We start from the raw sequence: 53554 nt of genomic DNA on the forward strand, positions 1-53554 counted from the left end.
AGTCCAAGGTGCTGTCGTAGCCGCGCTCGGTCAGCCACTGCCGGGCCTCCGGCCACCGTTGTTCGGGCCGGTCACCGAGCGTGAAAAGCGCCTCTTTGCAACCCAATTCGGCGCCGCGGCGGGCCACGTCGACGATTTCGTCGGGCTCCATGTACATGCCCATGCCCGCGGCCCGCAACTTTCCCGGCACGGTCACGAACGTGCAGTAGTGACACTGGTCGCGGCACAGGTGCGTCACCGGGATGAACACCTTGCGCGAATAGCTGATCGGCAGCCGGCCCGACGGCCCGAGCCGCCCGGCGGCCTGCAATCCGGCGTCGCGAACGCGGGCTGCGCTGGCACACAGGTCGGCGAGGTCCGCCCCGCGGGCCGTCATCGCAAGAGCGGCCTCGTCGACGTTGAGCGCCACGCCGTCGCGGGCGCGCCGCAACACGCGACGCAACGCCGACGCATTCGGTTTTGGTGGCACCACGGGTGTGGGCAGCACGGGGAGATCGTCGCCGGGGGTCAACGCCACGGTGGTGTAACTCCTGTGGGATGCAAAATCTTCCGGGCGCGAGGCATGGATGTCAGCGTAGTCCGCGGCGTCGCAGCATGATCGCGGGCGGCACGACCCCGAGGATCAACAGCAGCGCCGGCGCCCACTGACCGAAACCCGGCCCGCCGAAGAATGCGTCACCGCCTGGGCCGGGGAACGTCATCACTGCCAGCGTCAACAGAAACGTCCACAGCGGCAGCGCCGCAAGGGCCCGCGACGACGTCCATTGCGAAGCGGCCCAGACCAGCACCGCGTTGACGAGTCCGCTGACCAGCGCGCTGATGGGAAACGGAACCTTGCCGACGTAGACGAGCAAAAAGATCGCGCCCAGCACCGCGGAGATCACGCCGTCGACCGCAAGCAGCGCCAGCACGACAGCGCGCACGGCAGAACCCGCCCGGCCACGCACGCCGGCGGCAGCGGGAGAACCGGTCAGGTCGGGATGCTGTCGAGAACGCTCACCAGCGAGCCGATCACCCACTGGAAGCTGTCGGCATGCCACTGCCAGTACTCCAGTTGCGGATCCAGATCCGGGTCCATGCCAGTCCCTCCCTTGCGGCGCTGGTGTGGTCGAAGCTTACGCGGCGCGCCTGCGGCTAGCCAAGGTCGAGCCCGGCCAGCAGGTCGGTTTCCCAGCCCCGGCCGTCGCGCGGCCCGGCCGTGCCCGCCGCCAGCACGTAGTGTTCTTGGCCGCTGATCGGCAGCGCCACGTTGTTGGACAGCGCACAGGATCGTCCGTCGGGTGCGACGCTGACCTGAGTGGCGTGTGCGCGCAATGCCGAGATCTTCGCCGGCAGATGGTCGTTCGCGTCGACCACCGCGTCGATCTGGTGGTCGGGAAACCCGAACGTGATGTCGCCCGGCGCGGGTTTGATCCAGCCGTCGGGAACGTCGCCGAGCGCTGTGAGGCCGGCGTCGACCGCCGACGACGACAGCACCGTCCAGTAGAACTTCGGCACCGCCCAAGCGGAGCGCGCGAGGGCCGCCGCGGTCACGGAATGGGTGTGGACGTGGTCTGGGTGGCCGTATCCGCCGCCCGGGTCGTAGGTGACGACGACGTGCGGCCGCAACGTCTCGACCAGCGCCGTCAGCTCGGCCACCGCCGCGTCCCCGGCGTCGATGAACCGCTGCCGGCGTCGCGGCGGTGTACCGGCCATCCCGGAGTCGCGCCACCGGCCCGCGCCGCCGAGGAAGGTCGGCTCGCCGGCACGCAGCGCCGCCAGCGCCCGCGTCAGCTCGGCGATGCGGTAGCCGCCCAGCTGGTCGGCGTGGTCGACGGCCAGCAGCGCGTAGCGCTCGCCGATCACCTCACCCTCCTCGCCCAGCGTGCAGGTGACCACGCGCACGTCGGCGCCACGGCTGGCGTAATGGGCGATCGTCGCGCCGGTGGTCAGCGTCTCGTCGTCGGGATGGGCGTGGACGAACAGCAGCCGTGGTGTGTCGGAGCCGGAACGTTCGGAGTCAGACATCGAAGACCTGGGACCTATTGCGGCATCTTCACCCAGCGGCCCGCGTCGCCGACGATGCCCACCGGCACGGCGCCGGACAAGCTGACGTTCTCGACGCGCGGGCCGGCGGCCACGATCGTGGCGTCCTGCAGGATCGGCAGCACGGTCGACATCTCCCACAGCCTGGGCTCGACGTAGTTGACCACCTCGCCGATTGGGACGTGGCCCATCAACGCTGCGTCGATGCGCGGCTGAAGCGACGGATCGCACAGGCCGGTGATGTTGTTGGGCACCTGGATGGGAGCGCTCGGATCACCCTCGGTTCCGGATGCGGGGGTGACAGCGGGCGGCGTCGTGGTGGTGGTGCCGTTGGCCGCGGGCCCCGGCAGCGCCGTGCACCCGTAGCGTGAGGCCAGTTCGGTGGCCAGGTCGCCGCCTGCCCGGTGCCAGCCCACGACGGCGTCGACCCGGTTGTTGGGCACCGCGTCGCCGTAGAGCACCGGCGGGTCCAGCGGTTGCACGGACGCCGCGATTCCAGCACTGCGCAGCTGATCGGCGGCCGTGTTGGCGACCGCCACGGAGGTCGGGTCGTTGGCTGCCACCCCGATCACCAACGTCAGCGGCACTGCGTCCTTGCTGATCCGCCCGCGCGTCGACTCCGGGGCGGGCGGCGGCGGCTCGTTGGTACGCGATCCGGCCGACGGCGGAGTCGAGGCCGTCGGCGCGGGCGCGTCGGTGTCGATGTCGTATCCGGCCTGGGTCAGCAGGCTCAGTGCGGCGTCCTTACTCAACGCAGGGGGCGCAGTCGGCACGTAACCAGGATCCGACGGCGAGCGCACCTGCGCCTGCGCCAGCGTGACGGTGTTGTCACTGCCTGCGCCGACGGCAGCCAGCAGGTCCACGTCGAGCAGCCCGAGGATCGCTTTGCGCACCCGCGGGTCGGCGAGCTTGGGTGCAACCGCCCGCAGCGACATCTGCATGGTCCGCGGCGTCATGATCCGAGCTGTGCGCACGCCTGGAATCGCGGACAGTTGCGCGAACGCGGCGGCGCCGCCGTGTACCTGGGCCACCTGGGTGTCGCCGTTGCGCATCGAGTCGGCCAGCGCAGCCGGCGCGCCCGCGCGGCGCAGCAGGATGTGGTCCGGCAGCGCCTGCGCCGCCCAGAACCTGTCGTTGCGGGCCAGCAGGATCTCGTCGCGCTGCGGGTCGATGTTCTCCACGCGGAACTGTCCGCCGGTCACCGGCATGGCCCGCGCGAGCCCGGCCGGGAACCCGCCGGGAGCGTCCTTGACGATGTGCGCCGGCAGGATGTCGCTGAACAGTTCACGCCACGCCGGATACGGCGACGAGAACGTCACCACAGCTTGCTTTCCGCCGTCGATCGACTGCACCGCCGTGATCAGGTTGTAGCCGGCGGGATCGACCACCCCGGGCTGACTGACCATCTGGCGCCAGAGGTACCAGAAGTCGTCGGCACCGATCGGCGCGTTGTCGGTCCACTGCGCCTCAGGCCGGATCTTGTAGGTGACCGTGAACGGATTCGTGTTGGTGACCTCGGCTGATTGCAGCAGCGTGGTGTCCATCTCCCAGCGCGAGCCGGTGCTGGTGGCGGGGTCGGGCACTGGCCGGAACGCGCTGGGCAACACCAGCGCGGCGACGGCGGCGCTCACCGGCGACTGGTCTGACAGCAGGTGCGGGTTGAAGCCCGCGCCGATCGAGTCGATGCCCATGATGATCTGGAAGGCCCGCGCCGGCGGAGGCGCCGGATTCTGCGACGTGTCCGTACTCTGCGGCGCAGGCGGCGGGCTGACGGTGCAGGCCGAGAGCATCGCGAGTGCGCCGGCAAGAGCGACGACGACGCGGAGCGAAGGGGCCGGCACGCACTACAGGGTAATGACGACGGTCCGCTATCCGCGGTTGGCTGCCTTCGCGCGCGCCTTCGCACGTGCGCGGGCCGTGGCGTCCAGTTCGACCTTGCGCACCCGAACGATTTCCGGCGTCACTTCCACGCACTCGTCGGCTGCGCAGAACTCCATGGCCTGCTCGAGATCCAGTTCGATCGGTTTGGCCAGCGTCTCGATGACGTCCGCGGTCGAGCTGCGCATGTTCGTCAGCTTCTTTTCGCGGGTGACGTTGACGTCGAGGTCCTCGGCGCGCGGGTTCACCCCCACGACCATGCCCTCGTAAGTGTCTTGGCCGGGTTCGACGAAAAACGTTCCGCGGTCGGCGAGTTGCAGCAGCGCGAACGGGGTGACGGTGCCCGCCCGGTCGGACACCAGCGAGCCGGTGTGCCGGGACCTGATCTCCCCGGCCCAGAGCCGGTAGCCGTCGAACACCGCGTTGGCGATTCCGGTGCCGCGGGTCTCGGTCAAGAAGTCGGTGCGAAACCCGATGAGCCCTCGGCTGGGGACGACGAACTCCATGCGCACCCAGCCGGTGGTGTGGTTGGCCATCTCGACCATCCGGCCCTTGCGGGCGGCCATCAGCTGGGTGACCACGCCGACGTACTCCTCCGGGCAGTCGATGGTCAGCGCCTCGAACGGCTCGTGCAGTTTCCCGTCGATGGTCTTGGTCACCACCTGCGGCTTGCCGACGGTCAGCTCGAAGCCTTCGCGGCGCATCTGTTCAACGAGCACCGCGAGCGCCAGCTCCCCGCGACCCTGCACCTCCCACGCGTCCGGGCGGCCGATGTCGACGACCCGGATAGACACGTTGCCGACGAGCTCTTGGTCGAGACGGGCGCGCACCATCCGTGCGGTCAGCTTGTGCCCCGGCACTTTTCCGGCCAGCGGCGAGGTGTTGGTGCCGATCGTCACGGAGATGGCCGGCTCGTCAACGGTGATGCGCGGCAGGGCTTTTGGCGCGTCGGGGTCGGCGAGCGTGTCGCCGATCATGATGTCGGGGATGCCGGCGATCGCGACGATGTCTCCCGCTTGCGCTTCCTCGGTGGGTTTTCGCTCGATCCCCTCGGTGGCGAGCAACTCGGTGATCTTGGCGCTCGTGACGCCGCCTTCGCGCAGCCACGCGACGGTCTGGCCCTTGCGCAGCCGGCCGTTGTAGATGCGCACCAACGCCAGCCGACCCAGAAACGCCGACGCGTCGAGGTTGGTGACCAGCGCCTGCAGCGGCGCGTCGGGGTCTCCGGACGGCGGCGGAATGTGCTCGAGCAGCACGTCGAACAGCGGGTCGAGGTTGGTTCCGTCGGGCACGTTGCCGTCGGCGGGCGCCACCGTGCTCGCGATGCCCGCACGACCCGACGCGTACAGGGTCGGCAGGCCGAGCGCATGTTCGGCGGCCTTCTGCGCTTCGTCGTCGAGGTCGGAGGCGACGTCGAGCAGTAGGTCGTGGCTGGCGTCGACCACCTCGGCGATGCGCGCGTCGGGCCGGTCGGTCTTGTTGACGACGAGGATCACCGGCAGGTGCGCGGCCAGCGCCTTGCGCAGCACGAAGCGGGTCTGCGGCAGCGGGCCCTCGGACGCGTCGACGAGCAGCAGCACGCCGTCGACCATGGACAGGCCGCGCTCCACCTCGCCGCCGAAGTCGGCGTGACCCGGGGTGTCGATGACGTTGATGACCGTGACGCTGCCGTCTTTGTGGTGGCGGTGCACCGCGGTGTTCTTGGCCAGGATCGTGATGCCTTTTTCGCGCTCGAGATCACCGGTGTCCATGACGCGCTCGAGCGCGTCGTCGCCGCGATGGCTCAGCGCGCCGGACTGGCGCAGCATCGCGTCGACCAGGGTTGTCTTGCCGTGGTCGACGTGCGCGACGATCGCGACATTCCGGAAGTCCACCCGCAAATTGTGGCAGCCCCGCGAAAGTGGCCCCCGCCACGTGCCGACCTGACCGCGCTGAGAAATATCGTATTACCGGTGCTAGCGCCGCGATCTGGGCTGGGTTACGCGGGATGGCGCGCGACTTGTACGTCGTGCGGTGCGGCGTGTGCAATCATCTGATGTCCTCGAATACCGAACGGCCACAACAGGATTGCTTGCACTTCCGTCATCCTGCGCTGTGGCATCCCCTGCATGGGATGCACCTGCCCCAGCAGCGGTACCAAAGCTGAGGGGCTTACGATTCGGGCAGCTGCAGGGCCAGCCGCTGCAGTTCTTCGACGTGCATGGCCGTCAGCGACTCGAGGCGCTGCGCGCCCGCCTCGGTGAGCTGTAACCGCATCACCCGCTGGTCAGTGCTGTCGCGAACGCGCTCGACGAGGCCTGCGGCGACGGCACGGTTGACCAACTCGCTTGCGCTGTGCGGACGCAACAGCAGGTATTCGGCGACCTCGCCGATGGTCGGGCCGCGCCGGTCCGCGTGGCCGCGGATCGCGAGCAGCAACTGGTGCTGCATCGGCGTGAGCCCGGCCGATTGCGCCTGTTCGGCGCTCCACCGCTCGAAGCGGCGCATCTCGGTGCGCAGCGCCAGCAGTCGCGTGTACACCTCGTCGGGCAAGCCCATGACTTCAGACCCTAGGCCGCGACCGCCGGCGTCGAACTCAGTCGGCGGCCAGGCGCGCCACACACAAGTCCGGCTGGACGAACGGGTCCAGCCGGTCGACGGTCACGGGCGAGTCCCAGCTCTGCAGCGCCCCCTGCATGATGCCCCGACCAAGGCGTCCACAGGCTTGGTGTGGGACCGCGCTACTGGGTCGTGATGTCTGCTGACAGCAACCGCGTCAGCTCGGCAATCCACGCCCGGTCGGCCGGCACCCAATTCAGCTCGGCGAGTTCGGCGGCGCGCACCCAGCGCAACGCGCGGTGGTCATGTGCGTGTACGGCGCGATCGCATGTCTGCGTAACCCGGTAAGCGCGCAGCGTCATCGTGTCGCCGAGTGCGACGTCGTCGCCGACCCGCGGGCCGACGGACACCACGATACCCAGTTCTTCCGCAAGCTCGCGGGCCAGCGCTGCGGCGTCCGTCTCGCCGGGACCCGCCTTGCCGCCGGGCAACTCCCAGCATCCGGCCAGCTCGGGCGGCCGGGCTCGCTGTGCCACCAGAAGAGCCCCGTCGACGATCAGCGCACCCGCCACGACGAGTGTCTGCCCCATGGCCGCAAACGGTATACGGTCGCAGTATGGCCGTGCTCTCCGACAACGAAGTGGACGCCGCGCTGTCCGACCTCGCCGGCTGGGAACGCGTCGACAACACGCTGCGCCGCTCCGTGAAGTTTCCCTCGTTTCTTGCAGGCATCGAGGCGGTCCGGCGCATCGCGGAGCGCGCCGAAGCCGCCGACCATCACCCCGACATCGACATCCGTTGGCGCACAGTCACTTTCGCGCTCTCGACACACTCCGAGGGCGGGATCACGGAGAAGGATCTGGCGCTGGCGAAAGAGATCGACGAGATCGTCGGCCAGTAGTGGCCACCCACGCCAGCGTCGCGACCGCGGCCGCGACGTAGACCAGGCCGGCCCACGCCAGGTACCACGGTCGACCGGTCTGCCAGATCGTCGGCTGCGCGAAACTCAGTAGCCACGGCGGGCCGATGATGGTCAGCGCCAGCCAGCCCCAGCCCAGCACTTGGGCCCCACGGCGATCGCGCAGCTGGCCGTGGATCAGCCAGATCATCGTCGGCACCAGCCACACCCAGTGGTGCGTCCAGGAAATGGGCGACAACAGCAAGCCGAACAGTTCCACAACGACGATTCCGCCGAGACGGTCCGGCTGCTGCGGATCGCCCGCGCCGATCGCGCGCCACGCCAGCACCGCCAAGACCGCGGTCACGGCGATCGCCACCAGCACCGGAAGGCTGTATCCGGCGTCGTGCCCCAGGATCCGGCTGATGGCGCCGCGCCACGACTGGTTGAAAGAGGTGGCCACTGATCCCACCCGGTCGGCGTTGAAGATCAGGTGGGTGAAGTAGTAGCGGGCCTGCTCGCCGACCACCAATAGTGAGACGACGACAGTGCCGGCGAACACGATGCCCGAAAAAACCGCAGTGGCCCAACGCTTTACACCGAGGAAGTAAAGACCGCTGATCGCCGGGGTCAGCTTGATGCCGGCAGCCAGTCCGACCAGAAGCCCCGACAACCACCACCGCCTGCTGTAGACGGCGTACAACACCGCGAGCGCCAGGATCACGTTGACCTGGCCGTAGTCCAGGGTGCTGCGCAACGGCTCGATCCAGATGGCGACGGCGGTCCAGCACATCGCCGCGCGGTGGCCGCCCCGCCCGATGAGCAGCTGACTGACGCGAACCACGCCGTAGAGCGCCGCGATGATCCCGACGGTCCAGGCGAACGACAGAAATCCGAACGGCAGCATGTGCAGTAAATAGAAGACGACGGCGGCAAACGGCGGATAGGTGAACGGCAACGGGAAATCCGGCGTCTGGTCGGCGTAGACGAAGTCGAAGAGCGGCTGGCCGGTGCCCAGCGTGGCTGCGCCGCCGACGTAGACGTGCAGGTCGACGAAGTTCGCGCCGTTGGGTGCGAGGTAGGTCCATGCCAGCCGCGCGGCGATGCTCAGCAGGAGCAGCAGCGGCGGGACGGTGGTGGCCAACCGGGCGCGCATGGGGGCCGGGGCAGAAGTGATGGTTTCTACCGGCACGACTTTAGCGACCGGTTTCCGGCAGACCCGACATCACCGAAGGCACTCAGGTGCGTAACGGTCGCATAAACGACACACGTGTCACTTGAGTCACTCCTGTATCGGGATACGTTCGCAGGCATGCCTGCCACCGAGACCCACAGACGTTCTGTGTCCTGCACCCAGAAGCTGTTCGCGGGTATCGCCGCGCTGGCCGCGGCAATTAGTGGTCTGGCGACCTCTGGGGTGGCATCGGCCGACCCGCTGCCGCCGCCGATCCCGATCGACATCGCCCAGGCCCCGGGCCTGCCCGCGATCCAGCAGCTGAGCCCGGTTCTTCAGCAGGCGGCGGCCAACCCGGACAGCGCCGCGTCGATGCTGATGAACGCCGCGTCCGCTTTCGCCAGCAACGCGGGCGCCCCGGCGGATTCCCGCCAGGTCGCGTCGTCGGTCAACCAGTTCGCGCAGCAGCCGGGCCGTCCCGGCGGCCCGCCGCCGCAAGGCCTCTCGATCAAGCTGCCGAACAACGTGAATCTGCCCGGCAACCTCAACCAACTGCTTCCGTCGGCGCCCAGTTCGCCCTCCGACAAACCCCAGGTCGGAAGCCCGCTGGTGCACGTTCCCCCGGCTGGTGTCGAGCCCGGAACCGTGCCGCATCTGCCCACCGGGATCGATCCGGCCCATGTCGTCGGGCCGGCCACCGGAAATGCGCTCGCACCGGCGCCCGGGGCCGCGCCCGACCCCACCGGCCGGGCCCTGACCGCAACGGCACCCGCGGCGCCCGCTCCGGCCGCAGCCCCGGCTCCTATGCCTGCACCCGCGGCCGCGGCGCCTGCACCGGCTCCGGCTCCGGAAACACCTGCCCCAGCGCCCGGCCCGGCGCCCGCCGCGTTCGGCCCTGACGCCCCGCCGACGCAGGAGTTCATGTACCCGTCGATCGGCAACGGCTGCCTGGCCGACGGCGGCAACGTGATCGCGACCGCGATCTCGGTGGCCGGTCCGGCGTCGATTCCGAAACCCGGCCCGAAGGCGGGTCAGACCGCGTACGTGTTCACTGCGGTCGGCACGCCGGGCCCCGCGGCCGAGCAGAAGCTTCCGCTGAACGTCACCTGGGTCAACCTGACGACCGGCAAGTCAGGCACCGAGACGCTCAAGCCGAACCCCGACATCAACCCGAACGGGCCGACCACGCTGGTGGCGATCGCCGACACCGGCTCAGGCAGCATCATGTCGACGATCTTCGGCCAGGTCACCACGGTCGATCGGCAGTGCACGTTCTTGCCGACGATCGGCTCGACGGTCGTGCCGTAACCCCCATCCCCCGCGAGGGTGCGTGTTTGCGCGGCGACACGCCGACGCTGTGTGTGCGGGAGTGCACGCTCGCGAACGCGCGTCCGGAGGCCGAACCCGCGTCAGTACGCCATGAAAAGGATGGCGTCGCGGTCGTATTCCAGACCGGGATGCGCCTCGGCAAGGTGCGCCTGAGTCTTCTCGACGAGGTCGTCCTCGTCCTTGCCGGTGATGGCTTCCCCGCACGGACAGTTGATGTGCGTCTTCATTCAGCTAGCCCTTCTTTGCCGACTTCAACTGCTTCTTGTAGGACCGCACTTTCTCCAGCGAGCCGGCGTCGACCACGTCCGCGATCGACATGTAGGTGCCGGCCTTGCCGTACTCACCCGCAGCCGCACGCCAGCCCTTCGGCGTGACGCCGTACTGCTTGCCCAGCAACGCCAGGAAGATCCGCGCCTTCTGCTCGCCGAACCCCGGCAGCTCCCTGAGCCGGCGTAACACTTCCGCGCCGTCGGGGTCGCCTTGCGTCCACAGTGCGGCCGCGTCACCGTCGTAGCGGTCGACGATCTCGCGGGCCAGCGCCTGAATCCGCTTTGCCATCGAACCCGGAAACCGGTGCACCGCAGGCCATTCCGCGCACAACGCGGCGAACTTCTCCGGGTCGTAGTCGGCGATCTTGCGGGCGTCGATGCCGCCGATGCGCTCGGCGATCTTCTTCGGCCCGGCGAACGCGGTCTCCATCGGCACCTGCTGATCCAGCAGCATCCCAATCAGCAACGCCATCGGGTTGTCGTCGAGCAACCCATCGGCGGCCGGATCACCCACCAACTGCAGCTTCGGCACCGGCCTAGTCTAGAGCCCCGACCCAGGACGACAGGAGCGCGAGGCGCTGAATACCAGCCGGCGGACCACGTTCGCCTTCCCACTATTGGCGTACGTGTTCGCCGCGCTCATGCTCGGCACCACGCTGCCGACGCCCATGTATGCGCTGTACTCCGAGCGCATGCATTTTTCGGTGCTGACCACCACCGTGGTGTTCGCGACGTACGCCGGCGGGGTGGTTGCCGCGCTGCTGCTGTTCGGCCGCTGGTCCGACGCGGTGGGCAGGCGCCCGATGTTGTTGTTAGCCATCGCTTTTGCGGTCGGTAGTGCAGTCGCATTCCTGGCCGCCAACGGCGTCGACGACCTGCTGCTGGGCCGGTTGCTTTCGGGCCTGTCGGCCGGGGTGGCCACCGGAACCGCCACTGCCGCCGTCATCGAGGCGGCACCCGAACATTGGCGCGGCCGGGCCGCGGGGATCGCGACCGTCGCCAACATCGGCGGCCTCGGCGTGGGGCCGCTGCTGGCAGGCCTGTTGGTGCAGTACGCGCCCGCTCCGCTGGCGCTGTCGTTCGTGGTGCACATTGGGCTGATGACGCTCGCCGCCGCCGGTGTGCTCGTCGCGCCCGAAACCAGCCCGCGCTCAGGCCGCATCGGCCTTCAGCGGCTCGCGGTGCCGCCTCATGTCCGGGCGACGTTCGCCGTCGCGGCAACCGCAGGGTTCGCCGGCTTCGCCGTGCTGGGACTGTTCACTGCCGTGTCGCCGTCATTCGTGGCAGGCATCATCGGCATCGAAAACCACGCGGTCGCCGGCGGGGTGGTCTGCTCGATCTTCGCCGCGTCCGCGCTCGCCCAATTGATGTCCGGGCGGATCGACCCCCAGCGCGCGGTGGCTGTCGGCTGCGCGACGTTGGCGGTCGGGATGCTGATCATCGCTGCGGCCCTTGGGTTTTCGAGCTTGCCGCTGCTGATTGTCGGCGCCGTGGTGGCGGGCGCCGGACAAGGCGTCAGTTTCACCCGCGGGTTGGCCGCTGTGGCCGAGCAGACGCCACCGGATCGACGCGCAGAGGTGAGTTCGACCTACTTCGTCGTCGCCTACATCGCGATCTCGCTGCCGGTGATCGGCGAGGGATTCGCCGCCGAAGCCTGGGGATTGCGCACTGCCGGAATCGCATTCGCGGTCGCGGTCGCCGCGCTCGCGGCGTTGTGCCTGGCGGCGATCGTGCTGCAGGGCCGCGAGAACCAGCGCGGCTAACGCATCCCGGGCGGCATGCCGTACACGTGCGAGATCGGCAGCCGCATCAGGACTCGGCGGTCGGTGACCATCGCCCTGCGGTAGTCGTCCCAATCGGGATGCTCGCCGGCGATGTTGCGGTACAACGCAATCAAGCCCTCGACCGTGTCGTCGTGCGGGTCCGCAGCCGGCGGGCTCAGTTCGGCGGTCCCCTCGGCCACCGCATAGGACCATCCGTCGTCGGCGCTCACCAGAATCGACGCCCGCGGGTCGCGGCGCAGATTGCGGGTCTTGGCCCGCGGCTCGGTGATCGACACCTCGATCACCGCCGTGCGCGGGTCGAAGTAGTAGGAGACATTCGACAACTGCGGCCGCCCGTCGCGCTTGATGGTGGCCAGCACGCCCAGCGAGTTTCCGCGGATCACGGCGAGCAGCTTGTCGTCGAAAGCCTGGGGCGCCATAGTGCGAGCCTACGTCCTAGTGCCGCGCTTACGATGACCCAATGACTCGCTACGCCGCGTTCTTGCGAGGCGTGAACGTCGGCGGGGTCAACCTCAAGATGGCCGACGTGGCCAAGGCACTCACCGACGCGGGCTTCGACAACGTGCAGACCATCTTGGCCAGCGGCAACGTCCTGCTGGAATCGAGAGCCGAGGCGACCACGGTGCGCACCAAAGCCGAGGCCGCGCTGCGCGAGACGTTCGGCTATGACGCGTGGGTTTTGGTCTATGACCTCGACACCCTGCAAAAGATTTCCGACAGCTATCCCTTCGAACGCGAGGTGGCCGACACCCACTCGTATGTCACGTTCGTCTCCGATCCCGACGTGCTCGACGAACTGGCAGCGCTGTCACCCGGCCCCGGCGAGCGGATCGAAAGCGGCAACGGCGTGATCTATTGGCAAGTGCCACGGTCGAAGACACTCGACAGCGCGATAGGCAAGACCATGGGCAAAAAGCGCTACAAGTCGTCGACCACCACCCGCAACCTGCGCACGCTCGAGAAGGTGCTGCGCCGGTAAACTGGCGCGACGATGAGCTCCCTGAACGGCCACCGTGCCGACGCGACCGCGCTGACCGGCGTCTCCGAGACGGCACTGATGACGTTGCGGGCGCGCGCAAACGAAGCCCGCAGGCCGGATCGGATCATCGACGACCCGATGGCGATCAAGCTGATGGACTCCATCGACTACGACTTCGCCAAGTTCGGCATGGGCCCGCGCCAAGACGTCGCGGTGCGCGCGCTGGCTTTCGACAACAACGCCCGGCGCTATCTCGCCGCACATCCGTCGGCCACTGTCGTCGCGCTCGCCGAAGGTCTGCAAACCAGCTTCTGGCGGCTCGACGCGTCTGGCATCGGTCACGAATTCCGTTGGCTCACTGTTGATTTGCCGCCGATGATCGAGTTGCGCCGACGGTTGCTGCCGCGCTCCGAGCGGATCACCGAACGCGCGCAGTCGGCACTGGACTTTTCCTGGATGGACGACGTGGACCCCGCGCCGGGCGTGTTCATCACCGCCGAGGGTCTGCTGATGTACCTGCAGCCCGACGAAGCGATGGGCCTGATCAACGAGTGCGCGCGCCGGTTCCCCGGTGGCCAGATGATGTTCGACCTGCCTCCGCACTCGGCTACCACGCTGATCCGGCGCGGCTTTCGCACCTCGCTGCGCTATCGGGTGCCCCCGATGCCGTTCAGCTTGTCGGTGGCGCAGATCGCCGAGTTGGTGAACACGGTGCCGGGAGTGCGGGCCGTGCACGACTTGCCTTTGCCCCGCGGGCGCGGACCCGTGTTCAACGTGCTGGTGTGGACGCTGCAGCGATTCCCGCTGTTCGATCCGTTCCGGCCGACGCTGACGCTTCTCGAGTTCGGCTAACCCTGCGACCGGAACGCTGTCTCCACGTAGCGCAGGGCCTCCTGTTCGCCGACGCCCAGCGCCCGCGCCGCGTCGACGAATGACCGCGCCGCCGCTGCCATCGCCGCCTCGCCGGGATCGGCGCCGCAGACGAAGGTGCCGTGCCTGCCGCGCGTCTCGACCAACCCGGCCAGCTCGAGTTCGCGGTAGGTCCGCGCCACGGTGTTGACCGCCAGCCCGAGCCGCCTCGCCAAGGCGCGCACCGTCGGCAGCCGGGTGCCCGCGGCCAGCCGGCCGTCCCGGATGCCGCCGATGATCTGGGTCCTCAGCTGATCGAACAGCGGTGTGCCCGCCGTGCTGTCCAGCCGGACCCAGTCGGCCAACTCGGACACCTGCTCAACATAGCGCGACCTGCCGCTACCGTGGATTCCGTGCGTGTAACGGTGCTCAGCGGCGCCGGGATGTCGGCCGAAAGCGGTGTTGCGACGTTCCGCGACGCCCAGACCGGCCTGTGGGAGACCTTCGACCCTGAAGAGCTCGCCAGCCCGGCCGCGTGGCTGCGACAGCCCGACGTGGTGTGGGCGTGGTACTTGTGGCGCTACCACCTCGTGCGATCCGTCGAGCCCAACCCCGGCCACTACGCGGTGGCCGACTGGCAGCGTCACGCCGACGTGCACGTCGTCACCCAGAACATCGACAACCTGCACGAGCGTGCGGGCAGCCGCCAGGTCGCCCACCTGCACGGCAGTCTGTTCGAGTTCCGCTGCTCGGAGTGCGGCAAGGAGTATCGCGGCGATCTGCCTCAGATGACCGAACCCGTCGGCGCCCTGGACCCACCGCTGTGCGACTGCGGCGGCCGGATCCGTCCTGGCGTGGTGTGGTTCGGCGAGCCACTGCCCGACGAGCCGTGGCAGCAGGCCGTCGACGCCGTTGCTGCCGCCGACGTGGTGATCGTGGTGGGCACATCCGGGATCGTCTACCCGGCAGCGGGTTTGCCGTCGGCTGCACTGGCCCAGGGCATCCCCGTCATTGAAGTCAACCCCGACACCACGCCGCTGTCGGACTTCGCGACCGTCACGGTCCGCGATACCGCCGCGCGTGCGCTTCCGACGTTGCTCGACCGCATCGTGGAGCTGGTCGGCTGAGCACCTACGCGGGCCGCACCGCCCGGCCCAGCGCGTGCTCGGACACCGGCACCGGAACCCATCCCGGAAGCGTCCACTCGCGCCGGGCCGTCTGAGGCACGAAGCCCGCGGCGGCAATCGCCCGCTCGGTGTCGCGGTGCGTGTGGCAGTTGCCGGCGAGCCGCGGCCAGATCGTCGCGTCGGCCAGCCGCTGCATCCGCCCGCGGACACCGCCGCTGGCCACATGTTCCAGATAGCGCAGCTCGCCACCGGGCCGCAGCATCGAAAACAGTTGCCGCAGTACGGCTTCGGGATCTTCGACCGAACACAGCACCAGCGAGCACACCACGGCGTCGAACGGCGCGCCCGACGTCAAGTCTTCGATCGCGCAATCCACGACGGTGATCGGCACCGGTGCCGTGTGGGCGCTTCGGCGGGCGATCGCGTTGAGCCGCGGCTCGGGCTCCACGGCGATCACCTCCTCGACCGTGGTCGGGTAGTGCACGAAATTGGAGCCGGTGCCGGCACCCACTTCCAGCACCCGGCCGGTGAGCCCGGCGAGGTTTCGCCGACGCAGCTCGCGCAGTTTCGGCGGCTCATGGCGCGACAGCACCGTCCAGATCCGGGCGAACAACGGGTTGTCGACGCGGGTGGCTTCGTCAGTCATGTTCTGCCTCTTTGATTTTCATGATCGCGTTGATGGCGTCCTGCGGGCTGGCGTCGTAGCCGATTATCCCGCTGACGATCTGTCCGCAGCACACCGCACGCAGCACCCGGTCGGTGAACTGCTCGACGTCACCCCACGGCAGATACGGTTTGGAGATCAGCAGCGCCGCGACGCCGTGCGCGGCGGTCCACATCTCCAGCGCTGTCGTCGTCGCGTCGTCCTGGACGTAGGTGCCCTGGTCCATCAGCGCCTGCACGGTCGCGCGCATGTGCGTGAACGCCGAGCTGTTGAGGGTGAGGTCGACGTCGCTGCCGGGGCGTCCCTCGCTCATCGTGGCGATCCGGTACAACTCCGGCGTCTGCAACGCGAACCGCACATAGGCCTGACCCTGGGCGCGCAGCACGTCCATCGTGGTGGTCTGGCCCACCGCGGCGCGCTGCATCTCTTCGTCGAGCTTCTCGAAATACCGTGCGCACACCGCGTCGAGCAGTGCGTCCTTGTCCTTGAAGTGCAGGTAGATCGACGGTGGCGTGACGCCGACGCGCTGGGCCACAGAACGGATCGAAACCGCTTTGGCCTGACCGGTTTTCAGCAGCAGCTCGGTGGCAGCGTCGAGTATCTCCTCGCGCAACTGGTCACCGAAGCCGCGCGGAGCTCGCCGCCTGCGGTCGGAACTAGGCGCGGGACTGGACACGCGGTTCCGTCTCCCTCGTCGCGGGTGCGGGCGCTTCGCTGATCCCGAACCGCGCGTGCAGGCGCGCCAGCGGCTTAGGCGCCCACCAGTTCGCCCGGCCCAGCACATGCATGAACGCCGGGACCAACAGCATCCGCACCAGCGTCGCATCGACCAGTACGGCCAACGTGAGACCCACGCCGAACATCCGCATGAACGCCACCTGCGCTGCGATCAGCGCGGCGAACGAAATCGACATCAACAGCGCCGCGGCGGTGACCACGCGGCCGGTGCGGGCGAGACCGAGTGCGACGCTCTCGTCGTTCGCGGCGCGCGTCTGCGGCGATTGCAGCCAGAACTCTCGGATCCGCGAGATCAGGAACACCTCGTAGTCCATCGACAGCCCGAACGCGATGCAGAACAGCAGCACCGGCATGTTGGCGACGAGCGTGCCGGTGGGTGTGGTGCCGAACGCGCCGAGGTGGCCCTCCTGGAAGATCCACACCAGTGCACCGAACGCGGCGGTCAGCGACAACACGTTGAGCAGCAAGGCTTTCAGCGGTAGAACCACACTGCCGGTGAGCATGAACAGCAGCACGAACGTGATGACCGCGATCACGGCGAGCACCGCTGGGATGCGAGACGTGACCGCATGGCTGCTGTCCCGGTTGATCTGCGCGGTACCGGTCAGCAGCACGTCGCGGCCGCCGGGGCCGGTGACGGCGTGCAGCCGGTCGAGCTGCGTTTCCGAGGCCGCGGTGAACAGCGGCGCGGTACTACCGATCGTGATGAACGCGCTGTTGTCCTTCATCCCGGTGGCGGCGGACGGCGGCCCGGCGGGCGCACCACGCACGAAGGTGCCGACCGGTGTGGAGACCGACGAGACGTCCGGCACCGTCGACAATTCGGCGGCGTAGCGGCCGAGCTCTTGTGGGCTGACCCCCGACATGTCGGAGATCACTGCGGTCACGTTCGTGGCACTGTCCACCGCGAAGTCGCTGCGCAGGCTGTCGCCGATCTGGCGCGCCGACGCCGACTGCGGCAGCACGCGATCGTCGGGGAAGCCCCATTTGGCGCCCAGGAACGGCGCACCGAGCGCGAGCAGCAGCGCGATGATCGCGACGCCTACCGGAATGGCATGGCGCATAACGAATTTCGTCGAGCGGTACCAGAACGTCTGCTGCACCGGCTTCGCGACGGGTTCCGGCCGCCCCAGGATCCGGCGGCCGAGCTTGCGCACGTCCAGCGAGTCCAGCCGCTCGCCGAGCAGCGCGATAGCCGCCGGCGTCACCACAATCGCGGCCGCCGCGGCGAACGCCACCACCGCGACGCCGGCGTACGCGAACGACTTCAGGAAGTACATCGGGAACAACACCATCGCGACCATCGACAGCGCGACCGTCATCGCCGAGAACAGCACAGTGCGTCCGGCGGTGGCCATCGTCCGGATCAGCGCCTCGTCGCGCGGACGGCCGTCGGCGAGCTCGTCGCGGTAGCGGTTGATGATCAGCAGGGTGTAGTCGATGGCCAGCGCGAGTCCCATCGCGACGGTCAGGTTCAGCGCGAAGATCGAAACGTCGGTGGCGAACGTGATCGCGTGAAGAACGGCCATCGAGCCGAGGATCGCGAAGCCGCCGACCGCCAACGGCAGCGCGGCCGCGAGCAGTCCGCCGAACACCCACACCAGCACCAGGAAGCTGAGCGGGATCGCGATCGATTCCATCAGCAGCAGGTCTTTTTCGCTCTGACCGTTGATCTGCACGTAGATCATGGCTTCGCCGCCAGCCTTGACGGTCACGCCGTCGCGGTCATGGGCCACTTGGGCGGCCAAGGCCTTGGCACGCTGCTGGGCTTGGCTTTCGGTGCCGGAGATGCCGGCGACGATCAACCCGGTGTTGCCATCCTTGCTGATCAAGGCGGGCGCCGCGGCAGGACCCGACGTCCACGCCGAGGTCACCTGCGCGACGAACGGCGACTCCTGCAGCTGGCGTGCGATGTCGAGGCCGGCCGCGCGCGCCTGCGGGCTTTGGGCACCCGCCGGGGAGGTGACGCTGACGACCAGTTCCATGTCGCCTTGGCCGAAGGTGCGTGACAGCATGGTCGCGGCCTGCGCCGACTCCGACGTGGGGTCCTGGAAACCTCCGGCCGACAGGCTCTTCGTGACGGGAATGCCGAACACCGCGGCGCCGACCATGACCAGGAGTGCGAGGGCGATGACGCGCCGCGGCGCGGCGATGGCCAATCGAGCGATTCCGGCGAGCACGCTACATCCTTCCGCCCAGCACCTACGTACCGGCGGTAACTTATCAGCGATAACTGATGGCGGTCAACGGCAAACCGGCCGACCCTACCCGTCGGTAAGAATTGCCACTGTTTTCCGAAACGTGACTCAAAGTCTTCTTAGAGGTGACCCATACGCTCACTGGCATGTGGATCGATGACACCAGCGCCGACGTCATCAAGGTTGACTTCGACGCCCTCTACCACGGAGATCTCTTGGTAGAAGGCGACACCTCGGAGCAACTCGACGACTGGCACCCGCTGGCACCCGCCGTCTGACCGAAGGCCGGCGCCAAAGTTTGCTCGGCGCCGGCCTTACTGTCAGCTCAAACTTCCTAGCCGGCTATGCCGGAACCCTCTCGTCTTCATCCGATCCGATCATCCCGGCCAGTCGCCCGCTGATCAGTTCTTTCGCCTCGGCCACAATCCGTGACACCAGCTCGCCGACGGTCGGGATGTCGTTGATCAGCCCCATCGCCGTGCCCACCGACCAGATGCCCGCATCGAGGTCGCCGTTCTCGAACACCTTGACCCCGCGTACGCCGGCGACCAGATCCTTGACGTCCTCGAACTGTCCGCCATTGTCGAGGATCCGCACGACCTCGCGCGACACCGCGTTGCTGGCCACCCGCGCAGTATTGCGCAGCGGCCGAAAGATCAGCTCGGTGTCGAGCTCACTGCCGGCGACGATCGCTTCCTTGACGTTCTGATGGATCGCCGATTCCACCGTGCACATGAACCGCGAGCCCATGTTGATGCCGTCGGCGCCGAGCGCCAGCGCGGCCACCAGGCCGCGGCCGTCGGCGAAACCACCGGACGCGATCATCGGAATCTCGATCTTGTCGGCGGCCGCGGGAATGAGCACCAGCCCTGGAATGTCGTCCTCGCCGGGGTGCCCCGCGCACTCGAACCCGTCGATGCTGATGCCGTCCACGCCCAGGCTCTGCGCCTTCACCGCGTGCCGCACCGACGTGCACTTGTGCAGCACCTTGATCCCGTTGTCGTGGAACATCGGCAGGTGCGGCGCCGGGTTGGAGCCCGCGGTCTCGACGATCTTGATGCCCGAGTCGACGATCACCTTGCGGTACTCGTCGTACGGCGGCGGATTGATCGTCGGCAGAATCGTCAGGTTGACCCCGAACGGCTTGTCGGTCAGGTCGCGGCAGCGGGCGATCTCGTTGGCCAGATCCGCCGGCGTGGGCTGCGTCAACGCGGTGATGAAGCCCAGTGCACCCGAATTCGCCACGGCGGCAACGAGTTCCGCGCGACCAACCCACTGCATGCCGCCCTGGACGATGGGGTGCTCGACCCCGAATGCCTCGGTGAACTTGGTCTTGATCGTCATCGTTGCTACCTCGGCGCCATCCGGATCGCACCGTCGAGGCGAATCACCTCACCATTGAGCATCGGGTTCTTGACGATGTGCACGGCCAACGCGGCGTACTCGGAGGGATCGCCCAGGCGGGCCGGGTGGGGAACCTGCGCACCCAGCGACTTCTGCGCCTCCTCGGGCAGCGAGCCCAGCAGCGGCGTCTTGAACAGACCCGGCGCGATCGTGCACACCCGGATCAACTCGCGGGCCAGATCACGCGCGATCGGCACGGTCATTCCGACCACGCCGCCCTTCGACGCCGAGTAGGCGGCCTGGCCGATCTGCCCTTCGAACGCCGCGACGGAGGCGGTGTTGACGATCACGCCGCGCTCCGGGCTGTCCGGCGGACCGATGGGCTCGGTCTTCGCGATGCGCTCGGCGGCGAGGCGCAGCACGTTGAAGGTGCCGATGAGGTTGACGTGGACGGTCTTGGTGAACACGTCCAACGGAAACGGGCCGTTCTTGCTCAGCGTCTTGACCGCGCTGCCGATGCCCGCGCAGTTCACGTTGATCCGCACCGGGCCCAGCGACTCGGCGAGGTCGAGCGCCTTGGTCACCGCCGCCTCGTCGGTGACGTCGGCGGGTGCGAATCGAGCACGGTCGCCCAGTTCCTTGGCCACCTCTTCGCCCTTGCTGGTCGGCAGGTCGAGGATCACCACCTGGGCACCCTCGTCGAGCAGCGCCTTGGCCGTCGCGAGCCCGAGGCCTGACGCACCGCCGGTGACGAGTGCTACGGCGTCTTTGATCTCCACTGATCGGTTTCCTTTCCTGGGTCGCTGACCGAACCGACCCACTGGTTGGTCGAACTTAACAGAGCCATAAGGTGTAGCCATGACGACCCTCGATTCCAGCACCGAGGCCTATCGAGCTGTCAACGGCCTCGCGCTCGAGCTCGCCGGTGGCGTGCTGTCGATCACGATGAACCGTCCAGAAAGCCTGAACTCGCTCACCGAGGCGATGCTGTCCGGCATCGCCGACTGGGTGGAACAGGCGGGTGACGACGACCGGGTGCTGGTGGTGCGCCTCGGCGGAGCCGGCCGCGGGTTCAGTTCCGGGGCGGGCATCAGCGAGGAAGATCAAAAGGGCGGTGGCGCAAGCTCTCCCACGAAAATCATCGACGAAGCGAACCGCGCGGTGCGGGCCATCACCAGGTTGCCGAAGCCGGCTGTCGCGGTGGTGCACGGCCCGGCGGCCGGCGTCGCGACCTCGTTGGCGTTCGGCTGCGACATCGTATTGGCTTCGGAGAACGCGTTTTTCATGCTCGCGTTCACCAAGATCGGTTTGATGCCCGACGGTGGCTCGTCTGCGTTGGTGGCCGCGGCGGCCGGCCGGCTACGGGCGATGCGCATGGCACTACTGGCTGAACGGATCTCCGCGCCCGAGGCGTTGGACTGGGGTCTGGTCACCGCCGTCTATCCCGCCGACGAATTCGACGCCGAGGTGGACAAGGTCGTCACGACCCTGGTCAACGGGCCTGCGGTGGCGTTCCGCAAGACCAAAGAGGCCATCAACGCCGCGACACTGACCGAGCTCGAAGCGGCGTTCGAACGCGAGAAGCAAGGTCAGTCGGTGTTGATCACGTCGCACGACTTCATCGAGGGCACAACCGCATTCCAGCAGCGGCGCTCCCCCGCGTTCAAGGACCGCTAGGAGCCGTCGACGTCCGAGTGCGGCGTCGGGCTCTGCGACGATTCCCACTTGGCCGCCAGCGACCGCTTGACCGTCGTGCCGGATGTCAGGTCCACCTGGAACGTCTCACCGTCGTCGCCTTCCAGCGTGACGACGTACCCGCCGTCGTTGACGTCCTTGAACACCACCTTGTACGGATGCTCACCCTTGCCGAGGTCGAGCGCGATGATGTCGCCTGGCGCGACGTCGTCGATTCGGTCGTGACCGGAAACCTCAGACATGACGCCGACGGTAGCCGATCGCCTATCGCGATCTCGCGCTCGCCTCAGGTGAAGGCAGGCTCTCGGGCCCCCGCCGACAGGAATCGTCCCGACTTGGAGGTGGAGGCGTACCCGTCGCGGAACACGCCGCTGCGGTAGACCACCGCGCCGCCGACCCCCGTGGCCACTATGGCGGCGTCGTTGCGGTTGACCATCCGGCTCAGCCCGCCGTAGAACGGCACCTGCTCTTCGTAGTAGCCGTCGACGGAGTCGTCGAGCCCAGCCGGATCGATGACGACGAAATCCGCGCGGTCGCCCTCGCGCAGAGTGCCCGCGTCCAGTCCGAACCAGTCGGCGACCTCGGCGGTCAGCCGGTGCACCGCATGCTCGACCGTCATGAACGGCTTTCCGGCGTGCTGCGCGTCCAGCACACGCTTGAGCAGCCGCAGCGGAAAGTTGTAGAACGCCATGTTGCGCAGATGCGCACCGGCATCGGAGAACCCCATGTGCACGGTCGGCTCGACGGCCAGCTTGTCCAGCTGCGAAGGCCGGTGGTTGGCCACCACAGTCGTCCACCGCACGTTGCGCTCGCCGTTCTCGACGAGCACGTCCAAGAATGCATCCAGCGGATGCAAACCGCGTTCGTCGGCGATCTGCCCGAAGCTCTTGCCCACCAAGCCGACGTCAGGGCAGTCGACGATGACCGCATCGTGAAAGTCGCGATGCCACAACGTCGGTCCCAATTTGACCTTGTCGAATTCCCGACGGAAGCGGCGGCGGTATTCAGTGTCGGCCAGTAAGCTGTTGCGCTGCAACTGATCCCGCAGGTGCAACGCGGCAGTGCCCGCGCCGAACTCTTCGAACACCGGCAGATCGATGCCGTCGGAATAGAGCACGAACGGCACCGGCAGGTGCTGGAACCGGATGCTCGCGTCGAACAGCTTGTTGAGCAGCCGGGTCAGCGGTCCGAACACCCTCACCGCGCCCGGGTTCGACTTGGCGTCCGCCGATACCAATAGACTCATCCGAACGCCGTTGCGCCAGCGGAACATTCGGCTGCTGGAGGCGAAGAACAACAGCCCGGAAAGCGGATTCTCGACGTTGGGTGCGCTCTGCAGAAGGCGGTCACGCTTGCGCAACACCGCGATCAGCCGGCGGCGTTCACGCCAGGTCGCGAACGTCGACGGCAGCGCACGCGAGCGGTACCGGTCGCCGTCGAGCTTGTCGATCGGCGCATCCATTCCGGACATGCCCACAAGCCCGGCGTCCAGAGCCTCCTCGAGCAACTGAGCCATCTTGTCCAGCTCGGCATCGCTGGGCCTGACGTTGTCCGTGGTGGCGCGGCCCAGCCCGAGCACCGAGGTGCGCAGATCCGAATGACCAAGCATCGAGGCGACATTCGGCCCCAGCGGCAGATCGTCGAGCGCCCGCACGTACTCCGCGGGCGTCGACCACGTCTGCTTGGCGTTCAACGCATCGAGCACGTACTGGCGCGGCACCGCCTCCACGCGGCTGAACAAATCGGCCGCGTCGGCCGCGTCGGCGTAGACGGTTGACAGCGAGCAGTTGCCCAGCAGCACCGTGGTGACGCCGTGCCGCACGGACTCGCGCAAGCCGGGATCCAAAAGCACCTCGGCGTCGTAGTGGGTGTGCACGTCGATGAACCCCGGGACCACCCACTTGCCGGCCGCGTCGATCACCTCCGGGCAGCCGGTGTCGTCCAGCGGCTCGGCGGACACATCCGCGACGATGCCGTCGCGCACGCCGATGGTGCGAAGCGAAGGCGCGGCGCCGGTTCCGTCGAACCACAGGCCGTTGCGGACGATCACGTCGTAGGTCATGAATCGGTCACCGTCCTGCCGAAAGGCCGAAAATCGGCGGCAGCGCCAGCACCATCAGCACGCTCCACCAGAAGTGGATGAGGATGGGCGCCAGCACTCCGCCGGTCGCGCGGCGCGCAAGGGCGCACACCGTGCCGAGGATGACCGCGGCGAAGCCGAGCATCGGGTTGCCACTGGCCAGGGTCGCGGCGATGTACAGCAGCGTCGAGAAGACCACCGGATAGAACCGGCCCAACGCCGAGTACAGCGCCCCCCGGAAGAAGCATTCTTCGGCGATGCCGTTGATCAGTGTGAGCACCAGAACCAGCGGCAGCGAGCCGCGGTCGGCGAACTCGAGGACGCGGGTGATGTAGTCGTTGACCGCCGGGATCTCGCGCGCGCCCAAACCGCCGAGCAGAAACGCACCGCCCAACGCCAGTCCGACCACTGTGCCGGTGATGACCGGTCGCTGGTTGCGGCCGCGGAACTTGATGCAGCCGAGGTGCAGCGGCCGCGACAACAACGCGCCGGCGAACCACACCCCGGCGAGCAGGAACGTCGACCAATAGAACGAGTCGTCGCCGGCGGGTCGTTTCAGCGAGAACCCGAGCACCACGGCACCGATCACCAAGAACACCGCGACGACGATGCGCCGCCGAACGACCACCGCGGGCGGCTCGTGGTACGGAACCGCGACCGTGGTCGCGATCTCTTTGATTTCGCCCAGCAGTCCGGGCCGTGCGGTTTCCGGCGCCTGTTGCGTCATGCAGATTTTCCGTTCGGCGTGAGTTCGGCCAAAATGTCCAGCCCCGTGCGAAGCACTCCGGCCACGAGGCCGGGCACCAGGTTGACCAGTTCGAGCGCGGGCCGCGCGGCCGCCGGCGTCACCGCCCTGGCCAGCCGCTGCAGCGCGAGCACGTCGCCGCCGGCCCAGTCGGGATCGGTATCGGCCAGGTGATGCGGGTCGGCGAGCTCGTTGACGGGCCGGGGCGTGCGGGTGGCCACTGACGCGGCGATCGCGTCCGCGATCGGGGTCAGCCCACCCGGGGGGTCGGGCACCAGGTCGCTCAGCCGGTGGTCGGAGGCGGTCATCGGGTGGTCGAGCGACTCGACGAGGTCGGCGGCGAGACCACCGGGAACCGGCAGCGCGACCGCCGTCACCCGCGACACCAAAGCCGTGTCGATGCCGCGGACCGGCAGCCCGGCCCGCCAGGTGCCGGTCGCGCGGGCGTAGTCGAACAGAAGGTCGCGGTACGTCGTTGTCTCCGGCCCGCAGATGTCGTAGCCGCCCGCGGGCACGCGGTCGGAGTCGGCCACGGCGACAAGGTAGTACAGGACGTCGCGGATTGAGATCGGATCCATCGGATTGGCCGCCCACGGCAGCAGCGGAAAGAGCAGGAACCGGTCGCCGACGTACCGCAGCATCTCGAACGACGTCGACCCCGCCCCAATGATCATCGCCGCGCCGAGCCAGACCACCTCCGCACCGCCGTCGACCGACAGCGACGCCGCCACCTCGGCGCGACTGGCCAGGTGCTCGGAGAGGTCGTCGTCGTCGGGCACGAATCCGCCGAGGTAGACGATGCGCCGCACTCCGGCTTCTTTGGCAGCGGTCGCGAGGTTGGCCGCCGCACGGTTGTCGGCTTCGCGAAAGCCCGGCTGGCCGATGCCGTGCACCAGGTAGTAGACGACGTCGACGGGCCCGGCATCGGCGAACGCCGCCCGGGTCGCGTCGAGGTTTCCCGCGTCGAGGGCGACCGGCTGGATGTCGTCATACCAGCCGAAGCGCTTGAGCGAGGCCGGATTTCGGCTCGCTGCGACGACCTGGTGGCCGTCGCGCAGTAGCGCCGCGACGAGCCGCGATCCGACATATCCGGTGGCGCCGGTGACGAGAGCACGCACATTGGTCACCGTAGGCGATTACCCAATTTCGCCGGGCCGCGACACCGTCTTCCTAGGCTGTGGGGTAGTGCTGTGCTGAGTTGCCCACGGAAGGAGACGTCAGATTGGCCACGCTGCGTAGCGGAGATCGCGAGCTGCCGCTTCAGTTCACCAACCATTTCCTGGCTCATCTGCAGGCCGCGATCCATCGCCGCTTCCAGCGTGCCGGCGGCTTTTTCTTGACCGGTACGTACCGCAACGGCGACGGCAAGGAGGTGACGGTGTCGCACTGGCTGCACCCGCTCGCCGAGCTGGTGTTCGAGTACGACGTCCGTGACGACAACGGCGACCGGCTGCCTCCCGTCGAGCTGGACCACAAGGAGGTCGACGCGATCTTGGATGCGATGAGCCGGCCCGTCGGCGTGCACGACACCGGGGACGTCTGGGTGACGTTCCGGGAGAAGCTCTAAGACGCTCCGCGGTGTAACTCGGCGAGGCGTTCGTAGACCGCTGCGTTCTGCTGATTGGTGGCCACCTCGGCGTCGCTGAGCTCGCGCCGCACGCGTCCGGGCACCCCGGTCACCAGCGACCGTGGCGGAACCACCATGCCCTGCGGCACCAGTGCGCCGGCGGCGATCAGCGAGCAGGTGCCGATCACCGCGCCGTTCATGATGATCGCGCCCATGCCGACTAGCACGTGGTCTGCCACTTCACAGCCGTGGACCACCGCGTTGTGGCCGATGCTCACACCGGTCCCGATGTGCACGGGATATTCGGAGTCGACGTGGACGGTGACGCCGTCCTGGATGTTGGTGCCGGCGCCGACGTGGATCGGTTCGGCCTCGGCACGCAGCGTCGCCGAGTACCAGACGCTGGCGCGGGCGGAGACCGTCACCTGGCCGATCACCGAAGCGTTCGGCGCGACCCAGGCCTCGGGATGGATGTGCGGGGTGCGGCCTCGCACGGCCACGATCAACGGCATGCGCGCTACCTGCCCTTCCACACGGGCTGGCGCTTCTCGGCGAACGCCAGCGGCCCCTCCTTGGCGTCCTGCGACTTCATCAGCGTTCTGACTTCGTTGAACAGCCGCGCCCACTTCGGCTCTTCGTCGGTGATCACGCCGTCGTCGACGCCGTAGGCCACCCGCTTGCTCACCTGAACGGCCAGCGGCGCGTTGACGGTGATGCGCTGCGCCAGCGCCAGCGCGGCCTCCAGAGCCGTCCCGTCCGGCACGACCTCGTTGACCATGCCCCACCGCGCGGCGTCGGCCGCCGAGATCGGGTCGCCGGTGAACAACATCTCCAACGCCACCTTGCGAGGCAGGTGGTCGACGATCCGGAACACCCCGCCCGCCGCGGCGACCAGTCCCCGTTTGACCTCCGGCAGCCCGAATGTCGCGCTCTCGTCGGCCACCACCAGGTCGCTGGCGAGCGCGATCTCGGTGCCGCCGCCGAGGGCGGTGCCGTTGACGGCCGCGATCGTCGGCTTGTCGACGACGTGGTGGACGTAGCCGGCGAAGCCCCATTCGCCGTGCTCGGGGTGGTACAGGTTCTCGCGGCGGGCGATGGCCTTGAGGTCCGCTCCGGCGCAGAACGACGTGTCCCCTGCGCCGGTGATCACCACCGCCCACACGTCGGGGTCGTTGTCGGCGTGTTCCAGCGCATCTCCGACCGCGGTGCTCACTGCCCCGTTGACCGCATTGCGGGCTTCGGGGCGGTTGATCGTGATCACCTCGACGTTGCCGCGACGCTCGACGAGCGCCGCAGGCTCGCTCACAGAAGTTCCACGATGGTGGCGTTGGCCTGGCCGCCGCCCTCGCACATGGTCTGCAGGCCGTAGCGAATTCCCTTGTCGCGCATGTGATGAACCATCGTGGTCATGATCCGGGCGCCCGACCCGCCGAGCGGGTGGCCCAGCGCGATCGCGCCGCCGTTGGGGTTGAGGTTCTTCTCGTCGGCACCGATGTCGTGCAGCCAGGCCAGCGGAACCGGCGCGAACGCCTCGTTGACCTCGAACACGCCGATGTCATTGATGCTCAGCCCGGACTTCTTGAGCGCCTTCTGCGTCGCGGGGATCGGCGCGGTCAGCATGATCACCGGGTCGGCACCGGCCAAGACGGCGGTGTGGATCTTCGCAATAGGCTTGAGCCCCAACGATTTCGCCTTCTCGTCGGTGGTGATCAGCACTGCGGCCGCGCCGTCGGAGATCTGCGACGAGTTGCCGGCGTGGATCACGCCGTCCTCTTTGAACGCGGGCTTCAGTTGCGCCATCTTCTCCATCGGGGTGCCGCGCCTGATGCCCTCGTCCTTGAGCACGGGGTTGCCGTCCTGGTCCTTGATCGGGGTGATCTGGTCGTCGAACGCGCCGGAATCCTGTGCAGCAGCGGCCTTTTCGTGCGACCCGAGCGAGAACTCGTCGAGCTGGGTGCGGTCGAAGCCCCACCGTTGAGCAATCATCTCCGCGCCGATCCCCTGGTTCGGGTGCACGCCGTAGCGGTCCATGAACGCCTGCGGGAACGGGTTGCCGCCGCCGGCCAGAGAGGCGCCCATCGGGACTCGCGACATCGACTCGACGCCGCCGGCCACCACGACGTCGTAGTGCCCGGCAACCACACCGGCCGCGGCGAAGTGGATCGACTGCTGGCTGGACCCACACTGGCGGTCCACGGTCACGCCGGTCACGCTCTCCGGCCATCCTGCCGCGAGCAGCGACGTGCGCGCGATGTCCATGCTCTGCTCGCCGGCCTGCATCACACAGCCCCAGATGACGTCGTCGACGATCTCGGGATCCACCCCGGCGCGCTGAACCAGCGCGTTGAGGACCTGCGCGGACAAATCGGCGGGATGCACACCCGACAACCCGCCGTTGCGCTTGCCGATCGGCGACCGTACCGCTTCGACGATGACGGCTTCAGCCATGAGCTTCTCCTTCGAAAGTTGACGTGTGTCGATTGTCAACCAGGCTGCGAAGGCGGTTGCGGCGGGGTCACTTCCTGCTTGCCGACGCCCCCGTCGAGGACTCGTCGACGTGCACGGGCACGTCGTCATCCCACGGCTGTCGGACGACCATGTCGGCGACTCTGACGTAACCCCGTTCGAACTCCCCGGTGGCCGCGTCGACCAGCCGGTACCGCTGCGTCTGCGTGTGAATGGGCTGGGCGTCCAGCAGTACGACCCGCACCTCGCCGGGTTCGAAGTGGCATCGCTTTTGCATGGCCGCGATCAGCTGCTCGTTGTGCATGTGGCCGTCGCCGAAGTTCCAGCCGATCGCGGTGCTGCAGATGCGCTCACCGTCGGTGATCAGGTAGTCGTCCTCGTTCTGTCCGGCCATCGCCCGGTGCGCGAGCGTGAACAATGCGCGGCCGTGAGTGTTGAAGCCCCGGAACGCATATCCCATGTAGATCGGGATCTGCGCGGCCTCGGGGCTGCCGTAGAACCGCTCCAGCTGCTTCTGCGGCATGCTGGCGATCGCCACCAGCCCGCGTTCGATCTTCTCGGCCGCCGACGGCTTGAGGCACCACAGCGACGTGTCCCAGTTGCCGGCGTAGTAGCGCATACCGGGCAAGAACGAGATCTTGCGCGGAAACAGGTTGCCCAGAGCCACCGTTGCGGCCAGCACCACGAACAAAAGGGCAACGGGGACAGGGTTTTTCACGTCGCCCAGACCGACGTCGGCGTGGGCGACGAACAGGCTGAGAACCCCGAAGATCATGAAGACGTTCCACTCCAGCGGCACACCCATCGGGATCGCAGACAGGATGCCGAAGTGGAAGCACACCATCACGAACGCTGCGATGGCCGTCGGCCAGCCGCCGTGGGAGAAGAACAGCACCAGGGGCACCAGCATCTCGATCGCGGTACTCACGTGTGCGATCACCCGCGATACCCGCCCCGGCCGCAGGTCGTCGGGGAAGTGCTCGAAGAATCTGCGCTTCATCGACTTGGCGCGGATCAGCGGGTTGTTCGACATCATCGTCGAGATCACGAACGGGAAGTGCTTGTTGAGCTTGCTGGTCGCCGCGCCGATCCAGATCACGAGGAAGACGAGCTTGGAGGCGACGATCATGTCGTCGCCCGCGAACAGGAAGGTCACCGCGAAGCTTGCGTACACCTCGCCGCGGGCGGCCAGAAAGATCACCTTGTCGCGCAGGCCCGCGACGGCCAGAAGCCCGAGGATCACGGCGATCTGCCATGTCGGCAGCAGTCCCGGCACGCCGCCGGTGCCGTCGGACAGCAGCGCCCACAGCAGCATCACCAGAAGCGCTGCGTAGAGCAGCACGTCGACCGGTGTGCGGCTATCGCCCTTGGTGAACGGCACCCTATTGGGCCAGGGGGGCAGCCGAATGGTCTTCGGCCGCAACCAGTACAGGATCGAGCCCATCGGCGGGAAGAAGCGGTTGTTCAGCGGCCCGAAGCCGCAGCCCAGTCCTACCACTTCGAACAGCATCGTGTAGAGCACGACCTTCTGGAAGACGATCGGCTCCGACCACCACGCACCCACGTTGGTGAACCCGTCGATGCCCTTGGTGGCCAGCGCGAACAGCCAGCCGCCGAGAATGTACAGCAGGATCTTGACCACGTAGAACAGGTGCATTGCGACGGGTGTGCCGAAGCCCACCTCGGCCCAGTGCCGAGCCATCGGCCGGATCTTTTCGCTGCGGGTGCCCTTGCTCCATTCCTCGAAGTCGACCACGGGCAGTTCCGGTTTCAGAAATCCCATGAGGCAGAATTTAGAACGTGTTCTAGTGTTGCGGCAATGCCATCGACAGCCTGTTCACGTACTCGTCGAGGTCCAATCCGGCGGCGCGGATACTGATCGCAATTGTGTCGCCGATGCCGTGCACCCCGTGGGTCAGGCTCATCATCGGTGACAACGCCGGGTAACCGGCGGTGAGCAGCACAGGCCGCCCGCCGAAGGTCAGGTCGGCTGCGCCGCGGTTGACGCTGGAAACCACGGTGTTGCCGACGACGACGGGCGAGCGGATGTCCGCATCGAATTGGCCGACGCCCCAGCGCAACAACACGGCGGGAACGGCTTCCAGCGCGGCGTCGCCTGCGGCGAACGCTGGATGTCGGGCGCGGCGCCGACGATCGTCGAGGTCTGCGGCGATCCTCGTCGCGCGGCTGGCCCGCGGCAGCTCTGGGTACAGCCCGACGCCGACATTGCCGAAGTGGTTGTTCGCGTAGCGCACGCCGGGTTTGGCCATCGGCACCTCGGCGCCCAGGGTCGACGGGTCCTCGCCGCGGTCACGCAGGTAGGCGGAGAGCGCCTCGGACACCGCCGAGAGGACCGCGCTGGTGACGGTAGGAGCCAACTCACCGCGGAGCCGGGTGAAGGTGCGGATCGCCGGTGTGCCTTCAGGCTTGCGGTTGACACTCAACGCGGGCCGCGGTGGTGGCGGCGGCGCGACGAGGCCCGCGGCGGTGTCACGGTCAAGCTGGCGTCGCGCGCGGGCGGCAGCGGGAGCGCGGGTCAGCAGACATCCTCGGCGCCGTCGGGTGACGGGGGGCACGGCGTGGCAGGATCGCCCGAACAGCACGGCTGCAAGGGCAGACGAGCGCACGCCGTCGCCCAGCGCGTGACCCATCTGGACCACCGCGACCGTCGACGCCATCGAGGCACCTGGCACGCCCGGCACCGGGCGAAACACGTGCAGCCGCCACGCGGTGTCGCGAGGGTCGAGCTGGTGGCGGCCCAGTTCGGCAACCGCGTCCAGGCAGTGCTGCCAGCTGACGGCCGCGCCGTGGACCACCACCTGCTCGGCGGTGACGTCGCCCGCGACCCATCTGGGATATGTCAGCCGGCAGCTGTCGTCGACGCGCAGCCTCAGGTCGGGACAGCCGTTGGCGCGCCGAATGGATTGCGCCACGGCGGTTTCCAGATCGGCTGGCTCGCCGTCGAACGCGTACAGCAGAAACTGGTCGTTGGGAATTTTGGCCGACATCCAGTAGACCTGCGCGTCGGTGGCGGTCAGGGCTACGGTCATACGAATGACTCTTCCAGCACCCGCAGAACGCAGCGCCGCGCTGGTCACCGGCGCGTCGTCAGGAATCGGTGAGGCGATCGCCCGCGAGCTGTCGCGGCGTGGACATCGCGTCGTCTTGGTGGCCCGGCGCGCCGCGGAGCTGGAGGCACTCGCCGGCGAACTGGACACACCGGCGCATCCGCTGCCCGCCGACCTGTCGGATCGCACCGAGCGAGCTGGGCTGCCGGACCGGGTCGCCGCGCTGGGCCTGAAGGTCGACATCCTGGTCAACAGCGCCGGGTTGGCGACGGTGGGGCCGATCGCGAAAGCCGTTGCGGAGAAGGAACTCAACGTGGTCGAGGTCGATGTGGCCGCGGTCGTCGACCTCTGTTGCCGGTTCGTGCCGGGCATGGTGCAGCGGCGCCGGGGTGCCGTGCTGAACGTGGCGTCGGCCGGCGCGTTCGCTCCGGTGCCCGGTCAGGCGTCGTACGGCGCGGCGAACGCGTTTGTGTTGTCCTACACCGACGCGTTGCGTGGCGAGCTGCGCGGCACCGGGGTGAGCGCGACGACGTTGTGCCCGGGGCCGGTGAAGACCGGCTTCGGGGAGGCCGCCGGAATTCCCGACGAAGAGGCCGAGGCGGCGCTGCCGCGGGTGATGTGGAAGACCGCCGAGGAGGTGGCACTCGCCGGCATCGACGGCCTGGCGGCGGGCAAGGGTGTGGTGGTGCCGGGGGTGGCGAACCGGGCCGCCGCGTTGCTTCCGCGTTTTGCGCCGCGCGAACTGATCGTGGGCTTGGTGGCTCGCCAGCACCCAGGCCTGAAGGGCTCTTAGCTCTCAGCGGGACCGATGAAGTCGACGATGCGGCCCGCCACGATGTCGGGTTGTTCGAGTTGCAGGAAATGACCGGCATCGTCGACGACGTGTGCGGCGCTGCCTGGCGGCAAGATCCGTTGCGCCCATTCGGTATACGCGGAGGTAGCGCAGCCGTCGTCTCTACCGTGCAGGTAGAGGGTGGGCAGCGTCGGCGCCTCGAGCCAGTACCGATGCAACTCGGCGTACTGCTCCGGTGGCCGGGTGTTGCGGACGGTGGCGCGGTAGGGGCCCAGCGCGGCGCGCCAACTCTCGGGGGTGCCGATCGCCGCGTCGACATGGCGCAGGTCTTCCTCGGCGCGATAGCCCGGCGACCATTGCCGCCACAGGCGACGCGGCACCCAAGACGCCGAGCGCTCAGGAAGCAGCGGCAGCTGGAAATACATGATGTACCAGCTGCGGGCCAGCTGACGCGGTAGCTGCGCGGCCAGTCGCCCGGCCTGCGGAATGCGGCCGAGCGGCTGGAACGATGCCGGCGGCGGCACCGACATGACGACGGCCTTGGCGAATGGGCTGTCCGGCATCGCAGCCAGTCCCACGCCGGCGATCGCGCCCCAGTCATGGCCGATGACCACGTCACGCCCGGTCGGGCCTAACGCGTCGAGGACACGCAACGCGTCGTCCATGAGTGCGCCGACGTGGTAGCTGCCGTCGGACGGGATCGTCGATGGTGCGTACCCCCGCATGAACGGGGCGACCACCCGCCAGCCGGCCGCCGTGAGCTTCGGCGCGATTTTGCGCCAGCCATGCGCGGTGTCGGGGAAACCGTGAAGGCACAATGCAATTGGCGCGTCAGCGGCCCCTTGGCGAGGACTCCACGCAAGCCCGCGCAGCGTTACCGTCGGCGCGTCGACCTCGACCCAGCCGGGCTCACCCATGGCGGCAGCTTAACGGGGCCGCCGGATCAGGCGTCGGCGGCAGCAGCCTCCAATTCGGCGATCACGATCTTGCGCATGCCGAGCATCGCCTTGGTGGCGGCCGTGGCGCGAGCCGGGTCCGGATCGTTGACCAATTCGAAGAGCCGGTCAGGCACGATCTGCCAACTCAAACCGAAGCGGTCTTTCAACCACCCGCACTGCGACTCCTGGCCACCGTCGACGAGCCGGTCCCAGTAGTAGTCGACCTCCTCCTGGTTCCTGCAGTGCACCATGAACGACACCGCCTCGGTGAAGGAGAAGACCGGCCCACCGTTGAGGCCGGTGAAGCGGGTGCCGTCGAGCACGAATGTGCCGGACGCCACCTGGCCGGGAGTACCAGGACCCGCCTCGGTATAGCGGTCGAAGCCCTCGATTCTGGAGTTCGGGAACACGGACGTGTAGAACTGGGCGGCCTCCTCGAGGTTGTCGTCGAACCACAGGCACGGGGTGATGGACGGCATGGCGTTCTCCTCCTCTGGTCACTGGTATCGACTGCCACCGTCACCCAAACTCATCGCGGCAGACGTCCACGAGACCGTCGATCTTGGGTCGGCTACCGTGACCCGATGAGCAGCACACCTCAGACGGTGACCTACTGCGGCGTCAACGACGTGACGCTGGTCGCCGACGAGTGGAACCACAACGCGTCCTTTGACGGGCGGCCCTCGATTCTGATGCTCCACGGCGGCGGGCAGAACCGATTCTCTTGGAAGAGCACCGGTCAGGTGTTGGCCGACAAGGGTTTTCATGTCGTCGCGCTGGATTCCCGTGGACATGGGGACAGTGATCGCGCGCCCGGTGCCGACTACGCACTCGAGACGCTGTGCGGCGACGTGCTGCGCGTCATCGACGCCATCGACCGGCCCGTCGCGTTGATCGGCGCCAGCATGGGCGGGCTGACCGGCATTCTTGCTGCCCATGCCGCCGGGCCGGCGACGGTGAGCAAGCTTGTGCTCGTCGACGTGGTGCCGCGGTTCGAGAAGAGCGGCAGTGCCCGCATCCGCGACTTCATGTTCAGCCATGTGCACGGCTTCGACTCCCTGGAGCAAGCTGCCGATGCGGTCGCGGCATATCTGCCACACCGGACGCGGCCGCGCAATCCGGAGGGTTTGAAGAAGAACCTGCGCCAACGCAACGGCCGTTGGTATTGGCACTGGGACCCGAAGCTGCTGACCAAGCCGGAGGACGATCCGCATCTGCGTGTCGAGAAACTCGAAAGCGCGGCGATCGACCTTCGCATTCCGATTCTGCTGATCCGCGGCAAGCTGTCCGACGTGGTCAGCGTCGAGGGAGTCAAAAACTTCCTCGAAAAGGTACCTACTGCTGAATTCGTCGAACTTTCCGACGCCGGTCACACCGCAGCGGGAGACGACAACGACGCTTTTACCGACGCGGTCGTGCAGTTCGTCACCCGCTGACGAAAAGCACTCAGCCACAATCTTTTTCGTCGTCTTCGTCGTCGTCGAACATGCGGTCGGGGTGGAAGTAGGTGTTGGTGTGGGGCTGGCCGTGATCGAGGTCTGGGGGTGGGATCCATTCGGTGGTGCCGTCGGCGCGTTTTCGGGTGGTCCAGCCGGTGGTGGCGTCGCGGTTGTGGGGTCCGCAGGACAGGGTCAGGTTATCGATGTCGAGGGGGCGCCGGTGGCCCAGTCGCGCAGGTGGTGGATTTGACACCAATAGGCCGGTACGTCGCAGCCCGGGTGGGTGCAGCCGCGCTCTAAGGCGTAGAGCAGCAGGCGTTGTTCGGGGGTGCCCAGGCGGGTGGTGCGGCCCTTGTAGAGCTGCACCCGCCTGGCCTGGTCGAACACGAGTAGATAGTGGTAGGCGTGGGCAGCCATGCGGATCAGGTCGGTGACCGGCAGCCAGCTGCCTGAGCCGGTGTGGGCCTTGCCGGCTCGACGTTGGAGGTCGTCGAGCGCGACGGTGGCGGTAATGGTGACCGGCAGGCCCTGATGCGAACCCAACTCACCCGACATCAACGTCGAGCGCACCATCGCGGCGAGCGCGTCGTGGTTGCGCTGGGCGGCGCTGCGCTCATCGGCGCTGACCGCTTCTGCCGCGGGCTGGCCGTCGACGGTCGTAGTGGGGTCGGCGGGGTTACAGGCGCCGGGGGCCGCCCATTTGGCCAGCACGGCGTCCAGGCCGGCGCGCAGCTGCGGGTCGAGCCAGCCGGTGATTTTGGACATGCCATCGGGGGCTTGCGGCGAAATAGTGATGGCGCGGCGGCGGGCGCGGTGCTCGTCGGAGTAGTCGCCGTCGGGGTTGAGCACGTCGGTGTAGTGGTCGGCGGCGCGTTGCAGTTCGTCAGGGCGATGGCGGGTGGCGATGGCGGCCAGTCGCGCTTCGGCTGTGGCGCGGGTGGGTTCGTCGATCGAGCACGGCAGCTGCGCCAGAAACGTCCGGATGATCTTCACATGCTCGGCGCTGATGGTTCCGGCGCTCTGGGCGGCCGCGGTCGCCGCCAGCTTCGGCGGCAGCGGTTCACCGGTCAGCGCGCTCCGCGGTGCGAGGTCGACCGCGTCGTCGATGCGGCGCGCCGCCTCGCGCCGATAGATCCGCAGCCGGTCGGCCAGCACTTGGGCAGGCGCCCGCCGAGTTCGCCGGACGAGGCGTGGGTCAGCTCGGCGAGCAGTTCACGCTCGAGGGCCGGCAGGCGTCGGCGCCAGCGTTCGTGACGCTCCAACAGCGCCACCCGCTCGGCGGTGGACAAGCCGTCGCGGTCGAGCGCGGTGATGGCCTCCAGCGCGGCATCCACGGCGTCATAGACGGCCACCGCCGCCTCGAACGCGATCGAATTCATACCCCGAATCTAGAGACACCCACTGACAAGCATTGCCCGCCAATACGTTTCACGCCGACTTATCCACAACAACCGGACCCATCCACAAATAAAGCAACCGACCTTGACAAGAACCGACGACCGGCTTATTGAGCGCGCCGCTAGCCCGAACGCTCGGCGCCTCTAGATTACGAATGTGAACCTCGTCCTGACCGACCAACCGACGCCGGACCTCGCCGTCGTCACGCTCAACAATCCCGATCGTCTCAACGCACTCAGCATGGAGATGGTGTCGCAACTGCACGCCACGCTCGACGGCCTCGCCGAATCCGACACCAGGGTGGTGATACTGACCGGCGCCGGCCGCGGCTTCTGCTCCGGCCTGGACCTGTCGCAGCCCGCCGTCGCACCGACCGCGGCAACGAGAACCGGCCCTGCGGCCGGCATGCGTACGCAAGAATTCGCCTCATTGGTGCCTAAAGTGATGGGCATTCCCCAGCCCGTGATCGCCGCCGTCAACGGTGCTGCCGTTGGAGGTGGCCTCGGCATCGCCGCCGCGTGCGACTTCCGCATCGCCGCGCGCAGCGCGATGTTCTGCACCCAGTTCATCAAGCTCGGCCTGTCCGGCTGCGACATCGGTGTCAGCTACACGCTGCCCAAGCTCATCGGCACCACCCGCGCGGCCGAAATGACTCTTCACCGCAAAGAAAGTCGATGGCGAAGAGGCCGAGCGCATCGGTCTCGTGTCCGAAGTGGTCGACGACGAGCACTTACTGAGTCGCGCACGCGAGATCGCCGACACCTTGTTGTCCTTCAGCCCGTTCGGACTGGAAATGACCAAGCAGGTGTTCCGCGCCAACCAAGACGCCGCCAACGTCGAAGCCGCCATCGAGCTGGAAAACCGTACCCAAATTCTTGCGGCGACTCACGTTTTGGCCGCCACAGGCCATACGTTCTCCGATGCTGTAGGTAAACCATCGAAAGACATGTCATGAACGCCGACGAACTGCGTGACCTGTTCGATCTGACCGGCCGCACTGCGATCATCACCGGCGGAACCCGCGGAATAGGCTTCGCTCGCACAGGGCCACCTTGCCGCAGGCGCGAACGTCGTCATCACCGGCCGGTCCGCGCAACGCTGCGAAGATGCCCGCCAGGCGTTGGAAGTAGACGCACCGGGACGGGTCGCAGCCGTCGCCGCGCACATGGGTGACCTCGATCACGTGAAAAGCCTTGTCCAGCAGGCTGTAAGCGCATTCGGCGGCATCGACATACTCGTCAACAACGCTGCGACGTCTTTGCTGCAGCAGTTCGGCGAGATCACCCCGGAGGCATGGCACAAATCCCTATCCGTCAATGTCACCGGTCCGCTGTTTCTGGTGCAGGAGGCACTTCCTCATCTGGCGCATAGCGAACACGCGGCGATCGTCAATCTGATTTCGCCGGCTGCATTCCTCTTTTCGGGCAACATGCCGCTTTATGCGGCCGGGAAGGCGGCGATGGCTCGCACTGACTCGGTCGATGGCGGCAGCTTTTGCGCGGCAGGGGATCCGGGTCAATGCGCTGGCCCCCGGGCCAGTGGACACGCAGATGATGCGTAACAACCCGCAGGAGTTCATCGACGCGACGGCCAACGAGACGCTGCTGAGGCGCCTCGCCGATCCAGATGAAATGGTCGGGCCTGCACTGCTTCTCACCTCAGACGCCGGAAGTTACATCACTGGCCAGGTGCTGCTTGCCGACGGCGGCATGGTGACTCACTAAGCCAGCAGCGGCACGGTGTCCAGCCGGGCGTCGGTCAGGATCTCGAACATGGCCCGCCGGGCGGCGACGAGTTCGGCAGAGCCGACTCGTAGCCGGCACGTCGAGACCGCAGAGTTGTAGCAGTACTTCGTCTTTTCGTTCGTGTCCATGTAGTTGAGTCCGATCACATCCCGCGGCTCGGCGGTGATGGACCCCTGCAGCACCACGTCGTCGACTCGGGCCGAGAACCGCCACGCGAACGGCCGGTATTCACCTGTTGTGCGCCGCGCTGCCACAAGCGACCGGACAGCGAGCTCGCGCCCGTCATGCCGCAACACCAGCAGGGTTGTCGGCGGCAGGGTCACCGGGCCGAGTCCTGCACGGGCAGTGGCGATTTCGAACGACGACGACGGCGCGGTGTCGAAACCGCACACCTGGCCGTACGCATATGCGGGCGTGTGGCGCCGGCCCCAATTGTGGTTGACACTGCCCGTCCAGCCGTTCAGATCGATGCGCAGATCGTCGACTGTGACATGCCCGTCGAAACGCGCCAACGGGGCGCGGACTGATGTCTTCGCGGACGGGAAGCGCGCCGAATACTGGCGTTCTGTCAACAGTTTCACCGGCTCCCCGCCGCCTGTGATTCGCAAATCCCAGGATGCGCTGCGCGGACCGGCAATCGCGCCACGAGCGCCGTCGTCGTCGAGGAACGTGTCGCCGATCCGTACGGCCCATGGATCGGCCTGAATCGACACCTCCTCGATCGGATACGGCTGCTTCACTGCGCAATTCCCCGATCCGTCCGGGTCGAAGACCATCACCCAGACGTCCGCGCTTTCGGCGCCACTGCTTGTCAGCAGCAACGTCTCCCGCAACCAGAGCGCCTGTGCGGCAGAGGGATGGTTCGCACGGATGAAGCGACTCTCGTAGTACGGCGCCCTCACGGGGACTCGCCGCCGTCGGATTCCGCGAGCCGTTGATGCAGTCGCGCGCGAATTTCGTCGGGGGTATAGGCGTTACGGCGCCGCTGATCCCGAGCCACCAGCACCCCGCCGGCCGCCACCCCGGCGACCGCCGCCAGACCGATCCACTTCACCCACTTGCGCATTGCGCTCAGCTTATGCTGCGACCGTGGACGAGCACACCGTGTCGCTCGAGCGAGCTCTGGAAGAAACGAGGACCGGCGACATCTGGCTGTTCCGCGGGCGGTCCGGGCAAGACCGAGCCATCCAGTCGATGACCAACAGCCCGGTGAACCACGTCGGAATGACGGTCGCGATCGACGATCTACCGCCGCTGATGTGGCACGCCGAACTGGGCAACAAGCTCACCGACATGTGGACCGGCCAGCAGCAGCGAGGCGTTCAACTCAACGACGCGCGCGAGGCGGTCGAGCAGTGGATGCGGCGTTACGGACAAAAGTGCTGGCTGCGGCAGCTCACGCCGCCGCCGACTCGAGAGCAGGAGGACCGGCTGCTGCGGGTGATCGCCCGGATGGACGGCACACCGTTTCCGAGCACGATGCGATTGACGGCGCGCTGGTTCCGCGGCCGGACACCGAAGCCGACCGACGTCATCCTCGGAATTCCGTTGGCGGGCAGAAAATTTCGTGGCGCCGCTGAAAGTAAGAAGGCAAGGCAACGGCAAGCCGGCCTGGAAACCGCCTACTGCGCAGAGACAGTGGCGATCACCTACGAGGAGATGGGACTGTTGTCGACGCACAAGGACTCGAATTGGTTTGACCCAGGCTCATTTTGGAGCGGGGATAGGCTGCCGCTTGCCGACGGCTACCGGCTTGGCGACGAGATCGCGGTGACCATCGACTAGTCGACCGTGATCTCCGCCAACCGCGACCACCCCGTGGCGTCGACGGTCTGACTGATCACCCTGGGGGTGGACACCAGGGCCTGAGGCAGATCGCGCTGCGCGGCTTTGAAGTGCTCGCTGTTGACGTGCGCCGCGCCGGCGTCGTCATCCCGGAACGCCTCGACGAGAACGTACTCGGCCGGGTTCTCGAGGCTGCGCGACCACTCGAACCAGAGGTTGCCCTCTTCAGCGCGGGTCGCCTCGGTGAACGGTGCGACAAGCTCCGGCCAACGTTCCGTCCATTCCGGCTTTGTCTCGAACTTCACGACGATGAAGATCATGCTGGCCCCTTTCCCGGTGAACCGTATCGCTCACGACGACGCCGGTTCCACTACCGTTGACACCAAACACTGCGAGGGGAGCAGCGCCATGAGGATCCGGTTCGGTTATGTCACAGTCGAGGTCGACGACCGGCTGCGTCAACGGCTGGCTCTTGCCGTCGACCGGCTGCGCGTGAACGTCACCGCGTATCTGCGCGTCGCCTCTGATGACGTGGGTGCCGCCAGTCAGCGGCTGCGGGGCATGTGCGACCGCGCCGCGGAGCGGGTGGATGTCACGTTGGCGACGGTCAACGACCGCATCGATCCCGTGGAGGTGCCCACAGAGCCGCGGCTCACCGCGGTATAGGGCGTCACCAATGACGCAGGTGTGACCTGCCGACTTGGTAGCCGCTGGGAAACGATTTCTCGATCACTCGGAATCGATCGTCGGCCTTGGATTCCAGCTCGAGTACGACGCAGCCGTCGCAGACGCACTTCGATTCCAGAACCTTGTAGTGCTCTCCCCCACCGTGAATGTCGGTGATCGGGTCGCCTGAACGTAGGGCCTCGACGGGCACGAGCTCGCTGGCATCTAGTTGCTGTGACTCCACTCACGACACGGTAAGCCATCGAGGCCCGTCAGGGAACGGGTTGCGGGACGCATGCCACCCCAGGATCCGCCAAGCGGGGTGCTGCATTCTGCAAGAGATCACGCGTTCCTGCGCGAAAAAGTGTCCACTTCCGAGCGCCTGCGCGGTCCTACATGTGAACGCGGCAGACGGGAGGAGCAATCCACCATGAATATGCAGTACGCCCGAGCGGTGGTCGCGCACGAGCAGGCATATCAGGAGCGGGTCCACGCCATCCGCATGCTGATGGAGAACTCGTACCGGTCCCCGGACGCACAACGGCCCGCCGCGACGAGAGTCGCGACGGGCCGTCAGCTGCCGAATTAGCCAGCCATGAACTGGTTGTACGCCGACGCCAGATCCGGCGGCAACACCGACACGTTGCACTGGCGCTGCGTGTCACCGATCGGCGCCAGGATGCCGCGCAAGTCGTAGTACTCCTGCGGGTGAGCCGTGAAGTACGCACGCAGATTGGACTCGGCCTCCGGGCGCGGCTGGTTGAACGCAGCCGTCACCACCTGGTTGGCACCAGGATGAGTGTCGAGGTACTGACGCGCCGAACCGGTCACTGAACTCACGGTGCCAGCTACCTGGCTGGCGCTGCACTGGTCGGGCGCAGCAGTCGCCGTCGGCGCTGCGATGGTCGCGGCGGCGAGCCCCCCAAGCAGGCTTCCGGCACAAGCGCCGACCACTCCGCGGCGCACGGTTTTACCACTTACTTTCATCATCATTTCCTTCACATCGCGAATGGGTCGCAGATTTCCCCGCCCGAAATCTAAGGTAACCGAAGGGAAACGGAGGCAAACGCGCTGCTAGCGGCCACTTGTTCACTGAGAGCGAGCGTTACGCCGTTTCCGCGTGATCTGGGCCTCAAATATGTCCGAATTTCGATGAGCCATCATTTATGTTCTAAGAATTCGCCGCATTTTCTTAGGCTCGCCTGTCCGCATAGTGATCGAATCGTTAGGTGCGACTGCTCGACCAGGTGAAGCACCTCAGCATGTGCGGCCGTCGAGAACTGGCGGAGGTTGGACAGCAACAACCCCAGCACGCCGCGGCGCTTCTTGATCGAACCCAACGCCAATTCCCGATGACCAAGGGGGTGGCTCCGCGGCATGCAGGTGGTCAATCCATGTCGACGTGTCAACGAGGATCATCGACAGACGCTCTCCGCCGGGGAGCGGCTTGGGCCTGCGGGTCCGTGGCGCCAAGGGCCGCCAGGCGACGACCGCTCTCGACTCTGATCAACGTCTGCAAGCCCTGCCGGAGCAGTGCCACATTGTCCGACACACCCGTGAGCTCTGCCGCTTTCGCGAGCAACGCATCGTCGATCGTCACCGTCGTCCGCATCCGGCACCTCCGTGTGCATCAATGATGCATGTCGGTTTGCACGACCACGAGGCCGAAGCGTTGGTGCAGCGAACGGATGGTGCGCCAGCAGTGCCCTACACGTTGAACGGAACTCCACTACTGCACCGTCGAAACGCGTCACAGTGTCGTCGACAATTGGCAGGTGGCTCCCACGCCTGAGTACTTCCATCTCGGAATGTCCGAGTTGCGCGAAGTCGCTCGGTTCGCGGTCCAAAATGCCGAGGACGTCTTGCACGTCTTCGAAGAGGTCAACCCACTCGATGCACGGCCCCGATCGGCCGTTGATGCCGCGTGGGCATTCGCCAAGGGCGCCAAGCGAAGCAACCTGCAGCGGGTCACTGCTCTCGATGCTCACCGAGCAGCCAAAGGCGCCGGTACGGAGCCGGCGAAGCATGCCGCGTACGCGGCAGGCGACGCGGCAGCAGCCGCTTACCTACATCCGTTTGCCAAGGCTGATCAGGTTGGTCACATCCTTCGCTCGGCTGCCCATGCCGCGGTCGCGGCCGAACTCACCGCTGGTGACCGACGGCTCGTAATCGCCCACATCAAGCGAGCGGCCACACGTGCATCGCCCGTCCTGATCGACGTTCTGCGCCGCTACCCACCGGCGCCGGCAGGTACCACCCGCGTTGCCGAACTCATGAGGCTATTGGACGGCTATCTGAGGTCATGCTGAGCGAACCACCGCGCACGCCCGAGCCTCTCAACTTGCTACGCGATGAACCGGAACTCCACCGCATTACCCGCTATGTTGCATTCCGAGATCTGGGCCTGCTGCCGATTCGCGGGACGGCAGGGTTCGCCTTGCCTGCAAGACGACCCCAGGCACCGTGCTCGCCAGATCTGGCCGACTGCCGGCGAAGTTACGAAGTGCTCGATAGGACGACCAGACTTCGCGGGGGCTAGGGACTTTCGGTACCCACGCCAGCTCCCAATGGATCCCGTTGATCGGGTCGTCGAAAAACACCGCATAGTAGCCGGGCCAGTACTGCGGGTACGCCTTCGGTGCGTCTGTGACGGGAAGGTCGCGCTTGAGAAGAAAGTCGCGATGGAAGCGGTCGACTTCTCTTCTGCTGCGTGCCCACAGTGCGATGTGGTTGATCCCGACCGCCTGCTCGCTGTGCGCCAGTCTTTCTCCGCTGCGGGCCGGTTGGATGCCGACGTAGCTGTGCGGGTTGACGTAGCGCGTCATGTAATAGATCGACTGATATTCCATGTTCATCGACGAGAAGCTGCTGTACCCGAGCCAACCGAACAACCCGTCGTAGAACTCGATCGATGCGTCGTAGTCCAGCACCGCGAACTCGACATGGCTGACTCCGCGCCACCGCATCGTCGTCCTCCTCCAAGACGCACTACTACTGATCGTAGTATCAGCGCCGGTCAAGCGAAGCTTTCGACGAAGCCGTCAACCTACCTCTTGGTTGTAGATGCTGCTCCGAACCGGAACTCCACCACGTCGCCGTCGGCCATCACGTAGTCCTTGCCCTCCATCCGGACCTTGCCCGCGGCGCGGGCCGCCGCCATCGACCCGGCAGCCACCAGGTCGTCGTATGACACCACCTCCGCTTTGATGAAGCCCTTCTCGAAGTCGGAATGGATCACGCCCGCGGCCTTGGGAGCGGTATCGCCTTGGTGGATCACCCACGCCCGCGCCTCTTTTGGGCCGGCGGTCAAGAACGTCTGCAGACGCAACGTATGAAAGCCCGCTCGCGCCAACGCATCCAGGCCACGTTCGGTTTGGCCGATCGACTCCAACAGCTCGGCGGCCGACTCGTCGTCGAGCTCCAACAGCTCGGCCTCGATCTTGGCGTCCAAAAACACCGCGTCGGCCGGCGCCACCAATTCCCGCAGTGCGGCCTGCCGCGCAGAATCGGTCAGCACCGCCTCGTCGGCGTTGAAGACGTAGAGGAACGGCTTCGTCGTCAACAAATTCAGCTCACGCAGCAGCGACGTGTCCACACCCGCGGCGAACAACGTCGTTGCTTCGTTCAACACCTTCTCGGCGGCCTGCGCCGCCTCGAGCACGGGGCGCCGGTCCTTGTGGGTACGGGCCTCCTTCTCCAGACGCGGCAGAGCACGCTCCAGCGTCTGAAGATCCGCCAGAATCAGCTCCGTCTCGACGACCTCGATGTCCGACGCCGGATTCACCTCACCGGAGACGTGGGCGACGTCGTCGTCGGCGAACACTCGCACCACCTGGCAGATCGCGTCGCACTCGCGGATATTGGCCAGGAACTTGTTGCCCAGACCGGCGCCTTCGGACGCGCCCCTGACCAGGCCCGCGATGTCGACGAACGTCACCGGCGCCGGCACGATTCGCGCGGATCCGAACATCTCGGCCAACTTCTCCAGCCGCGGGTCGGGCAGCGCTACCACGCCTTCGTTGGGCTCGATCGTGGCGAAGGGGTAGTTCGCGGCCAGCACGTCGTTGCGTGTCAGGGCATTGAACAACGTCGATTTGCCGACGTTGGGCAGGCCGACGATTCCCAGGTTCAGACTCACAGGGTCCACAGTCTAGGCATTTGCGACATGCGCACCCAGCCGTGCTTGACAGCGGACTTTGCGGTTCAACCGGTACGGTCTACCTGTGTCTGCACAGCGGGACGCTTCGGTGGTGAGTGCGCAGCGCCGCTCCGTGCACCCGAATGTGCCGGGTGTGCCGTGGTGGGGTGCCGTGGCGATCGCCGTCATCGCCACCGCCATCGGCTTCGCGTTCGACGCCGGCGGCGGCAATGAGCTGACTCACGTGTTCGCTGCGCTGTATGCGGTCGGCTGCGTCGCGGCAGTGCTGGCGGTTCGGCAGTCCGGGTTGTTCACCGCCGTCGTGCAGCCGCCGATGATCCTGTTCGTCAGCGTGCCCGGCGCCTACTTCCTGTTCCACGGCGGCAAGCTGAGCGGCCTCAAAGATGTGGTCATCAACTGCGCCTATCCGCTGATCGAGCGGTTTCCGCTGATGTTGTTCACCTCCGGCGCGGTGCTGCTGATCGGGCTGGCGCGCTGGTTCCTCGGCAACCGCGCGTCCGAGGCGGAACCGGCCAAGGCGGTACGGGTGACAGACATCGCCGACAAGATCGCTGGGCTGTTCTCCCGCACGGGCAACGAACCGGCGCAGGAGGAGCAGAAGGACAAGGAGCCGGCCCGGAAACGTCGCCACGCGGTCGACCGGCCCAAGACCACGCGTTCGGCGCAGCGCGCCAAAGCCGCAAAGCGCGGGGAAACCACCCGGTCACGACGGACACGACCGCCGCTCGACGAGGACGACGTGCAGCCGCGGCGACGCCGAAGCCGCACCGACGCGGGGCGGCAACCCGACGAGCCCGTCGACCTGCCCCGTCGCCGATCGGCTTCCGCCCGCTCCGCACGCAACCCGTACGAGCGGCGCGAGCCCTACGAACGCCGCAATCCCTACGAGCGCCGCGAACCCTACGAACGCCGAGCACCCCACGAACGTCGCAGCCGGTACGACTCCTCCGACCCGTTCGAGCCGTTCGAAGTGCCGCCACGCCGGCGTCCTGGCGGCAACGGATCCCCGGTCAACTCCGCGGTCACCAATGGCACCCACCACCCGATCTCTCGGGTCCGCTACCGCAGCAGCCCCGCGGACGCCGAAGCTCGGGAAGACCAGCCCGTGCGCCCGCGCTCGCGGTCGTGGGAAGCCGAGACCTGGGAGTACGACATCTGAAGCGCTTGCAGCGCTTGACAATCACGCCCGCGACGGGCGGATTTCACGCGGCAGCGCAAACACCAGCGTCTCGTTGGCGGTGGTCACCGGCTGCACCACGTCGTAGCCATAGCCGGCCAGCCGCTCCAGCACGCCGCGAACCAGCACCTCGGGCACCGAAGCCCCCGACGTGACGCCCACCGTGGTGACGCCGTCGAGCCATGCCGGATCGATGTCGTCGGCGTAGTCGACCAGGTATGCCGCGTCGGCGCCCGCACCTAGCGCCACCTCGACCAGCCGCACCGAGTTCGACGAGTTGCGCGAACCGACGACGATCACCAGCTCGCACTCCGGAGCCATCGCCTTGACAGCGACCTGCCGGTTCTGGGTGGCGTAGCAGATGTCGTCGCTGGGCGGGTCCTGCAGCTTAGGGAAACGCTCGCGAAGCCGGTGCACGGTTTCCATCGTCTCGTCGACCGACAGCGTGGTCTGTGACAGCCACACGACCTTGTTCTCGTCGCGGACGGTCACGTCGTCGACGGCGTCGGGGCCGTCGACCAGCTGCACATGCTCGGGCGCCTCCCCGGCGGTGCCGACCACTTCCTCGTGGCCTTCGTGGCCGATCAGCAAGATGTCGTAGTCGTCGCGGGCGAACCGCTTGGCCTCGTTGTGCACCTTGGTGACCAGCGGGCAGGTAGCGTCGATCACCTGAAGTTTGCGCTCGGCGGCCGACTGGTGCACCGTCGGCGCGACGCCGTGAGCGGAGAACACCACGATGGCGCCCTCGGGCACCTCGTCGGTCTCCTTGACGAACACCGCGCCCGCCTTGGCCAGCGTGTCGACGACGTGCCGGTTGTGCACGATCTCATGGCGCACATACACCGGCGCCCCGTGCTTCTCCAGCGCCCGCTCGACGGTTTCGACGGCGCGGTCCACACCCGCGCAGTAGCCGCGCGGCTCTGCCAGCAGCACTCGCTTGCCGGTGGGTCGCTGCGCCACACCGCTGGCGGCGCCAGGAATCCCCATGTTGACGGTCGGCGGCATAGAGCCAGGGTACGGTCCGGCGGCACCTGCGCGCCAAACGCCGGGGCAAGCTTTGACATGCGCCAGCGTTAGGGCAGGCTGGACCACATGGCCAATGCACCATATGGGGTTCGGCTGCTGGTCGGTGCCGCAGCCACTGTCGTCGAGGAGACGCGCAAGTTTCCGCACACGCTGCTGATGTACCCGATGACGCTGGTAAGCCAGGCCGCGCATTTGTTCATGCGCGTTCAGCAGAACATCGCCGACATGGTGATCAAAGGCGACGAGACGCTCGACACGCTGTTTCCGCCGAAAGACGAGCAGCCGGAGTGGGCCACCTTCGACGAGGACCTCGAGGACACCGCACAGGTCACCCCGCTGAGCAGCGAGCGCGACCGGCGGGCCGAAGGCCGGTTCGCGCTGTACTCGGCTGACCCGCCGCCGGCGGAGACGACGACGAACGCCGACGACGCGACGGCGGCCGCCACAGATCCGCCGGAGATCGCCGTCGAACTCGGCTACGACGACCTCACGCTGGCGCAGCTTCGGGCCCGGCTGCAATCGCTGTCCGTCAATGAACTCGACGCGCTGCTGGCCTACGAGGAAGCCACCAAGGCCAGGGCACCGTTCCAGACCCTGCTGGCCAACAGGATCACCCGCGCGTCCGCCAAGTGACCGCTCCTGCGCCGCCGAACTCAGCGGAGCACCCCTGGCCGGTGCGGGCCGTCGCCACCCGGGTGGCCAAATGGATCGACCGGCTCGGAATGGTCTGGGTCGAAGGTCAGCTCACCGAGATCAACATCCGGCCCGATTCCAAAACCGTGTTCATGGTGCTGCGCGATCCGGCCGCGGACATGTCGCTGACGGTCACCTGCCCGCGCGACCTTGTGCTCGCAGCACCGGTCCGGCTGGCTGAAGGTACGCAGGTGGTCGTCTGCGGCAAGCCGACGTTCTACACCGGTCGCGGCTCATTCTCTTTGCGGCTCAGCGAGATTCGCGCGGTAGGTATCGGCGAGCTGCTGGCCCGGATCGAGCGGCTGCGACGGCTGCTGGACGCCGAAGGGCTGTTCGACGTCCGGCTCAAGCGGCCGATTCCGTTCTTGCCGACGGCGGTAGGGCTGATCACCGGACGGGCCAGCGCCGCCCAACGCGACGTGATGACCGTTGCCTCGACCCGGTGGCCGGCGGTGCGGTTCGAACTGCGCAACGTCGCGGTCCAGGGACCGAACGCGGTGCCGCAGATTGTCGACGCGTTGCGTGAGTTGGACGCGCATCCGGACGTCGACGTGATCGTGCTCGCCCGCGGTGGTGGCAGCGTCGAAGACCTGCTGCCGTTCTCCGACGAGACGCTGTGCCGGGTGATCGCGGCATGCACCACGCCGGTAGTCAGCGCGGTGGGCCACGAGCCCGACAATCCGATCTGCGATCTGGTTGCCGACGTGCGCGCGGCCACGCCCACCGACGCGGCCAAGCGAATCGTGCCGGATATGGCCGCCGAGCGGGCGCTTCTCGACGACCTGTGCCGTCGCAGTGCACGCGCCCTGCGGCACTGGGTGAGCCGAGAAGAGCGACTGGTCCATCAGTTGAGGTCGCGGCCCGTGCTGGCCGCGCCGCTGCAGATGCTGACCGCCCGAAGCGAGGAGATCGAGCGGGCACGCAGCGCGGCACGACGCGACGTCAAGCGTCTGGTCGCTGCGGAGACCGACCGGATCGGCCATCTGTCGGCGCGCCTCGGCACGCTGGGGCCGGCAGCGACACTTGCCCGTGGCTACGCGGTGGTGCAGGCGATCCCAGAGGGCGCTGCACCGGTGGTGGTGCGCTCGGCCGCGCAGGCGCCGGCCGGTACGCAGCTGCGAATACGCGTATCCGACGGCGCATTCGGCGCCGTCAGTTCGGGTGAAGAGCAGTCATGACGGACCCCTCGTCGGCACCGGCGCCTAGACCCATTAGTGAACTCGGCTACGAAGAAGCCCGCGACGAGCTGATGGAAGTAGTCCGCGTGCTGGAGCAGGGCGGACTCGATCTGGATACGTCGCTGAAGCTCTGGGAAAGAGGCGAGGAGCTGGCCAAACGCTGTGAGGAACACTTAGCCGGAGCCCGCAAAAGAGTAGAGGATGCGCTGGCCGGGCGCGACGGCGACGACGTCGGCTAACTAGTTTCATTCGCAAACAGTTCTCGAAATTGGAACAGGTTTCAGTTATGCTTCCGGCATGCGTGACGCTTCACTGACGACCGATCTGGGCAAGGTGCTGGTCACCGGCGGCTCCGGGTTCGTCGGCTGCAATCTGGTGGCCACACTGCTCGACCGCGGGTACCAGGTACGCGCGTTCGACCGCGTGCCGTCGCCGCTTAGCGGCCGTCCCGGCCTCGAGACGGTGGTCGGCGACATCTGCGACCCCGACGCGGTGGCCGCCGCGGTGGACGGTGTGGACACGATCTTTCACACGGCGGCGCTGATCGAGCTGATGGGTGGAAAGTCGGTCACCGAGGAGTACCGGCGTCGCAGCTTCGCCGTGAACGTCGAGGGCACCAAGAACCTTGTACATGCGGCGCAGAAAGCCGGGGTGAAGCGCTTCGTGTACACCGCGAGCAACAGCGTCGTCATCGGCGGCAAGGCGATCTCCGGCGGCGACGAAACTCTGCCGTACACGGATCGATTCGCCGACCTCTACACCGAGACCAAAGTGGAAGCCGAGAAGTTCGTGCTGTCGCAGAACGGCGTCGACGGGCTGCTGACGTGTTCCATCCGGCCGAGCGGTATCTGGGGCCGCGGCGACCAGACGATGTTCCGCAAGGTGTTCGAGCGCGTCGTCACCGGCCAGGTCAAAGTGCTGATCGGCAGTAAGAAAGCGCGCCTTGACAATTCGTACATCGCGAACCTGGTGCACGGCTTCATCCTTGCGGCGCAGCACCTGGTTCCGGGCGGGACCGCGCCCGGTCAGGCGTACTTCATCAACGACGACGATCCCGTAAACATGTTCGAGTTCGCCCGCCCGGTCGTCGAGGCCTGCGGTGAGCACTGGCCAAGGTTTCGCATCTCCGGCCGCCTGGTGCACTTCGTCATGACGGTGTGGCAGCAGCTGCATTTCAAGTTCAACCTGCCGGCACCGCCGCTGGAACCCCTTGCGGTGGAACGGCTTTACCTCGACAACTACTTCTCGGTGGAGAAAGCTCGACGCGAGCTCGGCTACGAGCCGCTGTACACCACCGAAGAAGCGATGCAGGAGTGCCTGCCGTACTACATCGAGCTGTACAACGAGATCAAAGCGCAAGGCAAGCAACCAGCCAAGGTCTAGCCCACCCCTCCCCTCGCTCCCCGCGAGCGTGCGTGTCTGTACAGCGCACGCCGGGCAGGGTGTACCACGGCGCACCCTCGCGCCGGGGCTACATCGTCAACGCCAGCGCGATGACCGACACGGCTGGCTAACGTTCACACGATGGACTTCACCGAGAGCCAGAAGCGAGCGCTGGCCGTCGTCACCGTGATCGCGCTGGCGTTCGGCGCATATTTCCTGCGGAGCTACTTCATTCTCGTCGTCGTCGCGGCGGTCGGCGCCTACCTGTTCACCCCGTTGTTCACGTGGCTCAACAAACGGTTCAGCGCCGGACTTTCTGCCGCGATCACGCTGTTGGCCGCGCTGTTGGCGGTCGTCATACCGGCGGCACTGTTCGTCTTGCTCGCCACGGTCCAGATCACGCACATGGTCAAAAGCGTCGCGAACTGGCTGGCGGCCACTGATCTGAGCTCACTCGGCGACAGGATTCTGCGGGGTGTCAACAGGCTGCTGGAGAAGCTGCCGTTCGTCGACGTCACCGTCACGCAGGAGTCGTTGCGGAAATGGATGACGACGCTCTCGCAGCACGCCGGTCAGTGGCTGCTCGAGTTCCTGCAGACCGCGGCAGGCAGCGTCGTCGGCGCCGTCACGTCGGCAATCATCTTCTTGTACGTGTTCGTCTCGCTACTGACCAAGCGCGACAGGCTGATCACGTTGATCCGGCGACTCAATCCCCTTGGCGAGGAGGTCACCGACCTGTACCTGGCCAAGATGGGCGCGATGGTGCGCGGAACGGTCAGAGGTCAGTTCGTGGTCGCGGCGTGCCAAGGTGTGGCCGGGGCGTTGTCGATCTACATCGCCGGCTTTCACGACGGATTCTTTATCTTCGCGATCCTGCTGACCGCACTGTCGATCATCCCGCTCGGCGGCGGCATCGTGACAATCCCGTTCGGCATCGGAATGGCGTTGTTCGGCAACATTTTTGGCGGCATATTCGTCGTGCTGTGGCACCTGCTGGTAGTGACCAACATCGACAACTTCCTGCGACCGATTCTCGTGCCGCGGGCTGCGCGCCTTGATCCCGCGCTTATGTTGCTCGCGGTGTTCTCGGGCATTGCGATGTTCGGCTTCTGGGGCATCGTGATCGGCCCCGTGCTGATGATCGTGATCGTGACGACGATCAGCGTCTATCTCGCCGTGTACAAGGGCGTTCCGCTGGAAACCGCAGCGGACGATGACCGGCCGAAGCGCCGATGGCCGTTGCGCCGCAGGGCTATTGAGCAGACAGCCGTTCCTTGAGGAATGCGACGACGCGCTTGCGGGCCTCGTACGCTGGGTGGCCGTCCCGCTCTCGAACCTGATCTGTGAGCACCGAATGCGCCATCCGGCCGAAGCCGTGCTCGTTACCCGGTGACGAGTCGATCTCGATCACCTCGAACGCATCACCGAGCCGTTGCTTGAGCGTCTCGAACCGCTCGGCCGGCACTGCGGGGTCGCCGGTGAACCGCAATCCCATGGCGCACAAGCCTTCGTCGGTGGCCCGCTGCACGACCCGCTGCAACTCCCGCTCCGACAGCCCGGGATTGCGGCGCTGCGCCGGCGTGAGCGCGATCGGCACCGACGGCTGGCTGAGCACGGGAGCCAGCACGCTGTCGTCGACGGCTGCCGCCAAGGCGAAGCCGCCGGTGAAGCACATGCCGATCACGCCGACGCCCTTGCCTGGGGTGCGCTCGTTGAGGTCGCGCGCCAGCGCCCGCAGGTAGCGCGCCACCGGCCGCTCGGCGTTGGTGGCGAACGCCATGAACTCCCGCGCCACGCAGGCCCGCGCCATCGTCGGCACCACGTAAGCGAGGCTGATCGGGCGGCCCGGCTCCCCGAACAACGACGGTGATGCGACCGTAAAGCCGTTGTCCACCACATGATTTCCCAGTGCCAGCACTTGCGGGGTCAGCCCGGGAATCTCCGGGATCAGCACCACGCCGGGACCGTCCCCTTTGCGGTACACGTCATGGGTGATGCCCTCGGCCGTGAACGGAGCTGCGGTCCAACCTGTCAGGTCAGCTTCCGGTGCGGTCATGGGTCTCCTATCGCGCGGGGAGCGGCGGTTGTGACTGCGTGGCCGCGGCCAGCGTACGAAATTCGTCAGCAGGTGCGCCGCCTGCAATCGCGATTTGCGCCGCACCGCCGGGTCCGGCCAGGCGTGTGGTCCACAGCTGCTTGTCGCTTTTCGGGTCGTCGTAAACCACCCAACTGACGCCGTCGACGTTCTGAGCACCCGTCGGGTACATCGCTTCCTCCAGCGACTGCGCGGCGCTGATCTTCTCGACAAGCTGCTGCTCGTCGGCGTTGCTCTGCGTCAGGCTGAGGTACATGCCGCTGGGCGCCAGATACCCGACCGTCGAGAGCACCGCCCGCTCCTTGCGGCCGGTCACCGGGTCGGTGCGGCCGTCGTCGATGCTGTCGCGGCGTCCGGAATTCGCGTGCCAGCCGTCGGGCAGGCGCGGCAGGCGGATCGGAAAACCGAGCTGGGCGGCGTCCGCACGCACCTCGGCGGCGGCGTCGAAGGACGGTGCCGGACCGCTCTTCGGGCCGCGCGGCTGAAACGAACACATCCCGACCAGCCCGGCGAGCACGATGCAGGCCACCACCAGCGGCGCCAGCGACCAGAACATGTCGCGGCCGTCCTGGAGCAGTCTGGGCTTCGACGGCCTGGGCACCGGCCCCTGCGGACTGCTCACGTCGCCAGTATCCCAGCTCCCGTCAGCCCACCCCTTTCTGGGACAATCGCGCCATGACGGAATCTCGCCGACGAGAAGCTCCTGACCGAAATCTGGCATTGGAGCTCGTCCGGGTCACCGAGGCGGGCGCCATGGCGGCAGGCCGCTGGGTAGGTCGCGGTGACAAGGAGCGCGGCGACGGTGCAGCTGTCGACGCGATGCGTGAACTGGTCAACTCCGTCTCGATGCGCGGCATCGTGGTGATCGGAGAGGGCGAGAAGGACAACGCGCCCATGCTCTACAACGGCGAGCACGTCGGCAATGGTTGGGGCCCGGAAGTGGACTTCGCGGTCGACCCCATCGACGGCACCACGCTGATGAGCAAGGGCCTGGCAAACGCGATCTCGGTGTTGGCGGTGTCGGAGCGTGGCACGATGTTCGACCCGTCGGCGGTGTACTACATGGAGAAGATCGCCGTCGGACCGGAAGCGGCAGACGTCATCGACATCACCGCGCCGATCGGAGAAAACGTGCGGCGGGTGGCGAAGGCCAAGAACATGTCGGTCTCGGATATGACGGTGTGCATCCTGGACCGGCCGCGCCATGCGCAGTTGATCGCCGACGTGCGTGCCGCGGGCGCGCGGTGCCGGCTCATCTCCGATGGCGACGTGGCCGGTGCGATCTCGGCATGCCGCCCCAACACCAGCACCGACATGCTGGCGGGCATCGGCGGCACTCCCGAAGGCATCATCGCCGCCGCCGCCATCCGCTGCATGGGGGGCGCCATCCAGGCGAAGCTGTGGCCGAAGGACGACGAGGAACGCCAGAAGGCCATCGACAAGGGCCACGACCTCGAACGTGTGCTCGACACCGCCGAGCTGGTGTCCGGTGACAACGTCTTCTTCTGCGCCACCGGCGTCACCGACGGTGATTTGCTCAAGGGCGTCCACTTCTACGGCGGCGGCTGCACCACGCAGTCGATCGTCATGCGTAGTAAGTCGGGCACCGTGCGAATGATCGAGGCTTATCACCGGCTGTCGAAACTCAACGAATACTCGGCGAT

The 53554-nt window shown here is 67.1% G+C and carries 62 protein-coding genes and 4 pseudogenes (2 of these 66 cut by a window edge); 25 read left to right on the plus strand and 41 right to left on the minus strand.

What is annotated here, in order from left to right; all coding sequences use genetic code 11:
* The 8 genes and pseudogenes from AC5Y39_RS11705 to AC5Y39_RS11740 all read right to left on the minus strand — a co-directional run.
* On the minus strand, positions 1-517 hold the 5' portion of the coding sequence (locus AC5Y39_RS11705) for a bifunctional FO biosynthesis protein CofGH (RefSeq protein WP_500018700.1). 2057 nt of this gene lie to the left of the window's left edge; 517 of the gene's 2574 nt are visible here — the first part of the coding sequence; it begins with the start codon at positions 515-517; its stop codon lies beyond the left edge, outside the window.
* Between the two features lie 52 nt (positions 518-569).
* Positions 570-1019 carry a hypothetical protein gene (locus AC5Y39_RS11710; protein ID WP_500018699.1) on the minus strand — a complete coding sequence of 150 codons (450 nt, stop codon included), beginning with the start codon at positions 1017-1019 and terminating at the stop codon, positions 570-572.
* A gap of 115 nt (positions 1020-1134) precedes the next feature.
* Positions 1135-2007: an N-acetyl-1-D-myo-inositol-2-amino-2-deoxy-alpha-D-glucopyranoside deacetylase gene (mshB, locus tag AC5Y39_RS11715; protein ID WP_500018697.1), complete on the minus strand. Its 873-nt coding sequence runs from the start codon at positions 2005-2007 to the stop codon at positions 1135-1137.
* Positions 2008-2021: 14 nt separating this feature from the next.
* Entirely contained in the window at positions 2022-3815 is a 1794-nt protein-coding gene (locus tag AC5Y39_RS11720; RefSeq protein ID WP_500018844.1) for an ABC transporter family substrate-binding protein, read from the minus strand.
* 78 nt (positions 3816-3893) lie between these two features.
* Entirely contained in the window at positions 3894-5777 is a 1884-nt protein-coding gene (gene typA / locus AC5Y39_RS11725) for a translational GTPase TypA (protein ID WP_500018695.1), read from the minus strand.
* Between the two features lie 277 nt (positions 5778-6054).
* Positions 6055-6441, minus strand: coding sequence for a MarR family winged helix-turn-helix transcriptional regulator (locus tag AC5Y39_RS11730; protein ID WP_500018693.1), 387 nt, complete (start codon positions 6439-6441; stop codon positions 6055-6057).
* Between the two features lie 37 nt (positions 6442-6478).
* Positions 6479-6586, minus strand: a pseudogene (locus AC5Y39_RS11735) (transcriptional regulator); the annotation flags it as partial.
* 37 nt (positions 6587-6623) lie between these two features.
* Entirely contained in the window at positions 6624-7031 is a 408-nt protein-coding gene (locus tag AC5Y39_RS11740) for an NUDIX domain-containing protein (protein WP_500018691.1), read from the minus strand.
* A gap of 26 nt (positions 7032-7057) precedes the next feature.
* Between AC5Y39_RS11740 and AC5Y39_RS11745 the strand changes: the two genes are divergently transcribed.
* Positions 7058-7342 (plus strand): 4a-hydroxytetrahydrobiopterin dehydratase, encoded by a 285-nt coding sequence (locus AC5Y39_RS11745; RefSeq protein WP_500018689.1) that lies wholly within the window; start codon positions 7058-7060, stop codon positions 7340-7342.
* Here the strand turns inward: AC5Y39_RS11745 and AC5Y39_RS11750 are convergent.
* On the minus strand, positions 7287-8495 hold the full coding sequence (locus tag AC5Y39_RS11750; protein ID WP_500018842.1) for a mannosyltransferase: 1209 nt from the start codon (positions 8493-8495) through the stop codon (positions 7287-7289). The two genes, AC5Y39_RS11745 and AC5Y39_RS11750, sit on opposite strands and share 56 nt — an antisense overlap.
* A gap of 156 nt (positions 8496-8651) precedes the next feature.
* Here AC5Y39_RS11750 and AC5Y39_RS11755 point away from each other — a divergent pair, with 156 nt between their 5' ends.
* The gene (locus AC5Y39_RS11755; protein WP_500018687.1) at positions 8652-9821 is read left to right on the plus strand and encodes an Rv1157c family protein; all 1170 of its coding nucleotides are present in this window, start codon (positions 8652-8654) and stop codon (positions 9819-9821) included.
* 101 nt (positions 9822-9922) lie between these two features.
* On the opposite strand, the gene AC5Y39_RS11760 is transcribed toward AC5Y39_RS11755, so the two are convergent.
* Positions 9923-10069: a DUF1059 domain-containing protein gene (locus tag AC5Y39_RS11760; RefSeq protein WP_499909713.1), complete on the minus strand. Its 147-nt coding sequence runs from the start codon at positions 10067-10069 to the stop codon at positions 9923-9925.
* A 4-nt stretch (positions 10070-10073) separates the two neighbouring features.
* Positions 10074-10643 carry an HhH-GPD-type base excision DNA repair protein gene (locus AC5Y39_RS11765; RefSeq protein ID WP_500018685.1) on the minus strand — a complete coding sequence of 190 codons (570 nt, stop codon included), beginning with the start codon at positions 10641-10643 and terminating at the stop codon, positions 10074-10076.
* 46 nt (positions 10644-10689) lie between these two features.
* On the opposite strand from AC5Y39_RS11765, the gene AC5Y39_RS11770 reads away from it, so the two are divergent.
* Positions 10690-11874 carry an MFS transporter gene (locus tag AC5Y39_RS11770; RefSeq protein ID WP_500018840.1) on the plus strand — a complete coding sequence of 395 codons (1185 nt, stop codon included), beginning with the start codon at positions 10690-10692 and terminating at the stop codon, positions 11872-11874.
* On the opposite strand, the gene AC5Y39_RS11775 is transcribed toward AC5Y39_RS11770, so the two are convergent.
* Entirely contained in the window at positions 11871-12314 is a 444-nt protein-coding gene (locus AC5Y39_RS11775; RefSeq protein WP_499914374.1) for a PPOX class F420-dependent oxidoreductase, read from the minus strand. The genes AC5Y39_RS11770 and AC5Y39_RS11775 overlap by 4 nt on opposite strands.
* A 41-nt stretch (positions 12315-12355) precedes the next feature.
* Here AC5Y39_RS11775 and AC5Y39_RS11780 point away from each other — a divergent pair, with 41 nt between their 5' ends.
* A complete protein-coding gene (locus AC5Y39_RS11780; RefSeq protein WP_500018683.1) occupies positions 12356-12874 on the plus strand; it encodes a DUF1697 domain-containing protein in 519 nt (172 codons plus the stop codon).
* 12 nt (positions 12875-12886) lie between these two features.
* Positions 12887-13726 (plus strand): class I SAM-dependent methyltransferase, encoded by an 840-nt coding sequence (locus AC5Y39_RS11785; protein ID WP_500018681.1) that lies wholly within the window; start codon positions 12887-12889, stop codon positions 13724-13726.
* On the opposite strand, the gene AC5Y39_RS11790 is transcribed toward AC5Y39_RS11785, so the two are convergent.
* Entirely contained in the window at positions 13723-14097 is a 375-nt protein-coding gene (locus AC5Y39_RS11790) for an Rv1152 family transcriptional regulator (protein WP_499914370.1), read from the minus strand. The two genes, AC5Y39_RS11785 and AC5Y39_RS11790, sit on opposite strands and share 4 nt — an antisense overlap.
* Before the next feature lie 39 nt (positions 14098-14136).
* On the opposite strand from AC5Y39_RS11790, the gene AC5Y39_RS11795 reads away from it, so the two are divergent.
* Positions 14137-14850 (plus strand): NAD-dependent deacylase, encoded by a 714-nt coding sequence (locus AC5Y39_RS11795; protein ID WP_500018679.1) that lies wholly within the window; start codon positions 14137-14139, stop codon positions 14848-14850.
* Between the two features lie 4 nt (positions 14851-14854).
* Here AC5Y39_RS11795 and AC5Y39_RS11800 read toward each other — a convergent pair whose 3' ends face one another.
* From AC5Y39_RS11800 to AC5Y39_RS11810, 3 genes are read right to left on the minus strand one after another with little or no spacing between them, the layout of a single operon-like run.
* The gene (locus AC5Y39_RS11800; RefSeq protein WP_500018677.1) at positions 14855-15496 is read right to left on the minus strand and encodes a class I SAM-dependent methyltransferase; all 642 of its coding nucleotides are present in this window, start codon (positions 15494-15496) and stop codon (positions 14855-14857) included.
* The gene (locus AC5Y39_RS11805; protein ID WP_500018675.1) at positions 15489-16190 is read right to left on the minus strand and encodes a TetR/AcrR family transcriptional regulator; all 702 of its coding nucleotides are present in this window, start codon (positions 16188-16190) and stop codon (positions 15489-15491) included. The genes AC5Y39_RS11800 and AC5Y39_RS11805 overlap by 8 nt, the downstream gene beginning before the upstream one ends.
* The gene (locus AC5Y39_RS11810; protein WP_500018673.1) at positions 16171-18432 is read right to left on the minus strand and encodes an MMPL family transporter; all 2262 of its coding nucleotides are present in this window, start codon (positions 18430-18432) and stop codon (positions 16171-16173) included. The genes AC5Y39_RS11805 and AC5Y39_RS11810 overlap by 20 nt, the downstream gene beginning before the upstream one ends.
* Before the next feature lie 164 nt (positions 18433-18596).
* Between AC5Y39_RS11810 and AC5Y39_RS11815 the strand changes: the two genes are divergently transcribed.
* On the plus strand, positions 18597-18728 hold the full coding sequence (locus AC5Y39_RS11815; protein ID WP_499909694.1) for a hypothetical protein: 132 nt from the start codon (positions 18597-18599) through the stop codon (positions 18726-18728).
* A 64-nt stretch (positions 18729-18792) separates the two neighbouring features.
* On the opposite strand, the gene AC5Y39_RS11820 is transcribed toward AC5Y39_RS11815, so the two are convergent.
* On the minus strand, positions 18793-19794 hold the full coding sequence (locus AC5Y39_RS11820) for an NAD(P)H-dependent flavin oxidoreductase (RefSeq protein WP_500018672.1): 1002 nt from the start codon (positions 19792-19794) through the stop codon (positions 18793-18795).
* Positions 19795-19799: 5 nt separating this feature from the next.
* Entirely contained in the window at positions 19800-20573 is a 774-nt protein-coding gene (locus AC5Y39_RS11825; protein ID WP_500018670.1) for a 3-hydroxyacyl-CoA dehydrogenase, read from the minus strand.
* A gap of 79 nt (positions 20574-20652) precedes the next feature.
* On the opposite strand from AC5Y39_RS11825, the gene AC5Y39_RS11830 reads away from it, so the two are divergent.
* Entirely contained in the window at positions 20653-21471 is an 819-nt protein-coding gene (locus AC5Y39_RS11830; protein WP_500018668.1) for an enoyl-CoA hydratase, read from the plus strand.
* Here the strand turns inward: AC5Y39_RS11830 and AC5Y39_RS11835 are convergent.
* The 4 genes from AC5Y39_RS11835 to AC5Y39_RS11850 are packed head-to-tail and all read right to left on the minus strand — an operon-like array spanning position 21468 to position 25441.
* Positions 21468-21731 (minus strand): hypothetical protein, encoded by a 264-nt coding sequence (locus AC5Y39_RS11835; protein ID WP_500018666.1) that lies wholly within the window; start codon positions 21729-21731, stop codon positions 21468-21470. The genes AC5Y39_RS11830 and AC5Y39_RS11835 overlap by 4 nt on opposite strands.
* Positions 21732-21775: 44 nt before the next feature.
* Complete coding sequence (locus AC5Y39_RS11840; protein WP_500018664.1) at positions 21776-23551, minus strand: N-acyl-D-amino-acid deacylase family protein; 1776 nt, start codon at positions 23549-23551, stop codon at positions 21776-21778.
* Positions 23552-23558: 7 nt separating this feature from the next.
* Positions 23559-24296, minus strand: coding sequence for a CPBP family intramembrane glutamic endopeptidase (locus tag AC5Y39_RS11845; protein ID WP_500018662.1), 738 nt, complete (start codon positions 24294-24296; stop codon positions 23559-23561).
* The gene (locus tag AC5Y39_RS11850; protein WP_500018660.1) at positions 24293-25441 is read right to left on the minus strand and encodes an NAD(P)H-binding protein; all 1149 of its coding nucleotides are present in this window, start codon (positions 25439-25441) and stop codon (positions 24293-24295) included. Before AC5Y39_RS11850 ends, AC5Y39_RS11845 begins: the two co-directional genes overlap by 4 nt.
* Before the next feature lie 95 nt (positions 25442-25536).
* Between AC5Y39_RS11850 and AC5Y39_RS11855 the strand changes: the two genes are divergently transcribed.
* On the plus strand, positions 25537-25881 hold the full coding sequence (locus tag AC5Y39_RS11855) for a DUF7882 family protein (protein ID WP_500018658.1): 345 nt from the start codon (positions 25537-25539) through the stop codon (positions 25879-25881).
* Here the strand turns inward: AC5Y39_RS11855 and AC5Y39_RS11860 are convergent.
* The 5 genes from AC5Y39_RS11860 to AC5Y39_RS11880 all read right to left on the minus strand — a co-directional run bounded on the left by AC5Y39_RS11860 (position 25878) and on the right by AC5Y39_RS11880 (position 31397).
* A complete protein-coding gene (locus AC5Y39_RS11860) occupies positions 25878-26393 on the minus strand; it encodes a gamma carbonic anhydrase family protein (RefSeq protein WP_500018656.1) in 516 nt (171 codons plus the stop codon). The genes AC5Y39_RS11855 and AC5Y39_RS11860 overlap by 4 nt on opposite strands.
* A gap of 5 nt (positions 26394-26398) precedes the next feature.
* Positions 26399-27187: a crotonase/enoyl-CoA hydratase family protein gene (locus AC5Y39_RS11865; RefSeq protein ID WP_500018654.1), complete on the minus strand. Its 789-nt coding sequence runs from the start codon at positions 27185-27187 to the stop codon at positions 26399-26401.
* On the minus strand, positions 27184-28329 hold the full coding sequence (locus AC5Y39_RS11870; protein ID WP_500018652.1) for a thiolase family protein: 1146 nt from the start codon (positions 28327-28329) through the stop codon (positions 27184-27186). Before AC5Y39_RS11870 ends, AC5Y39_RS11865 begins: the two co-directional genes overlap by 4 nt.
* A gap of 67 nt (positions 28330-28396) precedes the next feature.
* Entirely contained in the window at positions 28397-30130 is a 1734-nt protein-coding gene (locus AC5Y39_RS11875) for a DUF3556 domain-containing protein (RefSeq protein WP_500018651.1), read from the minus strand.
* A gap of 22 nt (positions 30131-30152) precedes the next feature.
* Positions 30153-31397 (minus strand): WS/DGAT/MGAT family O-acyltransferase, encoded by a 1245-nt coding sequence (locus tag AC5Y39_RS11880; RefSeq protein WP_500018649.1) that lies wholly within the window; start codon positions 31395-31397, stop codon positions 30153-30155.
* 4 nt (positions 31398-31401) lie between these two features.
* Between AC5Y39_RS11880 and AC5Y39_RS11885 the strand changes: the two genes are divergently transcribed.
* Entirely contained in the window at positions 31402-32208 is an 807-nt protein-coding gene (locus AC5Y39_RS11885) for an SDR family NAD(P)-dependent oxidoreductase (RefSeq protein ID WP_500018647.1), read from the plus strand.
* Here AC5Y39_RS11885 and AC5Y39_RS11890 read toward each other — a convergent pair.
* Both AC5Y39_RS11890 and AC5Y39_RS11895 read right to left on the minus strand, forming a co-directional pair.
* Complete coding sequence (locus AC5Y39_RS11890; RefSeq protein ID WP_500018645.1) at positions 32205-33125, minus strand: alpha/beta fold hydrolase; 921 nt, start codon at positions 33123-33125, stop codon at positions 32205-32207. The genes AC5Y39_RS11885 and AC5Y39_RS11890 overlap by 4 nt on opposite strands.
* A 26-nt stretch (positions 33126-33151) precedes the next feature.
* Positions 33152-33625, minus strand: coding sequence for a VOC family protein (locus AC5Y39_RS11895; RefSeq protein WP_500018643.1), 474 nt, complete (start codon positions 33623-33625; stop codon positions 33152-33154).
* Between the two features lie 105 nt (positions 33626-33730).
* Here AC5Y39_RS11895 and AC5Y39_RS11900 point away from each other — a divergent pair, with 105 nt between their 5' ends.
* Complete coding sequence (locus AC5Y39_RS11900) at positions 33731-34582, plus strand: alpha/beta fold hydrolase (RefSeq protein WP_500018641.1); 852 nt, start codon at positions 33731-33733, stop codon at positions 34580-34582.
* Positions 34583-34592: 10 nt separating this feature from the next.
* On the opposite strand, the pseudogene AC5Y39_RS11905 reads toward AC5Y39_RS11900, so the two are convergent.
* Positions 34593-35964, minus strand: a pseudogene (locus AC5Y39_RS11905) (HNH endonuclease signature motif containing protein).
* 265 nt (positions 35965-36229) lie between these two features.
* Between AC5Y39_RS11905 and AC5Y39_RS11910 the strand changes: the two are divergent.
* From AC5Y39_RS11910 to AC5Y39_RS11920, 3 genes and pseudogenes are all read left to right on the plus strand, one after another.
* Positions 36230-36577: pseudogene (locus AC5Y39_RS11910) on the plus strand (enoyl-CoA hydratase/isomerase family protein); the annotation flags it as partial.
* A 109-nt stretch (positions 36578-36686) separates the two neighbouring features.
* Positions 36687-36938, plus strand: a complete 252-nt coding sequence (locus AC5Y39_RS11915; RefSeq protein ID WP_500018639.1) for a hypothetical protein — start codon at positions 36687-36689, stop codon at positions 36936-36938.
* Positions 36935-37707: pseudogene (locus AC5Y39_RS11920) on the plus strand (SDR family NAD(P)-dependent oxidoreductase). Before AC5Y39_RS11915 ends, AC5Y39_RS11920 begins: the two are co-directional and overlap by 4 nt.
* On the opposite strand, the gene AC5Y39_RS11925 reads toward AC5Y39_RS11920, so the two are convergent.
* Both AC5Y39_RS11925 and AC5Y39_RS11930 read right to left on the minus strand, forming a co-directional pair.
* Positions 37704-38630: a hypothetical protein gene (locus tag AC5Y39_RS11925; protein ID WP_500018637.1), complete on the minus strand. Its 927-nt coding sequence runs from the start codon at positions 38628-38630 to the stop codon at positions 37704-37706. The pseudogene AC5Y39_RS11920 and the gene AC5Y39_RS11925 overlap by 4 nt on opposite strands.
* Positions 38627-38794, minus strand: coding sequence for a hypothetical protein (locus tag AC5Y39_RS11930; protein WP_499909652.1), 168 nt, complete (start codon positions 38792-38794; stop codon positions 38627-38629). Before AC5Y39_RS11930 ends, AC5Y39_RS11925 begins: the two co-directional genes overlap by 4 nt.
* Before the next feature lie 38 nt (positions 38795-38832).
* Between AC5Y39_RS11930 and AC5Y39_RS11935 the strand changes: the two genes are divergently transcribed.
* Complete coding sequence (locus AC5Y39_RS11935; RefSeq protein ID WP_500018838.1) at positions 38833-39513, plus strand: guanylate cyclase; 681 nt, start codon at positions 38833-38835, stop codon at positions 39511-39513.
* Here AC5Y39_RS11935 and AC5Y39_RS11940 read toward each other — a convergent pair.
* Positions 39510-39833, minus strand: a complete 324-nt coding sequence (locus AC5Y39_RS11940; RefSeq protein WP_500018635.1) for a putative quinol monooxygenase — start codon at positions 39831-39833, stop codon at positions 39510-39512. The genes AC5Y39_RS11935 and AC5Y39_RS11940 overlap by 4 nt on opposite strands.
* Positions 39834-39921: 88 nt before the next feature.
* On the opposite strand from AC5Y39_RS11940, the gene AC5Y39_RS11945 reads away from it, so the two are divergent.
* On the plus strand, positions 39922-40179 hold the full coding sequence (locus AC5Y39_RS11945; protein ID WP_500018633.1) for a hypothetical protein: 258 nt from the start codon (positions 39922-39924) through the stop codon (positions 40177-40179).
* 4 nt (positions 40180-40183) lie between these two features.
* Here AC5Y39_RS11945 and AC5Y39_RS11950 read toward each other — a convergent pair whose 3' ends face one another.
* Positions 40184-40423: a hypothetical protein gene (locus AC5Y39_RS11950; protein WP_500018631.1), complete on the minus strand. Its 240-nt coding sequence runs from the start codon at positions 40421-40423 to the stop codon at positions 40184-40186.
* A gap of 186 nt (positions 40424-40609) precedes the next feature.
* Here AC5Y39_RS11950 and AC5Y39_RS11955 point away from each other — a divergent pair, with 186 nt between their 5' ends.
* Complete coding sequence (locus AC5Y39_RS11955) at positions 40610-40768, plus strand: hypothetical protein (protein ID WP_500018629.1); 159 nt, start codon at positions 40610-40612, stop codon at positions 40766-40768.
* On the opposite strand, the gene AC5Y39_RS11960 is transcribed toward AC5Y39_RS11955, so the two are convergent.
* Both AC5Y39_RS11960 and AC5Y39_RS11965 read right to left on the minus strand, forming a co-directional pair.
* Entirely contained in the window at positions 40765-41166 is a 402-nt protein-coding gene (locus AC5Y39_RS11960) for a heme-binding protein (protein WP_500018627.1), read from the minus strand. The two genes, AC5Y39_RS11955 and AC5Y39_RS11960, sit on opposite strands and share 4 nt — an antisense overlap.
* A gap of 418 nt (positions 41167-41584) precedes the next feature.
* Complete coding sequence (locus AC5Y39_RS11965; RefSeq protein WP_500018625.1) at positions 41585-41791, minus strand: type II toxin-antitoxin system VapB family antitoxin; 207 nt, start codon at positions 41789-41791, stop codon at positions 41585-41587.
* A gap of 196 nt (positions 41792-41987) precedes the next feature.
* On the opposite strand from AC5Y39_RS11965, the gene AC5Y39_RS11970 reads away from it, so the two are divergent.
* On the plus strand, positions 41988-42488 hold the full coding sequence (locus AC5Y39_RS11970; RefSeq protein WP_500018836.1) for a putative immunity protein: 501 nt from the start codon (positions 41988-41990) through the stop codon (positions 42486-42488).
* Positions 42489-42551: 63 nt separating this feature from the next.
* Here AC5Y39_RS11970 and AC5Y39_RS11975 read toward each other — a convergent pair whose 3' ends face one another.
* Together AC5Y39_RS11975 and ychF are read right to left on the minus strand one after the other, a co-directional pair.
* Complete coding sequence (locus tag AC5Y39_RS11975; RefSeq protein WP_500018623.1) at positions 42552-43145, minus strand: VOC family protein; 594 nt, start codon at positions 43143-43145, stop codon at positions 42552-42554.
* 80 nt (positions 43146-43225) lie between these two features.
* Positions 43226-44317: a redox-regulated ATPase YchF gene (gene ychF / locus AC5Y39_RS11980; RefSeq protein ID WP_500018621.1), complete on the minus strand. Its 1092-nt coding sequence runs from the start codon at positions 44315-44317 to the stop codon at positions 43226-43228.
* An 85-nt stretch (positions 44318-44402) separates the two neighbouring features.
* Between ychF and AC5Y39_RS11985 the strand changes: the two genes are divergently transcribed.
* Positions 44403-45497 carry a DUF6542 domain-containing protein gene (locus AC5Y39_RS11985; RefSeq protein ID WP_500018619.1) on the plus strand — a complete coding sequence of 365 codons (1095 nt, stop codon included), beginning with the start codon at positions 44403-44405 and terminating at the stop codon, positions 45495-45497.
* A 21-nt stretch (positions 45498-45518) separates the two neighbouring features.
* On the opposite strand, the gene AC5Y39_RS11990 is transcribed toward AC5Y39_RS11985, so the two are convergent.
* The gene (locus AC5Y39_RS11990) at positions 45519-46520 is read right to left on the minus strand and encodes a 4-hydroxy-3-methylbut-2-enyl diphosphate reductase (protein WP_500018617.1); all 1002 of its coding nucleotides are present in this window, start codon (positions 46518-46520) and stop codon (positions 45519-45521) included.
* An 87-nt stretch (positions 46521-46607) separates the two neighbouring features.
* Between AC5Y39_RS11990 and AC5Y39_RS11995 the strand changes: the two genes are divergently transcribed.
* The 5 genes from AC5Y39_RS11995 (at position 46608) to AC5Y39_RS12015 (ending at position 51073) form a co-directional block, all read left to right on the plus strand.
* Positions 46608-47174: a lipid droplet-associated protein gene (locus AC5Y39_RS11995; protein WP_500018615.1), complete on the plus strand. Its 567-nt coding sequence runs from the start codon at positions 46608-46610 to the stop codon at positions 47172-47174.
* Positions 47171-48412 (plus strand): exodeoxyribonuclease VII large subunit, encoded by a 1242-nt coding sequence (xseA, locus tag AC5Y39_RS12000; protein ID WP_500018613.1) that lies wholly within the window; start codon positions 47171-47173, stop codon positions 48410-48412. Before AC5Y39_RS11995 ends, xseA begins: the two co-directional genes overlap by 4 nt.
* Positions 48409-48651, plus strand: a complete 243-nt coding sequence (locus AC5Y39_RS12005) for an exodeoxyribonuclease VII small subunit (protein WP_500018611.1) — start codon at positions 48409-48411, stop codon at positions 48649-48651. The genes xseA and AC5Y39_RS12005 overlap by 4 nt, the downstream gene beginning before the upstream one ends.
* Before the next feature lie 58 nt (positions 48652-48709).
* Positions 48710-49795, plus strand: a complete 1086-nt coding sequence (locus tag AC5Y39_RS12010) for a 3-beta-hydroxysteroid dehydrogenase (RefSeq protein ID WP_500018609.1) — start codon at positions 48710-48712, stop codon at positions 49793-49795.
* A 141-nt stretch (positions 49796-49936) separates the two neighbouring features.
* Complete coding sequence (locus tag AC5Y39_RS12015) at positions 49937-51073, plus strand: AI-2E family transporter (RefSeq protein ID WP_500018607.1); 1137 nt, start codon at positions 49937-49939, stop codon at positions 51071-51073.
* Here the strand turns inward: AC5Y39_RS12015 and AC5Y39_RS12020 are convergent.
* Positions 51048-51851 (minus strand): dienelactone hydrolase family protein, encoded by an 804-nt coding sequence (locus AC5Y39_RS12020; RefSeq protein WP_500018605.1) that lies wholly within the window; start codon positions 51849-51851, stop codon positions 51048-51050. The two genes, AC5Y39_RS12015 and AC5Y39_RS12020, sit on opposite strands and share 26 nt — an antisense overlap.
* Positions 51852-51858: 7 nt before the next feature.
* Positions 51859-52512, minus strand: a complete 654-nt coding sequence (locus AC5Y39_RS12025; protein WP_500018603.1) for a DUF4245 domain-containing protein — start codon at positions 52510-52512, stop codon at positions 51859-51861.
* Between the two features lie 53 nt (positions 52513-52565).
* Here AC5Y39_RS12025 and glpX point away from each other — a divergent pair, with 53 nt between their 5' ends.
* Positions 52566-53554: the 5' portion of a class II fructose-bisphosphatase gene (glpX, locus tag AC5Y39_RS12030; protein ID WP_500018601.1), read on the plus strand. Its footprint extends 43 nt past the window's final position; only the first 989 of its 1032 coding nucleotides appear in the window; its start codon is at positions 52566-52568; the stop codon falls past the right edge of the window.

It is taken from the genome of Mycobacterium sp. NGS39 (assembly GCF_059812765.1).

Excerpts from the sequence above, each read along its gene's own strand:
- AC5Y39_RS11960 (WP_500018627.1), bottom strand. The coding sequence starts at position 41,166 with ATGAAAGTAAGTGGTAAAACCGTGCGCCGCGGAGTGGTCGGCGCTTGT.
- AC5Y39_RS11815 (WP_499909694.1), top strand. The coding sequence starts at position 18,597 with ATGTGGATCGATGACACCAGCGCCGACGTCATCAAGGTTGACTTCGAC.
- AC5Y39_RS11785 (WP_500018681.1), top strand. The coding sequence starts at position 12,887 with ATGAGCTCCCTGAACGGCCACCGTGCCGACGCGACCGCGCTGACCGGC.
- AC5Y39_RS11870 (WP_500018652.1), bottom strand. The coding sequence starts at position 28,329 with ATGGCTGAAGCCGTCATCGTCGAAGCGGTACGGTCGCCGATCGGCAAG.
- AC5Y39_RS11775 (WP_499914374.1), bottom strand. The coding sequence starts at position 12,314 with ATGGCGCCCCAGGCTTTCGACGACAAGCTGCTCGCCGTGATCCGCGGA.
- AC5Y39_RS11720 (WP_500018844.1), bottom strand. The coding sequence starts at position 3,815 with ATGCTCTCGGCCTGCACCGTCAGCCCGCCGCCTGCGCCGCAGAGTACG.
- AC5Y39_RS11940 (WP_500018635.1), bottom strand. The coding sequence starts at position 39,833 with ATGATCTTCATCGTCGTGAAGTTCGAGACAAAGCCGGAATGGACGGAA.
- AC5Y39_RS11745 (WP_500018689.1), top strand. The coding sequence starts at position 7,058 with ATGGCCGTGCTCTCCGACAACGAAGTGGACGCCGCGCTGTCCGACCTC.
- AC5Y39_RS11890 (WP_500018645.1), bottom strand. The coding sequence starts at position 33,125 with ATGGGTGAGCCCGGCTGGGTCGAGGTCGACGCGCCGACGGTAACGCTG.
- AC5Y39_RS11800 (WP_500018677.1), bottom strand. The coding sequence starts at position 15,496 with ATGACTGACGAAGCCACCCGCGTCGACAACCCGTTGTTCGCCCGGATC.
- AC5Y39_RS11900 (WP_500018641.1), top strand. The coding sequence starts at position 33,731 with ATGAGCAGCACACCTCAGACGGTGACCTACTGCGGCGTCAACGACGTG.
- AC5Y39_RS12010 (WP_500018609.1), top strand. The coding sequence starts at position 48,710 with ATGCGTGACGCTTCACTGACGACCGATCTGGGCAAGGTGCTGGTCACC.
- AC5Y39_RS11955 (WP_500018629.1), top strand. The coding sequence starts at position 40,610 with ATGAATATGCAGTACGCCCGAGCGGTGGTCGCGCACGAGCAGGCATAT.
- AC5Y39_RS11730 (WP_500018693.1), bottom strand. The coding sequence starts at position 6,441 with ATGGGCTTGCCCGACGAGGTGTACACGCGACTGCTGGCGCTGCGCACC.
- AC5Y39_RS11875 (WP_500018651.1), bottom strand. The coding sequence starts at position 30,130 with ATGGGATTTCTGAAACCGGAACTGCCCGTGGTCGACTTCGAGGAATGG.
- AC5Y39_RS12005 (WP_500018611.1), top strand. The coding sequence starts at position 48,409 with ATGACGGACCCCTCGTCGGCACCGGCGCCTAGACCCATTAGTGAACTC.
- AC5Y39_RS12015 (WP_500018607.1), top strand. The coding sequence starts at position 49,937 with ATGGACTTCACCGAGAGCCAGAAGCGAGCGCTGGCCGTCGTCACCGTG.
- mshB (WP_500018697.1), bottom strand. The coding sequence starts at position 2,007 with ATGTCTGACTCCGAACGTTCCGGCTCCGACACACCACGGCTGCTGTTC.
- AC5Y39_RS11975 (WP_500018623.1), bottom strand. The coding sequence starts at position 43,145 with ATGCGGTGGCGCGGAGTCAGCCATGTCGAGTTCGCGGTGCTGGACTAC.
- AC5Y39_RS11885 (WP_500018647.1), top strand. The coding sequence starts at position 31,402 with ATGACTCTTCCAGCACCCGCAGAACGCAGCGCCGCGCTGGTCACCGGC.
- AC5Y39_RS12020 (WP_500018605.1), bottom strand. The coding sequence starts at position 51,851 with ATGACCGCACCGGAAGCTGACCTGACAGGTTGGACCGCAGCTCCGTTC.
- AC5Y39_RS11740 (WP_500018691.1), bottom strand. The coding sequence starts at position 7,031 with ATGGGGCAGACACTCGTCGTGGCGGGTGCGCTGATCGTCGACGGGGCT.
- AC5Y39_RS11840 (WP_500018664.1), bottom strand. The coding sequence starts at position 23,551 with ATGACCTACGACGTGATCGTCCGCAACGGCCTGTGGTTCGACGGAACC.
- AC5Y39_RS11995 (WP_500018615.1), top strand. The coding sequence starts at position 46,608 with ATGGCCAATGCACCATATGGGGTTCGGCTGCTGGTCGGTGCCGCAGCC.
- AC5Y39_RS11835 (WP_500018666.1), bottom strand. The coding sequence starts at position 21,731 with ATGTCTGAGGTTTCCGGTCACGACCGAATCGACGACGTCGCGCCAGGC.
- AC5Y39_RS11860 (WP_500018656.1), bottom strand. The coding sequence starts at position 26,393 with ATGCCGTTGATCGTGGCCGTGCGAGGCCGCACCCCGCACATCCATCCC.
- AC5Y39_RS11830 (WP_500018668.1), top strand. The coding sequence starts at position 20,653 with ATGACGACCCTCGATTCCAGCACCGAGGCCTATCGAGCTGTCAACGGC.
- AC5Y39_RS11965 (WP_500018625.1), bottom strand. The coding sequence starts at position 41,791 with ATGCGGACGACGGTGACGATCGACGATGCGTTGCTCGCGAAAGCGGCA.
- AC5Y39_RS11990 (WP_500018617.1), bottom strand. The coding sequence starts at position 46,520 with ATGCCGCCGACCGTCAACATGGGGATTCCTGGCGCCGCCAGCGGTGTG.
- AC5Y39_RS11780 (WP_500018683.1), top strand. The coding sequence starts at position 12,356 with ATGACTCGCTACGCCGCGTTCTTGCGAGGCGTGAACGTCGGCGGGGTC.
- AC5Y39_RS11945 (WP_500018633.1), top strand. The coding sequence starts at position 39,922 with ATGAGGATCCGGTTCGGTTATGTCACAGTCGAGGTCGACGACCGGCTG.
- AC5Y39_RS11845 (WP_500018662.1), bottom strand. The coding sequence starts at position 24,296 with ATGACGCAACAGGCGCCGGAAACCGCACGGCCCGGACTGCTGGGCGAA.
- AC5Y39_RS11880 (WP_500018649.1), bottom strand. The coding sequence starts at position 31,397 with ATGACCGTAGCCCTGACCGCCACCGACGCGCAGGTCTACTGGATGTCG.
- AC5Y39_RS11755 (WP_500018687.1), top strand. The coding sequence starts at position 8,652 with ATGCCTGCCACCGAGACCCACAGACGTTCTGTGTCCTGCACCCAGAAG.
- AC5Y39_RS11930 (WP_499909652.1), bottom strand. The coding sequence starts at position 38,794 with ATGCGCAAGTGGGTGAAGTGGATCGGTCTGGCGGCGGTCGCCGGGGTG.
- AC5Y39_RS11750 (WP_500018842.1), bottom strand. The coding sequence starts at position 8,495 with ATGCGCGCCCGGTTGGCCACCACCGTCCCGCCGCTGCTGCTCCTGCTG.
- AC5Y39_RS11895 (WP_500018643.1), bottom strand. The coding sequence starts at position 33,625 with ATGCCGTCCATCACCCCGTGCCTGTGGTTCGACGACAACCTCGAGGAG.
- AC5Y39_RS11970 (WP_500018836.1), top strand. The coding sequence starts at position 41,988 with ATGTCCGAGTTGCGCGAAGTCGCTCGGTTCGCGGTCCAAAATGCCGAG.
- AC5Y39_RS11820 (WP_500018672.1), bottom strand. The coding sequence starts at position 19,794 with ATGACGATCAAGACCAAGTTCACCGAGGCATTCGGGGTCGAGCACCCC.
- AC5Y39_RS11760 (WP_499909713.1), bottom strand. The coding sequence starts at position 10,069 with ATGAAGACGCACATCAACTGTCCGTGCGGGGAAGCCATCACCGGCAAG.